This is a genomic window from Actinopolymorpha sp. B17G11 (genome assembly GCF_040196095.1).
In the GTDB taxonomy this organism is placed as follows: Bacteria; Actinomycetota; Actinomycetes; order Propionibacteriales; family Actinopolymorphaceae; genus Thermasporomyces.
This window is the reverse complement of record NZ_JBEFTW010000044.1, coordinates 1-53818: the sequence shown is the minus strand read 5'-3', so window position 1 is coordinate 53818 and position 53818 is coordinate 1. Positions and strand designations below refer to the sequence as shown.

The 53818-nt window shown below is 66.4% G+C and carries 43 protein-coding genes and 1 pseudogene; 19 read left to right on the top strand and 25 right to left on the bottom strand.

Features of this window, described 5'->3' with window-relative positions; all coding sequences use genetic code 11:
• Positions 1-1667 (top strand): ATP-binding protein (locus tag ABN028_RS30890; RefSeq protein WP_349699053.1); only part of this gene is annotated, 1667 nt, incomplete at its 5' end.
• A gap of 254 nt (positions 1668-1921) precedes the next feature.
• Here ABN028_RS30890 and ABN028_RS30885 read toward each other — a convergent pair.
• From ABN028_RS30885 to ABN028_RS35545, 4 genes and pseudogenes are all read right to left on the bottom strand, one after another.
• Entirely contained in the window at positions 1922-2119 is a 198-nt protein-coding gene (locus ABN028_RS30885) for a hypothetical protein (protein ID WP_349699052.1), read from the bottom strand.
• 314 nt (positions 2120-2433) lie between these two features.
• On the bottom strand, positions 2434-3525 hold the full coding sequence (locus ABN028_RS30880) for an IS630 family transposase (protein ID WP_349699051.1): 1092 nt from the start codon (positions 3523-3525) through the stop codon (positions 2434-2436).
• A gap of 29 nt (positions 3526-3554) precedes the next feature.
• Positions 3555-3716, bottom strand: a complete 162-nt coding sequence (locus ABN028_RS30875) for a hypothetical protein (protein ID WP_349699050.1) — start codon at positions 3714-3716, stop codon at positions 3555-3557.
• A gap of 40 nt (positions 3717-3756) precedes the next feature.
• Positions 3757-3834 (bottom strand): annotated as a pseudogene (locus ABN028_RS35545) (hypothetical protein); the annotation flags it as partial.
• A gap of 320 nt (positions 3835-4154) precedes the next feature.
• Between ABN028_RS35545 and ABN028_RS30870 the strand changes: the two are divergent.
• The 6 genes from ABN028_RS30870 (at position 4155) to ABN028_RS30845 (ending at position 12538) form a co-directional block, all read left to right on the top strand.
• A complete protein-coding gene (locus ABN028_RS30870) occupies positions 4155-5129 on the top strand; it encodes a metallophosphoesterase (RefSeq protein ID WP_349699049.1) in 975 nt (324 codons plus the stop codon).
• A 652-nt stretch (positions 5130-5781) separates the two neighbouring features.
• Positions 5782-7266 (top strand): alkaline phosphatase D family protein, encoded by a 1485-nt coding sequence (locus ABN028_RS30865; protein WP_349699048.1) that lies wholly within the window; start codon positions 5782-5784, stop codon positions 7264-7266.
• A gap of 596 nt (positions 7267-7862) precedes the next feature.
• Positions 7863-8636 (top strand): endonuclease/exonuclease/phosphatase family protein, encoded by a 774-nt coding sequence (locus ABN028_RS30860; RefSeq protein WP_349699047.1) that lies wholly within the window; start codon positions 7863-7865, stop codon positions 8634-8636.
• A 476-nt stretch (positions 8637-9112) separates the two neighbouring features.
• On the top strand, positions 9113-10189 hold the full coding sequence (locus ABN028_RS30855; protein ID WP_349699046.1) for a HupE/UreJ family protein: 1077 nt from the start codon (positions 9113-9115) through the stop codon (positions 10187-10189).
• Between the two features lie 123 nt (positions 10190-10312).
• Positions 10313-12115 carry a calcineurin-like phosphoesterase C-terminal domain-containing protein gene (locus ABN028_RS30850; protein WP_349699045.1) on the top strand — a complete coding sequence of 601 codons (1803 nt, stop codon included), beginning with the start codon at positions 10313-10315 and terminating at the stop codon, positions 12113-12115.
• 33 nt (positions 12116-12148) lie between these two features.
• Positions 12149-12538 carry a ribonuclease FAU-1 family protein gene (locus ABN028_RS30845; protein ID WP_502877649.1) on the top strand — a complete coding sequence of 130 codons (390 nt, stop codon included), beginning with the start codon at positions 12149-12151 and terminating at the stop codon, positions 12536-12538.
• Between the two features lie 771 nt (positions 12539-13309).
• Here the strand turns inward: ABN028_RS30845 and ABN028_RS30840 are convergent.
• From ABN028_RS30840 to ABN028_RS30825, 4 genes are all read right to left on the bottom strand, one after another.
• Positions 13310-14899: an alkaline phosphatase D family protein gene (locus tag ABN028_RS30840; RefSeq protein WP_349699044.1), complete on the bottom strand. Its 1590-nt coding sequence runs from the start codon at positions 14897-14899 to the stop codon at positions 13310-13312.
• A gap of 232 nt (positions 14900-15131) precedes the next feature.
• Positions 15132-15305 (bottom strand): hypothetical protein, encoded by a 174-nt coding sequence (locus ABN028_RS30835; protein ID WP_349331532.1) that lies wholly within the window; start codon positions 15303-15305, stop codon positions 15132-15134.
• Positions 15306-15378: 73 nt separating this feature from the next.
• A complete protein-coding gene (locus ABN028_RS30830) occupies positions 15379-17004 on the bottom strand; it encodes a flavin monoamine oxidase family protein (RefSeq protein WP_349699043.1) in 1626 nt (541 codons plus the stop codon).
• A gap of 335 nt (positions 17005-17339) precedes the next feature.
• Positions 17340-18293 carry a DUF6454 family protein gene (locus ABN028_RS30825; protein WP_349331516.1) on the bottom strand — a complete coding sequence of 318 codons (954 nt, stop codon included), beginning with the start codon at positions 18291-18293 and terminating at the stop codon, positions 17340-17342.
• 539 nt (positions 18294-18832) lie between these two features.
• On the opposite strand from ABN028_RS30825, the gene ABN028_RS30820 reads away from it, so the two are divergent.
• Positions 18833-22222: a metallophosphoesterase gene (locus ABN028_RS30820; protein WP_349699042.1), complete on the top strand. Its 3390-nt coding sequence runs from the start codon at positions 18833-18835 to the stop codon at positions 22220-22222.
• Complete coding sequence (locus ABN028_RS30815) at positions 22144-23400, top strand: HupE/UreJ family protein (protein ID WP_349699041.1); 1257 nt, start codon at positions 22144-22146, stop codon at positions 23398-23400. The genes ABN028_RS30820 and ABN028_RS30815 overlap by 79 nt, the downstream gene beginning before the upstream one ends.
• 1166 nt (positions 23401-24566) lie before the next feature.
• Here ABN028_RS30815 and ABN028_RS30810 read toward each other — a convergent pair.
• The 4 genes from ABN028_RS30810 to ABN028_RS30795 all read right to left on the bottom strand — a co-directional run bounded on the left by ABN028_RS30810 (position 24567) and on the right by ABN028_RS30795 (position 28097).
• On the bottom strand, positions 24567-25349 hold the full coding sequence (locus tag ABN028_RS30810) for a glucose 1-dehydrogenase (protein ID WP_349699040.1): 783 nt from the start codon (positions 25347-25349) through the stop codon (positions 24567-24569).
• A 33-nt stretch (positions 25350-25382) separates the two neighbouring features.
• Complete coding sequence (locus tag ABN028_RS30805; RefSeq protein ID WP_349699039.1) at positions 25383-25742, bottom strand: cyclophilin-like fold protein; 360 nt, start codon at positions 25740-25742, stop codon at positions 25383-25385.
• Between the two features lie 246 nt (positions 25743-25988).
• The gene (locus ABN028_RS30800) at positions 25989-27008 is read right to left on the bottom strand and encodes a zinc-dependent alcohol dehydrogenase family protein (RefSeq protein WP_349699038.1); all 1020 of its coding nucleotides are present in this window, start codon (positions 27006-27008) and stop codon (positions 25989-25991) included.
• A 183-nt stretch (positions 27009-27191) separates the two neighbouring features.
• Positions 27192-28097 carry a helix-turn-helix transcriptional regulator gene (locus ABN028_RS30795; protein ID WP_349699037.1) on the bottom strand — a complete coding sequence of 302 codons (906 nt, stop codon included), beginning with the start codon at positions 28095-28097 and terminating at the stop codon, positions 27192-27194.
• Between the two features lie 222 nt (positions 28098-28319).
• Between ABN028_RS30795 and ABN028_RS30790 the strand changes: the two genes are divergently transcribed.
• Positions 28320-28793 (top strand): lipocalin-like domain-containing protein, encoded by a 474-nt coding sequence (locus tag ABN028_RS30790; RefSeq protein WP_349699036.1) that lies wholly within the window; start codon positions 28320-28322, stop codon positions 28791-28793.
• 510 nt (positions 28794-29303) lie between these two features.
• Here ABN028_RS30790 and ABN028_RS30785 read toward each other — a convergent pair.
• The 5 genes from ABN028_RS30785 to ABN028_RS30765 all read right to left on the bottom strand — a co-directional run bounded on the left by ABN028_RS30785 (position 29304) and on the right by ABN028_RS30765 (position 32506).
• Entirely contained in the window at positions 29304-30641 is a 1338-nt protein-coding gene (locus ABN028_RS30785; protein ID WP_349699035.1) for a WD40 repeat domain-containing protein, read from the bottom strand.
• The gene (locus tag ABN028_RS30780) at positions 30622-31149 is read right to left on the bottom strand and encodes a SigE family RNA polymerase sigma factor (RefSeq protein ID WP_349699034.1); all 528 of its coding nucleotides are present in this window, start codon (positions 31147-31149) and stop codon (positions 30622-30624) included. Before ABN028_RS30780 ends, ABN028_RS30785 begins: the two co-directional genes overlap by 20 nt.
• Positions 31150-31464: 315 nt before the next feature.
• The gene (locus ABN028_RS30775) at positions 31465-31854 is read right to left on the bottom strand and encodes a hypothetical protein (protein WP_349699033.1); all 390 of its coding nucleotides are present in this window, start codon (positions 31852-31854) and stop codon (positions 31465-31467) included.
• Between the two features lie 93 nt (positions 31855-31947).
• Positions 31948-32154 (bottom strand): HAAS signaling domain-containing protein, encoded by a 207-nt coding sequence (locus ABN028_RS30770; RefSeq protein WP_349699032.1) that lies wholly within the window; start codon positions 32152-32154, stop codon positions 31948-31950.
• A gap of 1 nt (position 32155) precedes the next feature.
• Positions 32156-32506 (bottom strand): PadR family transcriptional regulator, encoded by a 351-nt coding sequence (locus tag ABN028_RS30765; protein WP_349699031.1) that lies wholly within the window; start codon positions 32504-32506, stop codon positions 32156-32158.
• A gap of 107 nt (positions 32507-32613) precedes the next feature.
• Here ABN028_RS30765 and ABN028_RS30760 point away from each other — a divergent pair, with 107 nt between their 5' ends.
• Both ABN028_RS30760 and ABN028_RS30755 read left to right on the top strand, forming a co-directional pair.
• Positions 32614-33543, top strand: a complete 930-nt coding sequence (locus tag ABN028_RS30760; RefSeq protein ID WP_349699030.1) for an ATP-binding cassette domain-containing protein — start codon at positions 32614-32616, stop codon at positions 33541-33543.
• Positions 33540-35345, top strand: coding sequence for an ABC transporter ATP-binding protein (locus ABN028_RS30755; RefSeq protein WP_349699029.1), 1806 nt, complete (start codon positions 33540-33542; stop codon positions 35343-35345). Before ABN028_RS30760 ends, ABN028_RS30755 begins: the two co-directional genes overlap by 4 nt.
• Positions 35346-35481: 136 nt before the next feature.
• Here the strand turns inward: ABN028_RS30755 and ABN028_RS30750 are convergent, their stop codons facing one another.
• The 3 genes from ABN028_RS30750 to ABN028_RS30740 form a co-directional block, all read right to left on the bottom strand.
• A complete protein-coding gene (locus ABN028_RS30750; protein WP_349699028.1) occupies positions 35482-36390 on the bottom strand; it encodes a phosphotransferase family protein in 909 nt (302 codons plus the stop codon).
• Positions 36387-37301: a phosphotransferase gene (locus ABN028_RS30745; protein WP_349699027.1), complete on the bottom strand. Its 915-nt coding sequence runs from the start codon at positions 37299-37301 to the stop codon at positions 36387-36389. The genes ABN028_RS30750 and ABN028_RS30745 overlap by 4 nt, the downstream gene beginning before the upstream one ends.
• A gap of 153 nt (positions 37302-37454) precedes the next feature.
• Positions 37455-38195, bottom strand: coding sequence for a DUF899 family protein (locus ABN028_RS30740; protein ID WP_349699026.1), 741 nt, complete (start codon positions 38193-38195; stop codon positions 37455-37457).
• 148 nt (positions 38196-38343) lie between these two features.
• Between ABN028_RS30740 and ABN028_RS30735 the strand changes: the two genes are divergently transcribed.
• Positions 38344-38574: a hypothetical protein gene (locus ABN028_RS30735; protein WP_349699025.1), complete on the top strand. Its 231-nt coding sequence runs from the start codon at positions 38344-38346 to the stop codon at positions 38572-38574.
• Positions 38575-38653: 79 nt separating this feature from the next.
• A complete protein-coding gene (locus tag ABN028_RS30730; protein WP_349699024.1) occupies positions 38654-39616 on the top strand; it encodes a phosphotransferase family protein in 963 nt (320 codons plus the stop codon).
• Positions 39617-39667: 51 nt separating this feature from the next.
• Here the strand turns inward: ABN028_RS30730 and ABN028_RS30725 are convergent, their stop codons facing one another.
• Positions 39668-40018: an ArsC/Spx/MgsR family protein gene (locus tag ABN028_RS30725; protein WP_349699023.1), complete on the bottom strand. Its 351-nt coding sequence runs from the start codon at positions 40016-40018 to the stop codon at positions 39668-39670.
• A 430-nt stretch (positions 40019-40448) separates the two neighbouring features.
• Between ABN028_RS30725 and ABN028_RS30720 the strand changes: the two genes are divergently transcribed.
• The 3 genes from ABN028_RS30720 to ABN028_RS30710 all read left to right on the top strand — a co-directional run bounded on the left by ABN028_RS30720 (position 40449) and on the right by ABN028_RS30710 (position 42526).
• Positions 40449-41504: a DUF5005 domain-containing protein gene (locus ABN028_RS30720; protein ID WP_349699022.1), complete on the top strand. Its 1056-nt coding sequence runs from the start codon at positions 40449-40451 to the stop codon at positions 41502-41504.
• Between the two features lie 141 nt (positions 41505-41645).
• On the top strand, positions 41646-41876 hold the full coding sequence (locus ABN028_RS30715) for a hypothetical protein (RefSeq protein ID WP_349331496.1): 231 nt from the start codon (positions 41646-41648) through the stop codon (positions 41874-41876).
• An 83-nt stretch (positions 41877-41959) separates the two neighbouring features.
• Positions 41960-42526 (top strand): sulfotransferase family protein, encoded by a 567-nt coding sequence (locus tag ABN028_RS30710; RefSeq protein ID WP_349699021.1) that lies wholly within the window; start codon positions 41960-41962, stop codon positions 42524-42526.
• A 74-nt stretch (positions 42527-42600) separates the two neighbouring features.
• On the opposite strand, the gene ABN028_RS30705 is transcribed toward ABN028_RS30710, so the two are convergent.
• On the bottom strand, positions 42601-43455 hold the full coding sequence (locus tag ABN028_RS30705) for a sulfotransferase domain-containing protein (RefSeq protein ID WP_349331494.1): 855 nt from the start codon (positions 43453-43455) through the stop codon (positions 42601-42603).
• A 258-nt stretch (positions 43456-43713) separates the two neighbouring features.
• On the opposite strand from ABN028_RS30705, the gene ABN028_RS30700 reads away from it, so the two are divergent.
• Positions 43714-44721, top strand: a complete 1008-nt coding sequence (locus ABN028_RS30700) for an aldo/keto reductase (RefSeq protein WP_349699020.1) — start codon at positions 43714-43716, stop codon at positions 44719-44721.
• 116 nt (positions 44722-44837) lie between these two features.
• On the opposite strand, the gene ABN028_RS30695 is transcribed toward ABN028_RS30700, so the two are convergent.
• Both ABN028_RS30695 and ABN028_RS30690 read right to left on the bottom strand, forming a co-directional pair.
• Entirely contained in the window at positions 44838-47015 is a 2178-nt protein-coding gene (locus tag ABN028_RS30695) for a hypothetical protein (RefSeq protein WP_349699019.1), read from the bottom strand.
• A 45-nt stretch (positions 47016-47060) separates the two neighbouring features.
• Positions 47061-50714, bottom strand: a complete 3654-nt coding sequence (locus tag ABN028_RS30690; protein ID WP_349699018.1) for an alpha-glucuronidase family glycosyl hydrolase — start codon at positions 50712-50714, stop codon at positions 47061-47063.
• A gap of 643 nt (positions 50715-51357) precedes the next feature.
• Between ABN028_RS30690 and ABN028_RS30685 the strand changes: the two genes are divergently transcribed.
• On the top strand, positions 51358-52932 hold the full coding sequence (locus tag ABN028_RS30685) for an alkaline phosphatase D family protein (protein ID WP_349699017.1): 1575 nt from the start codon (positions 51358-51360) through the stop codon (positions 52930-52932).
• Between the two features lie 58 nt (positions 52933-52990).
• Here ABN028_RS30685 and ABN028_RS30680 read toward each other — a convergent pair whose 3' ends face one another.
• Positions 52991-53341: a helix-turn-helix domain-containing protein gene (locus tag ABN028_RS30680; protein ID WP_349699016.1), complete on the bottom strand. Its 351-nt coding sequence runs from the start codon at positions 53339-53341 to the stop codon at positions 52991-52993.
• Between the last annotated feature and the right edge of the window lie 477 nt (positions 53342-53818).

Genomic DNA, 53818 nt, shown 5'->3' with positions numbered 1-53818 from the left:
ACGTGGACGCCGACGGTGAGATCCTCCAACTCAAGTCCACTATCAACACCATGGTCGACCAACTGTCCCAATTCGCCGGGGAGGTCACCCGGGTCGCCCGCGAAGTCGGCACTGAGGGCCGGCTCGGCGGACAGGCGCGGGTACCTGGTGTTGCCGGCACTTGGAAAAACCTCACCGACAGCGTCAACGTCATGGCGGCCAACCTGACCCGCCAGGTCCGCAGTATCTCGACCGCTGCCAGTGCCCTTGCTGAAGGTGAGAATCGCGAGGGGATTATCGTCGAGGCAAGAGGTGAGGTAGCCGCTCTAGCCGACGCTACGGCGCAGCTGGCCAGCCAGAAGCGCGACATCGAGCTGGCCAGCCGGGAGCTTGAGGAGCGGGCTCGGCAGTTGTCGCTGGCATCGAGGTACAAGTCAGAGTTCCTGGCCAACATGTCCCACGAGTTGCGTACACCGTTGAACAGCGCGCTGATCCTGGCGAAGCTGCTCGCCGACAACGCCGAAGGCAACCTCACCGATCAGCAGGTCGAATTCGCCCAGACCATCCACTCGGCGGGCAACGACCTGCTGCAGCTGATCAACGACATCCTTGATCTGGCCAAAGTGGAAGCCGGGCACATGGACCTGGTTTCAGTCCCGGTCACGGTAGAAGGCTTGGTGACCTACATCGATTCGCTGTACCGGCCGCTCGCCGCCGACAAGAATCTGGACCTGGCGGTGACCGTCTCCTCTGAGGTACCGATCAGCCTAGAGACCGACCGCCTGCGGTTACAGCAGATCCTGCGTAACCTGCTCTCCAACGCGATCAAGTTCACCCACAAGGGAGCTGTTCGTCTCCACATCCAGATGGCCGGACAGTCCGAGGTGACCAACCCCGCGCTCAAATCGGCGCACGGACGGATCGCGTTCAATGTCGAAGACACCGGAATCGGAATCCCACCTGACAAGCTCGCCCACATCTTCGAGGCCTTCGGCCAGGCCGACGGAACGACAAGCCGCACCTACGGCGGCACCGGCCTCGGCCTCTCCATCAGCAAGGAACTCACCAGCCTGCTCGGCGGCGAGCTGCAGGTACACAGCCAGGAGGGACAAGGCAGCAGCTTCACTCTCTTCCTACCCGTCGGCAGAACCACCCAGGCTGGCGAAGATGGAGACACAGAAGTCAGCGCTGCGCGAGTGGCCGGGCTGTTCGGCGTAGACGAGGGAACGCACGATCAAAACATACGCGATAGAGCTGGAGCGCTGCCGCCACCCAATCCTCGACAGTTCCACGGCGAGAAGATCCTCGTCGCCGACGACGATCCACGCTACGTCAACGCACTAAAGGTTGCCCTGGAGCAGCACGGGCTGAACGTCGTATCTGTCGACAACGGTCAAGCAGCAATAGACGCACTAGACGACCACAACGACATCGGACTCGCCTTGATCGACGTGATGATGCCCGACATGGACGGCAATGCCACCATGACCCGCATCAGGACAATGCCATCCCATCACAACATGCCCCTCATCGCCGTCACGGCCAACGCGATGAAAGGCGACCGGGAGGAAGGCCTCGCCGCCGGCGCGACCGAATACGTCACCAAACCGGTCGACACCAACCACTTGCTCCGGCTGATCGCCACACACCTCCCAACCCACTCTGGCAGGCAGGCACGGCACAGCTGATCCTCGTACCAGTGCCGAAGGTGAGCGGTGCTTCGTGACCATGCAGGCACGGATTCGGAGCCGACGCTCCCTACGGGAGGTGCGTACACATGCAACACGCCGGTTGGAGCTACGTCGCGTTCGTCCTGGACGTCTTCACCCCGGGTGATCGTGGGCTGGCAGGTGTCTACCGGCCTGCGCACCGACCTGGCGGCCAGCAGGGACACGGCCAACCCCCTGCTTACCGAAGCCCAGCCTTTTTCAGGTCGAAGTAGCTAGGACGATGGCTGGGGGACCTTGCACTTGATCCTCGGGTTGACGCCGACGTAGTTCAACGGGCCAGCGACGACTGTGATCGCCACGTTGCCGGCCTCGGCGCAGCTTGCCTCAGCGTTCTGGAAGTAGTCGCGTTGGGCTGCTGCTAGCGCTCCGATGAGGAGCCAGATGACGGCGACGACTACTGCGATCCGCACGATGACCTCCAGGTCCTGCTTCTGGGGCGTGAGCGCTGGCGTCCGATCTCCCGATCGGTACGCCATCTGCTGCACGCCGTTGGCACCGCTGGCCTACTTCCGGATGGTGTCCGATGGCGTTGCTGCCGCTGGGTTGATAGATCGCCCGGTCGGTCTGGTCTCGGCTGCTGGCTGGCTGGTCGGGTCTGCTGGTAAGGCTTCGATGATGGTGTCGATCAGGGTGGGTTGGTCGAGTGTGGGGACGACGCGGTGCACGGTGGACAGCACCATGGCCGACAGCAGGCAGGTGGCACCGGCGATGCCGGTGACTCCCGCTAGTGTCCTCCGCCTGAAATTCGTGCGATATATCGGGCGAGGGAGTCGAGGATCTCCTCGGCGGTCTTCTTCCAGACGAACGGTCTTGGGTTCTTGTTCCAGTTGTTGATCCACTCGCGGACGTCTTTCTCCAGCGCTTGGACGCTTTTGTGGACGCCGCGGCGTAGGAGTTGGTCGGTGAGGAAGGCGAACCAGCGCTCCACTTGGTTGATCCAGCTGGATCCGGTTGGGGTGAAGTGCATGTGGAAGCGTGGGTGGCGGGCGAGCCAGTCGTTGATGGCGGGGGTCTTGTGGGTGGACAGGTTGTCGCAGACCAGGTAGACGTCGAGCTGGTCTGGTACCGCTTTGTCGATCCCGATGAGGAACTTCTTGAACTCACTCGCGCGGCGTCGCCGGTGGGTTTGGGAGATGACCGTGCCGTCGGCGATGTTGAACGCGGCGAACAGGCTGGTCACCCCGTGGCGGACGTAGTCATGGCTGCGCCGCTCCGGCATCCCAGGCATCGCGGGCAGCACCGGCTGGGACCGGTCCAGGGCCTGCACGCCGGACTTCTCATCCACGCACAACACCACCGCTTTGTCCGGCGGGTTGTGGTACAGGCCGATCACGTCGACCACCTTCTCGACGAACATCGGATCGGTGGAAAGCTTGAACCCATCACTCAGGTGCGGCTTGAGCTCGAACTTCCGCCAGATCCGCCCGATCGTCGACTCCGACAACCCCGAACGGGCAGCCATCGACGCCCGCGACCAGTGCGTCGCATTCGCAGGCGTCTCCTCCAACGTCGCGGTAATGACCTCCTCAACCTTGTCCAGCAGGATCGACGGTGGCCGACCCGGCCGCGGCTCATCGACCAAACCGTCAAGACGCTTGTCCACAAAGCGACGACGCCACTTACTCACCGTCGCCGGATTCACCCCGAGCCGGGCAGCGACCTCAGCGTTGTTCGCCCCCTCACCACACGCCAGCACAATCCGCGATCGCAACGCCAACGCCTGCGACGACTTCGCCCGACGCGACCACCGCGTCAACGTCTGGCACTCCTCATCGCTCAACACAAGCTCAGCCTTCGGCCGCCCAGTCCTCGCCATCCACCAAACCTACACTTACCCGACGAATTTCAGGCGGAGGACACTAGCTCGGCGAGCTTGCGCTCCTCGGTCACCGACCCCTTGATGTCGAGCTCAAGCCCGCCGCCAACACGCCGTGCGAGGTCGAGCACCTCCTCGACCGATGCGACCTGTGACCCGTCGTACTCGCCGCCGCGCCACGAACCGTCCATCCCGGGTCTGTTGAACGTCGACCTCGACCAGCTCTACGCCGTAGGCGAAGGCGTACTCGTAGGACTTGAGCGTGTTCTCCGGTGCCAGGGTGAGCGCACCCCGGTGAGCCGAGATCACCGCATCGGCGGCGCCTCGGTCCGGGGTTCCCGCATCGATCCAGCGGTCCGGCTCCTCGTCGCACGGTTCTACGAGAGCCGGGGGCTGAGATGCCCCCGGCTACTCACCAGGCGCCTGTACGGTGTCGCCCATCAGGCCGTGTTTGGCGACAGCGCGGCGTATGCGCGGCGAAGTTTGGACGTGCTGGCGGAGGTGAGGACCGGCTTTGCGTCGCCGGCGGGAAGCTTCAGGTCCTATTCACTGGAGAGCCGTTGCAGGGTCTGTGGCTAGACACGGTGAGGCAATTTCCTGGCCACAATCCACGATGCAGGAGGTTCACTGTGACTCGCCCACGTTCTCGCGACCTGATCCAGGACTGGACTCCGAGCCGGCGGCGGCTTCTCGGCCTGTCAGCGCTCGGCGCCGCCACGGTGCCGTTCGGCATCGGAGCTGGACCGGCCGGTGCCGTAGAGCCGCTCCGGTTCGGCGTGATCGCGGATTGCCAGTACGCCGATGTCGATACTGCCGGTACTCGCCATTACCGCGAGTCGGTGCACAAGCTCCGCGAGGCGGTGGCGGCGTTCAACGATGCCGACCTGGACTTTGCCCTTCATCTGGGCGACTTTGTCGATCGGTTCGCCGAGAGCTTCGCCGACGTTGTGCCGACATTCGAGAAGCTGCGGATGTCGAAGTTCCACGTTCTCGGCAATCATGACTTCCAGATGCCGTTGGGCGAGCTGCTCGAGACTCTGCGTATGCCGGCGCCGTACCACCACTTCCGCCGCAACGGCTGGCGCTTCGTCGTCGTCGACACCAACGACATCAGCCTCTACGCCAATCCCAAGGGCTCGGAGAAGTACGAGCTGGCCCGCGCGATGCTTGACCGGCTCACGGCCGAGGGTGCGGTCAACGCCCAGACCTGGAACGGCGCGGTGGGAGAGGAGCAGCTCGCCTGGCTGCGCCGCGTCCTCGACGGCGCCCGCTCCCGCGGCGAGAGGGTGGTGCTGAACTCTCACCACCCGATCTACCCGAAGAACGTCCACAACACCTGGAACGACGACGAGCTGGTCGACTTGGTTACCTCGTACGACAACGTGGTCGCCTGGTTCAACGGGCACAACCACCACGGCAACTACGGCTTCGCCGGCGGCAAGCACTTCGTGACGTTCCACGGCATGGTCGAGCTCGACACGAACGCGTACGCGACTGTGCGGGTCCTCGAGGACCGCTTCGAGATCGACGGCTACGGCCGTGAACCCGACCGCATCGTTCCGTTCGGCAGACCGGCCACGGAACTGGCCGCCACAGCGGGCTGATCGTTGACATTGCTGATCGTTGACACTGTCGTGCGACGAGGCAACTGCATGACCGACCCTGCGGTGTAGCCCGGTGTGGCCTGCCACGCGGTTGAGCACCGATCGCGGGACCCTCCCGACCAGTCACGAAGTCCGCTGGCACCCAGCTGGAAGCCCTTGCCCGAGCATGCCGATGCGAGCACGTTCTGTGGGCCGTCGGATGAGTAGACGACGTCGATCTGCCGGGCACCCTGTGGAACGTCGAGGGATGTAGTACCAGTCGGGAATGCTGGGCTCGAACTTGCCGGTTGCCGTCTCGGTCTGTTGTGTCGTGGCCGGCACAGGTGCGGCGAATGCACGAGGTGAACTGGACCAGGTTGGTCAGGAACGCAGGTGACGCGCCTGAATCCGCGTCGGCGAGTGCTCGGCCACTGTTCTGCTCGAGATTCGGGGAACGGCTTATCCCTTACTTCGCATGCGCTTCCCGTCTGGGACATCGCCGGTTTCGATTCGGCTGGCTGGATCTGGAGGACAACAGTCGTTCGATCCCTGGAGCCATCTCGTGCTGAACTCGCCTGCATCCTCCGTCCCGGGTGACCGGACCGCTCGTGGTCCCAGCCGCCGCGCGGTGCTTCTCGCGGGCGGGGTGGGCGGAGCCTCCTTGCTTCTGCCCATGCCCGCGGCCGCCGCGGCGGGCTTGGTCCGGTCCGGACGCCCGGCGGTCAGTGACGGCGTCCAGTCTGGCGACGTCTCTGCGACATCCGCAGTGGTGTGGGCGCGGGCGGATCGGCCGGCACGGATGTTCGTCGAGGTCAGTCCGACTGAGTCGTTTCGTCGGGTACGACGGGTCACCGGTTCAGTTCTCGGCCACGGCAGCGACCTGACCGGCAAGACAGTCCTCCGCGGACTGCCCGCAGGTCAGGACGTGTTCTACCGTGTTGTGCTCTCCGATCCCGATGACGACACGCGCGCAGGAGAACCTGTGGTCGGCCGATTCCGCACCGCGCCTGCCGGAGTCGCCGACATCCGCTTCCTCTGGTCGGCCGACCTCGGCGGTCAGGGCTGGGGAATCGACCCTTCCCGAGGCGGCTACCGCATCTTCGAGTCGATGCGGAGGCTGGCCCCAGACTTCTTCCTCTGCTCCGGTGACCTGATCTACGCCGACGGCGTGATCCCGGCCGAGAAGCCGCTGGCCGACGGTACTGTGTGGCGCAATATCATCACGCCGGAGAAGTCCAAGGTTGCCGAGACTCTGGCTGAGTACCGCGGCAACTACCGCTACAACTTGCTTGACGAGAACTTCCGCCGGTTCAACGCTGAGGTTCCGCAGATCAACTCCTGGGACGACCACGAGGTCACGAACAACTGGTACCCGGGCGAGATTCTCGACGACAGCCGCTACACCGAGAAGCGGGTCGACGTCCTCGCCGCCCGCGCCCGCCAGGCCTTCCACGAGTACCTTCCGACCAGCATCCGCAGCGACGACGAAGGCCGGATCTACCGGGTGCAGCGGTACGGCGACCTGCTCGATGTGTTCGTGATCGACATGCGGTCCTACAAGGATCCGAACACCACCGGACTCGAGACAGCGAGCGACGGCGGCGTTTTTGGACGCCGGCAGCTCGAGTGGCTCAAGCAACAGCTGCGGGCCTCCCAGGCCACCTGGAAGGTGCTTGCAGCGGACCTGCCGATCAGTCTCGTCGTCCCCGACGGCGCCGCGATCGAGGCCATCGCGCAGGGCGAGCCAGGCAAACCGCTCGGCCGGGAGCTCGAGATCGCCGACCTCCTCTCCTACGCCAAACGCCACCGCATCACCGGAATAGTGTGGGTCACGGGCGACGTCCACTACACCGCCGCCCACCGCTACCACCCCGCCCGTGCGAGGTTCACCGACTTCGACCCCTTCTGGGAGTTCGTCTCAGGCCCGCTCAACGCCGCCGTCGGGGTCGCCCCGGAACCCAACCGGATCGATGCCACCTTCGGCCCGGAGGTGGTCTACTCGCAGGCTGCGCCCACCGCCGACGTTGGCAACCCGGCGTTCGGCTACCAGTTCTTCGGCGAGGTCGCCATCGACCGCGACACCCGAGCCATGACCGTAAGGCTCCGCGACATCGACGGCAGCATTCTCTACACGGTCGAGCTCCCACCATCGGACTGAAGGCACGTCAGTACGCGGGTTGCGATGCCGGCGTGTACGCACGGGCTCGGCTCACGGAGCTGTCCCCGACGGCTGTATCGCGAAGACGTTCGCTCCGTAAGGAAGACCCTCGCCGCAATCGTCTGCAGCGGGCCGGCCTCGCCGTTGCGGCGCAGCGAGGCCCGGTTGTAGCTGTCGCTGCCCATGAACACCCACCTCGCATCCACGTGCCATTGACGCAGGGGCTGGAGCATCAGTATTCGTCAAATGCCGGTCGGCAGCCGCCTCGAACGAGGAACGCGTCCGTGTGGACTGGAGCGCCTGCGCGAGGGGCTTGGTCGAGAAACCCTGTGCGGCAGGTCTTCACTGTTGGGCTACCGGCCGTACCCGTGGCGGAAGTACAGCACTCCTAGCGTTCTTCCGGTTGGCCGCAGGGCGGTCGTATCCATTCGGGAGGTCCCATGCTCAGCCTGTCCTCACGCTGTCGAACCTTGGGCGTGTTCGGCGTCTTCTTTGCGCTCGCGAGTGTGCTGATGGCACCCTCGGTCAGCGCCTCCGCTGCAACGACCGATGCAGTGGAAGGGATTGGCCCGGTATACCGCGGTGAGCTGCACGTGATGTCGTTCAACCTTCGGTTCGCCAGCAGCACGCCGCCGAACTCCTGGCAGGAGCGGCGTCCGGTCATGCGTGAACTGCTCCGCAGAGAACTCCCCGATCTGATCGGAACCCAGGAAGGTCTCTACCAGCAGCTGCGAGACATCCAGGCCGACCTGCCCGCGTACTACGACAGCATCGGGCAGGGGCGGGACGGTGGCTCGCAGGGCGAGGCCATGCAGATCTTCTACGACAGTCGCCGGCTCGATCCGCTGGAGTACGGCCACTACTGGTTGTCCGACACTCCGGACGTGGTGGGCTCGAAGACCTGGGGCGGCTGCTGTCCGCGCATGGTCACCTGGATTCGCTTCTACGACAGCGAGGCCGACGTCGAGTTCTATTCTGTCAACACGCACTTCGAGGCATTCGACGCCGAAGCGAGAGCGAAGTCGGCTCAGTTGATGCTCCAGCGGACCGGACGATTCGACCCAGACCTCCCGATCGTGATCACCGGCGACTTCAACGAACCAGCGGCAGCCGGCCAAACTGTCAACGACATGCTCGTGGCCAACGGTCCGTTCCTGGACAGCTGGGAAGTGGCCGAGTCGCGAAGTCCGTTGTACGCCACCTTCCACGGCTACCGGCCGCTCGTGCCGGGCGGAAGCCGTATCGACTGGATTCTGACCACACCTCAGGTGCGGACCCGTGTGGGCTTCATCAACACCTTCCAAAAGAACGGCCAGTTCCCGAGCGACCACCTGCCTGTGCAGGCAGTGCTCCAGCTACCCACCGGCTGAGGCCGCCAGATAGCCACATAGGGGCCGACGTACGTGCGGCTGACGTCGGCCCCAGTCTGGTCCTCGCGTAGTGGCAGTGGTGTCCTCGAGCGATGCCGCCGTGCCGCTCGCGTCAGGCGGGTCCGGTGCCGGGCACTCCCAGCTGCGCCGCGCTGCGGATCGTCCAGGTGCTCGCGGGCGGCACATGCCATCGTGTGGGGGCTCGGACGCCGATCCGGCAGACCAGCCGTGTTCATCAGGAGTTCGCGCGGCAACTGGTGGTCTTGTCATTCTCGCGGTCTTTGATTTGGGATGTCGAAAGGGCACGGCCTTCGGGGCTGCGCACGCAGGTCTGTCAAGCAGGCAGGCCGGCGTGCGTGCAGGCCGCCATTCTGAGTGGGGGTTCTGGGGTGTCCAGGCGGAGAAGCACGGTCGGAAGCGACCGGCGCGCGGACCGCTCGCCGCGGCCAGGGAGGGGATCGGCACGCACCGAGTCGATGACGTTCCTCGCGGTCGTTCTCGCCTCGGTATGGGCCGTCTGCCTGCTCCCTGGTCCGGCAGCTGCTCATACGCTGGATACCCAGGGCTTCTCCGAGATCGCCCAACAGGGCGACGACGTGCGCTACGAGCTGGTTGTCGACTATGCAGCGTTCGCGACGGTCGCCGGTGTAGGTGAGCCGGGGGACATCTCAACCGATGACGCCGAGCGGGAGCTGAAGAGGGGCCAGGACGAGGCCGCCGAGTACCTCGATCGGCATCTGCAGGTGCTCGTGGACGGAGTGGTCTGCGACGCCGTTGTCGAGGACACGGGTGTCGAGCAGCGCTTCGAGCAGCCCTACGCACGTGTCTCGGTGCTGTTTGACTGCCCGGGTACAGGCGAGTACGAGATCCGGTACTCGGTGCTCGTGGGGGATCTGGACCCGGGACATGGCAATGTGGCCAGCTACCACCTGGCGGGCCAGACGGGGGAATTCGTTTTCGACGCCGAGCACAGGGAACTGCTCGTGGGCGAGGCAAGCCTGGTCCGCCAGGTGTACCGTTTCGCTGCCTTGGGCTTCCATCACATCCTCGGCGGTTTGGATCACGTCCTCTTCGTGGTAGCACTCTTGATCGGTGCCAGAGGACTGCGCGAGGTGCTGGGCGTGGTGACCGCGTTCACGCTGGCGCACAGTGCCACGCTGGTGTTGGCCGCCATCGACGTGTTGACCGTGCCGTCGTCCGTCGTCGAGCCGCTGATCGCCCTGTCCATCGCCTACGTCGCCGCCGCCAACGCCCTCGGCAGACCTGGAGCGAGGTATCAGTTGCCGGTGGTCTTCGGCTTCGGCCTCCTGCATGGCATGGGCTTCGCCGGAGCGCTCCAGTTCAGTGGCGATCTTGACTGGTCGGCGGTCTCGTCGCTGGTGAGTTTCAACGTCGGCATCGAGCTCGGGCAGGCGCTCATGGTGGCCTTGCTCCTCCCGATGTTCCTCTTCGTACGCACGTTCACGTGGTCGCGGTACGTACATTTCGGCGCGACCGGTGTGATCACGACCGTCGGCGTCGTGTGGTTCGTCGAGAGGCTCGTACTGGCATAGCTGAACAGCCCTTTTCCGCATCGGCCGATGGACGGCAGGTTCAACGACGGCCAACTCCGGCTTCCGCTCACGAACGCATAGACAGAAGACAGTCGAGAAAGGAACCGATGACAGGTGCCGAACATGGCCGAGACCCGATGGTTCAACAAGAAGGTAATGCACAGGACGCTCTTCGCGGGGACGCTCTCCCTGGCAATGGTGGCGATGGGCAAGCCGGCGTTCGAACCGGCGGTTTCCTGGGCGCAGGCCGCGGCGACCGAGCCGCAGGTCGCCACCGGCGTGGTGTTCGAGGACCGCAACAAGAACGGAAAGCAGGACGCTCAGGAACCTGGTGTCCGTCACGTGTCGGTCTCCAACGGTCGCGAGGTCGTGCGCACTGACAGGAACGGGCGTTACCGCATCAATGTGACTGACGAGACGATCATCTTCGTGACCAAGCCGTCGGGCTACATGGTCCCCGTCGACGACAAGCAGCTGCCGAAGTTCTACTACATCCATTACCCCAACGGCTCGCCGGTCGAGACCGACTATCCCGGAATCTCACCAACCGGTCCGTTGCCCGAGTCCGTCAACTTCCCCCTGTACGCGGATAAGGAGTCCGACACATTCCAGGCGCTCGTCTTCGCCGACCCGCAGACGACAACCCTCGCCGAGCTGGATGACCTTCGCACCGATGTGGCGAACGAGCTCACCGGCACCGACGCGTCCTTCGGAGTGACGGCCGGCGATGTCGTCAATGATCCTCTGGATCTGTTCGGGCCGCACAATGAGATCATCGCGACGATGGGTGTCCCGTGGTGGAACCTGCCCGGCAACCACGACATCAACTTCGACGTACCAGACGACACGTACGCCACCGAGACGTACAAGAGCGTCTATGGGCCGACCGACTACTCCTTCGACTACGGTCAGGCGCACTTCGTCAACATGGACAATATCGACTACCTCGGGGAAGGACGCGGGTACCGCGGCTACCTCGACGAGCGTCGCCTGGAGTGGCTTGCCAACGATCTTGCCTATGTCTCGAAGGACAAACTGATCGTCATCACTACACACATCCCGCTCAGGACCGAGGCTATCGGGGACCAGGCTCAGAACACCGTGAACCTCGACCAGCTCTTCGAGGTGCTCAAGGATCGTAAGCACATCTTCAGCACCTCCGGCCATGACACGTCGAACAGCTGGCAGACCTACATGGAGCCTGGAGAGATGGGCCCGACACCACCCGGCGCCAACCCGGCAGTGTGGCCGGGCAAGGGCACCTTCCACCACCAGGTTCTCGCCGAGGTCCGCGGCGGAGGTTGGAGCACCGGCCCGACCGACGCGCGCGGAGTCCCCGCCGCCGACATGGCGGATGGCAACCCCAACGGCTACTACTTCCTCGACGTGGAAGGCAACGACTACCGGATGCGCTACAAGCCCGCCAGCCTCCCAGATGACTTCCAGATGCGCATCACCTTCCGCGGTGGCGAGGGGAATCGGACGCTCAGCAACGGAGTACCCGTCTGGATTCCGTCCGGGCCGAGCGGGTCCGGCGGCATCAGCCCAGCGCCGCGGTTCGCAGCCGGCGACTGGAACGATACGCAGATACCTCTAGTAGAGGCGAACGTCTTCGACGGAGGCGAACGGCACCGGGTTGAAGTCCGCTTCGACGACGGAAAATTCGGCCCGATGGACTACAACCCGCCGTCATTCGGTCTGACGGACGGAGACCCGAACGGCAACCTGGACACCTACATCCGAGCCCTCCGGGAGAGTCTGGAAGGCTCCGAACGGCCAGTCAACCCGGAACCGTCCTCACACATCTGGACAGTCCCGGTCCCGCAGGAGTTGGGAGCCGGCGAGCACACGGTGACCATCAGGAGCACTGACCCGTACGGGCGAACGACAAAGACGTCCCAGCGATTCGACGTTCTGGGGAGCTAGAGCGTCAGCGGTCCTCACACCACGAAGCTCGATATTCTGATGCCCGGCATGTTCTTCAGTGTCTCGCTGTTCTTCGTAGGCGCCGAGCAGCCGCACGGCTGGTACGTCGACTTCGTTCGGCCGTACCGACGAACCCCGATCGGTATCGACACCTTCGATCTCCTGCTGGACCTGGTCATCGACTCGGACCTGTCCTTCCGCTGGAAGGATGAAGAGGAGTACAACCAAGCTCGACGGCTCGGTGTGATCACCGATACCGATCACCGTCGCGTCGAGCAGGCACGGGAACAGGTCATCGCCCTGCTGAAGGAACGTGCAGGGCCGTTCGAGGACCGCTGGCTCGGCTGGCGACGCGACCCGAGATGGGCCCTCCCCACTCTTCCGGTGGACACGCTCACCCTGGCCACCACCCAGCTGTGCTGAGTCCACCGAAGACTGCACGGCCGTCGCGCCACTCGATGTGACGATTCCAAAGTTGCGTATGGGCCGTCACGTGTCCGATCATCCGGGTCGCGGCAGCAGGCCGCGCCGAGTCGTGGTCGTCGATCCGTGTTCGCACGTGAGCCATCGCTTGCCGCAGCGCTCTGACCTCTTCGAGGAGGGAGCTGTCGCGGCCGGCGGATGTCGCATGGATGGGGTCGGAGGGCGGGGCGATGTCGAGACCGCCGTCCTGACGGATGGTGATGGTCGCCACCCTCCTGGCTGTCCTCTCGCCGTACCACGAGAGCTGGGCGCGCCGGGCTGTTGCCGGGATCCGCCCACAGGTAGGTGGCTGCCCACGCAGACTCGGGCCCGGTCGCGACCACCAGCATTGCCTTGCCTGGCTCGGCCGGGCTGTGCGGTTCGTCGACGAATACATGTGCCGTGTCAGTAACCGGCCCCTCGTTCGGGGGACGGCGAAGCCGCCGCCCTCGCTGAAGCAGGAGTGCGTGTGCATCGACATGCTTACCCGCTTGTACGCGTCCGGCATGCCCGCCGCCGCGGCGCGTCTGGCTGCAGAGGTGCGGCGAACGCGACGCCCGGCAGCATGTTCACACTCCCCCCGGCCGCCAGCAGGCCTCCGGCCCGGAGCAGGCTACGCCGTTTACAGGTCTGAAGACATCTTCACTCAGCTCCTGGCCGGCGATCTGCCGGCCTGCGGGTCGTTCGTACGAATGGATACGCGCAGATGGACGCGGACGGGACCGGCGACCGTCACACGGCCGAGGACGTGTCGAGCTGGACGCCGGGATGTCCGGCCTCGACGACGAAGCTGGCGTCGGTGTGGACTGGTGCGCCGGGCGTTCGTACGAAAGGCACGAGACGGTAGTCAGCACGCCACTCGTCGTCGGTCACTGAGCAGCGGACGTAGCCACGCAGACCGCTGTAGTACTTCATGTTGGGGTTGGCGGCCAGCCACTCCTGGCCACGCGTGTCCATCGCCGACCCGTTACCACCAGAGGTGATCGACGTGCCGAGGAACTCCGCGCCGACGGTGGTCGAGGCGGGGTCGTCGAAGTTGAGCTTGAGGTCGGTGACCATGCTGGCGTGGGCGTCGCCGGTGATCACCACGAGGTTCTCGACACCCCGTTCGGCGACTGCGTCGAGGAGTCGTTGACGTGCCGGCTCGTACCCGTTCCAGTTGTCCATCGGCAGCAGCTTCCCGGGTCCGGGGTCGCGGTCGGCCTCGGCCATCACCGCCTGGTTGGCGAGTATCTGCCACCTGGCCTTAGACGCGGCCAGCCCGTTCGCAAGCCAGCGCTCCTGCGCCGTACCGAGCATGGTCCGGGCAGGATCGGCGGCTTCCTCACATGGCACGACGAGTCCGTCTCCGCACGCCTGGTCGCTGCGGTACTGGCGTCCGTCCAGGACATGGAACTCCGCCAGCTGCCCGTACCCCACCCTGCGGTAGAGCTGCAGGTCAGGACCATGCGGCAACGAGCTTCGCCGCAACGGAAGGTGCTCGTAGTACGCCTGGTAGGCCAGTGCCCGTCGCTGGAGGAACTCCTCCGGCGACTGATCGGGGTCGGAGGAGTTCTCGTCGGCGTAGTTGTTCTCCACCTCGTGGTCGTCCCAGGTGACGATCCACGGGAACGCGGCGTGCGCCGCCCGGAGGTCCGGGTCAGTCTTGTGCTGCGCGTGGCGGATCCGGTAGTCGGCGAGCGAGAAGATCTCCGCGGCCGGCAGATGTCCCCTGCCGATGCTGCCCTGTGCTGAACCCTCGTAGATGTAGTCGCCGAGGTGGACGACCACGTCGAGGTTCTCCTGCGCCATGTGCTGGTACGCGGTGTAGAAGCCGTCGGGATAGTTCTGGCAGGACGCGAACGCGAACCTCAGTTCGTCCGGCATCGCGCCGCCTGCCGGAGCCGTCCTGGTCCGACCCACCGGGCTCACTGCGTCGCCGGCCCGGAACCGGTAGAAGTAGTCGCGGCTAGGTCGCAGCTTCGTGACCTCCGCGTGCACGGAGTGCCCGAGCTCGGGCGTGGCCTTCTGCTTCCCGCGTACGACAATTCGCCGGAACCGCTCGTCCTCGGCGACCTCCCAGCCCACGTGAACCGTCAGCTCGGGCATGCCGCCACGCCCGTCCTCGGCGAGCGGCGTGGGAGCAAGTCGTGTCCACAGCACGACGCCATCCGGCTCCGGATCGCCGGAGGCCACACCGAGTTGGAACGGGTCACCGGAGAACGCCGGAGCACCCCACGCCTTCGCCTCGGAGAACCCGCTCAGGGTCCATGCCGTACCGAGCCCTGCCGCCCCCGCCAGCCCGAGAACCCGCGCCTGGCAAACCTTCGCACCGATCTCCACCCCATCTCAGCAGATGCTGAAGCTCGAAGAATGCGTCAGACACGATCCTTCTGACGCACATGAGCAACAGGTGGCGCCAGATCGACGGCAAGACGACAAGCACCAGCCAGTACCGGCCACTGGTCCGACGAAGCTGGCGCCGCTCTCGGCTCCGGGTGCTCGATGTGGCCGGCACCGCCGCTCACCGCCTCCCGCGTGGGAGGCAGCTGGCGCCCGGGCTCGGCGGTAGCAATCACCTCGCCGGGGGCTGGTCGATCCCGACCAGGCTCGTGCCACCGACGAGCACAGCAGTGAGGACCTGCAGCTCGTAGCCGGTCCCCGCGGCCGGTAGGGCGATGCCGGTCTGCGCGCACACCAGCAGTCCGGCTATTCCTGCGGCCTGGCCGTTGGCCGCCGTGATGGCCAGCCTGACCGAGCGGTGCGGGGGCCGGCAGGTCGGCGATTGCCCTAGGTCACTGAAGAGACACTGGACCGCAGGGCTACGCGGTGGCGACGGCTCGTGCGTGCAGGTCCATGACGACCTTACGAGCAGACAGGAATGCGCCGTTCTGCCAGGCGGTGTAGTAGCTCAGGTGATCGCCGGCGAAGTAGACGTTGCCGTCTGGTTGGAGAAGGTGGGTGTAGGCGGCTCCCCGTCCGCCGGGCCACTGGACCCAGGCCCCGAGTGTGTAGGGGTTCTTGGGCCATGCGACGGAGAACGCGTTTTCGTATTCATCTCGGTATGCGTTCCCGTGGATCTTGACGCCCTGATCGAGGGCCCGGGTGATGCGGTCGGGGACGGTGAGGTTCGTGTAGGCGCCCGAGTAGTAGCCGACCACGACGCCCTTGCGGCCGAAGTAGCCGTACGACGGGTAGTAGATCCCGGACACGTCGAGGTTGGTGTGGGTGACTCCGCCGAAGATGCTGGAGTCCTCCTCCCAGAACCGTCGCCGAAACTGGATCCCCATCCGGCCGGTGTTGGCGCCGACAGGGACTGCGAGGGCCTCCTTGGTCTCGGTCGAGAAATTTGACGAGATCGTCCGTAGCACCATCGGCGTGATGGTCGCCACGCAGTAGTCGGCGTCAAGAAACCTGACGTCTGAACCTTGGCGGTAGGTGACTCGCACACCTGTCGAGGTGTTACTGATGTCGGTGACCCACGCGTTGTAGGAGATCCGGGCCCGTCCGACCGCGTCCGCGAGCGCCGCACTGATCCTGTCCATGCCGCCGACCGGCTGCCACATCATCATCGCCTGGTCGAAGCCGAACTCGAACGCAAACCGCTCCCCGAACCGGCTCTGCAGGACTGTCGACAGTGGCGGTGGCGGGGCGTCGACAACACCAGGCTGGTCGCCGGCACCCGGCGCCTCGGTATAGCCACGCCTGTTGTTGCCGACGTAGCGCCCGCCACTGAGTCCCCCGAGACTCTGTGCGAACTCGACCAGCCGTTCGGCGTCGTCTGCGGTGAGTACGTCGTCGAGTGCACCTTGGCTGACGGCCTTGGCCAGAAGCTCCGAAACGTAGCCGTACCAGTCGGCCTTTGCCTGCCTATGGGTAACAGACGTGCTCGCCAGCGGGCCGTAGTCCACGGTCGGGGTGTTCTCGTGATAGTAGAGGCCCTGTGCGTTGGCATTGACCATCGGCTCGATAGCGACGCCGAGCTCCTTGCAGTAGTCGATCGTCAGGTGGTGGCTCGGGATCCGGGACGGTCCAGCGTTGAAGTACTGCCCGGCGTCGTAGCCGCTGACCTGCGTCACGCCATCGGTATCGGTGTGCCGGTCTCCGCGACGGATCGTCAGTGCGCGGCCACCTGGCCGGTCACGTGCTTCGAGGACGCGACAGTCATAGCCCGCCTTGCCCAACTCGTAGGCCACCGTCAGGCCGGCCGTGCCCGCGCCCAGGATGGCCACCCTTCGCCGGCCGGTCGCTCCGGCCGGCAGGTCGCCAGGCCGGGGCGGCACGAACTCGACGGTCTCGGCGTTGGCCGGCGACGGTACTAGGCCGAGTGCATCCATGGCCCCGTACATTGCCGTCGCGCCGCCCGTCGCGCCGAGCCTGGTCAGAAACGTCCGCCGGCTCCAGCCCTGCGGGGTACCCGGTGTCAGTGCTCCTGGTGTCACTGCCATGTCGACTCCTTCTCGCTCCGTGAACGATTCCATCGACACGTACGCACCGGTTAATGGTCCTGGGCGCACGCGCCCCCGTCGCACTGCACGAAGGCACGTCGAAGAGCCGCGAACAGTTCGATCACTTGCCAGATGCGGCCCCAACCGGTCACCAGCGGCCCGAACCGGTCACCAGCGGCCCGACCGGCCGCAACGCCGCCGGGTCGGCCCGGTGCCACATGCACTGCCTAGCTTCGAACCTTCACGTGTCTAGCGGCTGGTGACCTGCTACGGAATCCGGATGGCGTTTCGTCGAGCCGCGTGAGTCGGGGCTCGCCGGTCCGCGCGGGGTGCGGTCAACCCGGCGGCGACTCGTAGATGATCAGCTCCGTGCCGGCGGCCTCCTCACCGTCATCCGGCGCCGCGAACAGGCGCAGCTTGTCATCTGACACCTCGAGCGCCACCGGGTTGCGGGTCACGGCGTGCCCCGCGGTGGAGAACCTGGGGAAAGGAACCTGGTGGAGGATCCGGTTGTCCCGCAGGTCGCGTAGAACGATTCCGCCGAGTTCATAGGTGGTGCCGTTCGCGGTCGGCAGGCCGGTGATGCCGGAGCAGATCTGCTTGCGCCAGCCGGCGTAGTCGCAGTCCTGATAGTCGAGCAGGTGATCGTTGTTCGGCTGCGTCGACAGCTGCCGCCCGGCCGGCGTCCAGGAGTACAGCGTGCGCGAACCCCAACTGACGCCGTGGATGTTGCCGGTGGTCCGGTCGCGAACCACCCCGCCGACGTGATCGCGGACCCGGTACTCCTCCGACACCCGGTAGGTCCTGGGATCGAGACGGTAGACGATGGCGTTGCTGTTCGGACGGTACTCGGCGACGGGCACCCACACCGAGGTGCCGTCGAAGTCGATGCCACCGGGGTGGTAGATGATGTCCTCGCCGAGCGTGACGTCCTTCACCAGCCTGCCCTGACGGTCCAGGACCAGGACGTGCCCGACGCCCTTGCCCGGCGTACGGTCGTAGCCGTCGACGGGTTCCGGGTAACGCACTGGTGCCTCGGTGATCTCGACGGTTGACATGAAGATCTTGTCCCCGACGAGCGCGAAGCCCTGCGGGTGATGTGTCGGGAAGCGCAACGGAATCCGCTGGACCTCCCGCCACGGAGCTGACCGTGTCGTGTTAGCGAACGCTGCGACCACCGGGTCTTCGCGGCGCTGCTCCCCGGTGTGCGCGGAGTTCGCGACCGCGGCCGTTGCCGCCGCCGCCGCAAGAACGACGCCCGCGAGGGCCGCGGTGAAGATGGGGCGCATACAACTGCTCCTTGCTACAGATGAACTGCCCGGGTCGTGGGCGATTCATCCTGAGCGACCCAGGTAGCTTCGCAATGACGAAGGGGCGACCGGGAGAGGGCCGAGCCGCATCCTGGGGGAGCGGACCAAACGCCCTCCGTACCTCTTCGTCTTGAAGGCGTACTCGCGCCCGAGACCAAGCATCCGAAGTATTCGGTGTGTCCTTGCGCCACGAGGCACGCCCACGCTCGCGGTTGGCGCCTCGTTGCAGTTCGGCGAATCGAACCCCGGTGGCACCGAACGGCACCACTTCGTTTGCTGAGGCGTTGCCGGTGATCACGTCGCCGTTCACCGAACCTCGCCATCATTCACTCGGCCCGTCTCGAGGTTTGCACACACGGGGCGAGTAGGCCGTTACTCGCTCCGACCCCTGAGAGGATGGCGCCCTGATGCGCCGCAGGCCATTCCGTCCTGCTCCGAGCAGGCATGCAGGAACCAGGTCTTCGACCACATTCTTGGCGGCCCTGGCCGCCGCAGCGCTTTTCACCACGGGATGGTTCGTGACGCCCGCGGACGCAGCGCCACCCGGGAAGCCGGATCCGTCGCCGACGAGCCCGCCTGTGCTCACCCCTGATGACGGCGCCTATCTCGAAGGCAACCAGACCGTCGCCGCAGTCCCGACCGTCGCCGACGACGACGTGACCGGCCTGACGATCGACGGTAAGGCCCTCGATGCCGACCAGACCATGGGCGTGTCTCGGCTGAGCTTCGACGTGGGCAGCAACTCGACCGAGGCCCGCTACCACAACTACGTCCTGGTCAATGGCGAGCACCGGATCGACATTCCCGACCTGGTCAACGAGCGGGCCAGCCTCGACATCCCGAACGAGCACCTCGTCCAGGGCGAGAACACGATCGAGGTCATCACCGGCACGATCACCACCTCGTGCGGGGTCAACCACGACGACTTCGTGCTGTCGAACTTTGGGCTGGAATTGCTGGGCGAGGTGGCCGACGGTGAGGAGAACGAGTTCTCCTACGCCTTCGGTGACGGCAATTGTGGCTCCAACAGCTCGCTGCGGCTGGGTGCCGAGCTGACCTTCTTCGTCCTCGGCGACCCGCAGCGCACCACTGGCCTGTCTGCGGTTCTGGACACCACGACCATCGGGAATGGCGAGCACGAGATCGTGGCAAGGACCGCCTCGGGGGCGTCGGTGAGCCACACCGTGACGGTCAACAACACTCCGTCGGGCGCGCCGCGACTGACCCCGGCGGACGGCACGATCGCCCGGGGGACGCAGCCGGTCTTCGCGTCGCTACCGGCCGCCGGCGGCGGGACGGTGGAGTCCCTGACCGTCGACGGCGCGGATGTGCCGAGCCGTCCCACGTTGGGCTCGGGCGACGCGACGTTCAGCTTCACGGTCGGGTCCAACTCGATCGAGGAGCGGTACCACAGCTTCCTACTTGTCAATGGCATGAAGTTCGACATCGGTGGCGACTTCGCCAGCGAGCGGGTGGACGTCCCGGTTCCCAACGAATGGCTGGTTCCGGGGGACAACACCATCAGGTTCGTCACGGGTACGTTCCCCACCTCCTGCGGAAACAACCGGGACGACTACACGATCTCCAATATCGTCCTCACCGCGGCGCACGGCACGGCCGCCGGCCAGGGGCTGCAGACGTCGTACAGCATGGGTGACGGCAACTGTGGCTCGTCGACGACCGCGCTGCGCGAGGTCGACCTCGCGTTCTCCGTCGACGCGCCCGCGCGCGGGCTGCGCGCCGATCTGGACACCAGCCGGCTCGCCGACGGCCCTCACACGCTCTCCGCCACCTCGGGCACGGGTCAGACCGCCACGCGCACCCTCTTCACGGACAACACCGCCCCGACGATCTCGGCCAGCACGCCGGCCGCCAGCGTGACGATCAGGTCATCGGTGCCGCTGGATGTTCAGCTTGACGATGCCTCGGGCGTCATGTCCGGACCGGACGTCAAGCTCGACGGCACGCGTATCGAGCTGGGTGCCCTCGTCGGACCCGGGCTTTCCGCCGGTGAGCACACCCTCGCCGTCACGGGCACGGATTCGCTCGGCAACACTGCCACCCGCGAGATCGTGTTCCAGTCAGCGGGCATCCCGGACGACCCGACCGGCCTGTCGCCTGCATCGGGTGCCACCGACGTGCAGACGACGACGACTCTGGAGGCCAGGGTCGGTGAGCCCGATGGTGGTCCGGTGACCGCGACGTTCTCGCAGACCGAGATCCTCACCCCCGCTCAGGGGTGGCAGGGCTCCACCTCGTCGATCCCGACTACGCAGCGAGTCCCTGGTGAGCAGAACATCGGTGACACCAAGGTGCTTGCACCCGGTGACACCGGCGTGCTGGAGTCGCTGGCCGGTCGGGACGTGACCTACCAGCGGTTCGACGTCCAGGTGGAGGGCTCAATTGAGTCCCCGGTGCTGCGCTGGGAGGGCGTCATCGACCCCGCCCGGGTCGTCTCGCTACGTACGTGGAACCTGCAGACACAGCGCTGGGACGCGCTGGCTAGCCGCCGGGGTGCGGTCGAGGACTCCACTGTGCTGACGGCGACGGTGGGCCCGCACTACATCGACGAGCAGCAAGTGCACGTCCTGGTCACGGGCGAGGACCCGTTCGCCGACGACATCGACCCCGGCTCGAAGGACCACTTCGACGACCCGGCCGCCTACGACTTCTCGATCGTCCACTTCACCGACACCCAGTACCTCTCGGAGGGTGCCGTGGAGCAGGAGACCGCCGAGGAGCGTGCCGTCTGGGAGTCGGCGTACGCCGGCATCGTCGACTGGATCATCGAGAACGACGAACAGCGCAAGATTGCGTACGTCGCCCACACCGGCGACATCATCGAGAACAACATCCGCAAGCCTGCGACGCCCGAGCTTGAGGAACAGGTGGTCGGCGAGTTCGAGGTCTCCTCGAAGCAGCAGCGGGTGCTCGACGACGCGGGCGTCGCCAACGGCGTGATCGCGGGCAACCACGACAACCAGTCCGGCACGGAGAACGGCCCAGGCGCGATCTACAACCAGTACTACGGCCCCGACCGCTACGCGGCTGCGTCCGGTCGCTGGAGTGACGCGGAGTACGGCGGCCCGTGGCGTGAGGGAGACAACCAGAACCACTACGACCTGTTCTCGGCCGGCGGTCTGGACTTCGTTGTCGTGGGCCTGTCCTACGGCGTGACCCGGGACGAGGGAGAGTGGGCCGACTCGATCTTCAAGAGGTTCCCGGACCGCAACGGCATCCTGCTGTCGCACGACTACCTGGCGCCGTCGAGCAAACCGGACGGTCGCGGCGCGACGTTCTCCGCGCCGGACGGCTCGATGCTCTACAACACGGTGGTCCAGGACAACCCGAACGTGTTCCTCATCCTGGCCGGCCATGAGCACGGTGTGGGAACGAACGTGAAGCCCGAGGTCGGCGAGGTCGGCAACGGGGTGGTCGAGCTGCTGGCGGACTACCAGTTCTACACCGTGTCAGCGGACCGGCTGGGGCTCACGGAGGTCGGCGGCTACGAGCCGAACGCCCAGCTCCAGTTCGGCGCAAGCTTCCTCCGGATGCTCCAGTTCGACGTGGACCGTGGCGAAATGTCCGTGGATACCTACTCCCCGATGCTCGACGATTTCGGTGCCACCGAGTACGACGGCAACCACCGCTACAACGGGCTCGAGGACAACATGGTGCTCCCGGTCGATCTCACCAGCCGCACCACAAGCTTCAGCACCGATTCGGTGGCGCTCTACGCACCGGTCGGCGTGATCGGCGAAACCCAGGTCCCGTCGGGCGAAATGGCGTCGGTGACATGGCAGGGCCTCAAGCCGGGGACGGCCTACGCGTGGATAGTCACGGCGCAGTCGACGGGTGGTGGCACCACGTCGTCGCGGCCGAGCGTCTTCGCAACCCGCGAGCGGTGACCGTCCAGCGACTCCTCGGCCAGGCCGCTGTCCTCCTGGGCTCGATCGCCGTGCTGTTCGCGCCCGCCATCCCAGCGGATGCTCATGACTCGACGACGACCGCCTACGCCGAGGTGACGGGTACCGGCATCGACGTCGAAGCCGTCCTCGAGCTGGAGTACGACCTGCTCATGAAGTCGGCGTGGCTCTACGCCGAGGCATACCAGGCCACCGGGCGTGCCGAGCAGCTACGCCAGCTCGAACTGAACGCCGACGCGGTGGCCGCCTACATCGTCGACCGGTTCCAGGTCTCATACGACGACCGACTGTGCAAGGCCCGACCGTCCGGCCCGGCGGACGTGAGCGTCCGCAGCGGCAGGGCCTTCGCGGTGCTCACCTTCGCCTACGACTGCGACGGGGCCGCCGGCGGCGTCCACGCCATCTTCAGCGCGCTCTTCCCCGATGGCGAGAGTTTCGTCCACAGCACGAAGACAATCGTCCACTACGACGTCGGCGGCGTGCAGGGTTCGGCCGCCCTCGATGCCGCGCAATCCCAGCAGGAGATCAGCTCTACCGTCAAGGACTCGCCGACCAGTGACGGCGCGACCGTCACCCCTCGCGAACAGCGGCTCGTGCACCAGGTGGGGGCGTTCTTCGTCCTCGGCTGCGAGCACCTCCTACTCGGAGCGGACCACCTCCTGTTCGTGCTCGTCCTGCTCATCAGTTCGCGCGGGCTCCGGGACATCGTGACGGCCGCGTCAGCCTTCACCGCGGCGCACAGCGTCACCTTCCTGCTCGCCGCGGTCGGCGTGGTAGACGTGCTGGCGAATGTCGTCGAGCCCCTCATCGCGTTGTCCATCGCCGCGGTAGCCCTGCTCCACCTGGTCGGGCGGGGGGCCGTGGGCCAGCGGACGACACAGCTGCGGTTGCCGGTCGTGTTCGCGTTCGGACTGTTGCATGGGCTGGGCTTCGCTGGGGCGCTGGGCATCGACGCGCGCTGGTCGTGGGAGCTGCTCTGGTCATTGCTGGCGTTCAACATGGGGATCGAGGTGGTGCAACTGGTTCTGATCGCCGTCCTCTTCCCACTGCTCATGCTGCTGCGTCGAACCTCGGTGGGCGACCGGGCCATCGCCACGGTAGCCGTCGCGGCCGCAGCCATCGGCATGATCTGGTTTCTCGAGCGGACAGTTGGGGGCTGACCTGGGAACCGCGGACACCGGCTGAGGCAGGCTTCGGAATCAGTGTGGCTCGGTCGTCCAACGGCGCCTGGTACTCGTGCCATCCGCAGTGCGTATACCGCCCGGTTCGCTGGACTGGAGCATCTGGCCATCCCACAACAGTCGCGCATGGTCGCGACACCGTCTCCCTCCGAGCTCGTCGCAGTAGGTCCGTGCGCTCCGTAAACGTGTCTCGACAGCGTGCGTCCAGCTGCTCGGCCAGCCGCATGGCAACCTGCTCGTCGAAGCCGAACCGTCAGCGGATCACGCCCGCCTGCAACCGCGCGGGTTGAGGCTCGCTGCGGCGGTGAGATGCGCGAGCAACTCGCGCACCGTCAAACCCGGTGCACAGCGACGGCGTTACCCACTGCTCGTCACCTAGTCCCCAGCGTTGCCATTCGCCGCACGGCGTGTACGCGGCGAGATCCGACGTCGGCTGGCGAAGCTGCTGGTCACATGACGGATGCCCACTGCCTGTAAAACCGTCGGCTTCGCCTACACTGGTTCGAACCCAGTACCTGCCACACCCCTGGAAACGGCCTCTGACCTGCACGTTCAGGTCGGAGGCTTCTTCATGTCATACCCGGCTGGACCCGACCGGATCCGATGATCTACGGCCGCCTGCCCCTAAACGCCCCAAGGTCGGGGTGAGTCGGCGGGCCCCAGGCCGGGCCGCCACGTGAATGCGACGTCGCGTGTGTAGGGCTCCGCAGCTGCATGCCAAAGGAGCGGATGAAACATTCATCGGCTGGCAGCTGCTTCAGCCCGCGTCGCAGGCATGCCGTCGGGTGCGGGACTGATGCGTGCTGCTGAGCTGGCGACCCATGCTCGCGACCCGGCTTGACACCGCTGTCCCTTCGCCTGTCCCTCCTGATCGGCGATGTTTGCGCCGGTGAGAGGTGGTCGCGGGACAGGAGGGACAGATTTGGTGCGGAAGGCCTGTGCGGACGGGCAACGATGCGGGTGCCCGCGTCGGCGAGAACCCAGCCCAGTCGACGGATGCGGGAGCGCTGGCGCGACGGCGGCCGAGATGCGACACGGCGAGTCGGGAACGACGGCCGGGCCGTACGTGGACCCGAGGACGCTACTCCAGCCGCCACTACGTGTGAAGGCGGCGGGCAGCGTCGGCTGCTCACGTGGATCCGCCGTCACCGAGCTGTGTAGCCGCCGTCGACGGGGAGAGCGATTCCGGTGACGAAGCCTGCTCCTGGGCTGCATAGCCAGAGGACGGCGGCTGCGATCTCGTCGGGCCGGCCGAGGCGACCGATGGGCTGGTTCGCGATCGCCTCGTCGTGGTCGAGTTCGCCTTTGGCGATCATGTCGTCGACCATGGGGGTGGCGAAGGTGCCGGGACAGACGGCGTTGATGCGGATGCCGCGGGGCGCGTATTCGAGGGCTGCGCTCGTTGTTAGTCCGATGACCCCGTGCTTGGAGGCATGGTAGGCAGCACGGCCGGGCAGGCCGACGAGGCCGCCGAGGGATGAGCAGTTGACGATGGCGCCGCTGCCCTGGGCGCGCATGGCGGCCAACTCGTGTTTCATGCAGGCCCAGACGCCTCGTAGGTTGACGGCGTTGACGCGGTCGAAGATCTCGGCCGCCTCGTCGGCAGCGTCGGTGGGCGGTACCTGGATGCCGGCATTGTTGAATGCCATGTCGAGACGCCCGTAGGTGTCGACCGCGGTTCGGACGGCGGCGGCGACACTGGCCTCGTCTACAACGTCACACGTCACGGGCATGACGCGGTGACCGGCAGCGGTGAGGGCGTCGGCGTGCTGGGTCAGGGCGGCGGTGTTGATGTCAGCCATCACTACGGCCGCGCCGGCGGCGGCGAAGGCCTGGGTGGTGGCCAGGCCCATGCCGGAGCTGGCGCCGGTGATCAGGGCGACCTGCCCGGAGAAGTCGTAGGTCGGATTCACTGCGTCCTCCTGCACGACGTGATTCTGCTGCTGGGGTGGGCCGGGGTGTCAGTTGTCGAAAGTCGTGACGGTGGCGGTGATCGGGCCGTCCATGTCCGCGATGCGCTCGGCCGCGTCATCGTGCATGTGGCCCAGGACGACGATGCCGTTGTAGTAGGACTGGTCGCCGTAGTAGAGGACGAGATCGTTGCCGGGGGCGTAGTAGCCGACGTCACCGACGTCTGGGTCCGCACCGGCCGGCTGACCATCCAGGGACAACGGGGAGGGCAGCGGCCCTGTCTTTTCCACCGAACCGTGGTCGGTCATCTCGACGGTGAGCGGCAGTTGCGCAGCCAAATCGCGCGCGGCGGCGCTGTCGTCGAGGGTGGCTTGGAATCGCTGATCACGAATGGTGATGTGAATTCTCATTGCGCCCTCCTGAGTGCGGCGCGCCGGCTGTGAGCTGGGCCCAGCTGTTTCGCTACGGCCTGATGGTCCGGTGGTGGTTGTCGCCGTGGGTTGACCGGTGTGACCTGGGTCGTCGGGGGTGGTGTTGGGACCGCAGGCAGCCAGGATTAACGCGACGCACGAGGTCAGCACGACCGTGGCGGTACGGCGGACGGCTTTCATTGGTTCTCTCCGGCAGGTCGGGGCACGGGTCGAGGGTCGGATCGGTCAGACGGTGAGAAGGACTTTGGTGGCGGTGCGCTGGTCCATGGCTTGGTAGCCCTCGGCTGCCCGCTCCAGCGGCAGGGTGAGGTCGAAGACCTTGCCAGGGTCGATCTTGCGGTCCCAGATGAGCTGGATGAGTTCGGGCAGGTACTGCCGCACCGGGGCCGGGCCGCCGTGGACGTGAACTCCGGCCATGAACAGCTCATCACCGGGAATGGTGACGTCGTGAGAGACGCCGACGAACCCGACGTGACCGCCCGGCCTGGTGGAGTGGATGGCCTGCATCATGGCTTCCTGGGTGCCAACGGCTTCGATGACCGAGTGGGCACCGAGGCCATCGGTGAGGTCCTTGACCCGGGCAACACCGGCGTCCCCACGTTCTTCGACGATCTCGGTGGCGCCGAACTCCCGGGCGAGGGCCTGTCTGTCGGCGTGGCGGCTGAAGGCGATGATCCGCTCGGCGCCGAGCTGCTTGGCTGCAAGAATGCCGAGCAGTCCGACGGCGCCGTCGCCGACGACCGCCACCGTCTTGCCCGGGCCGGCCTCGGCGGCGACGGCGGCGAACCAGCCGGTGCCGAGCACGTCGGATGCCGCCATCAGCGACGGGATGAGGTCGGGGTCGGGCGTTCCAGGGGTGGCGACCAGGGTGCCGTCGGCTAGCGGGATGCGGGCTCGCTCGGCCTGGGTGCCGATGGTGCCCATCAGGACGCGGTTCACGCAGTAGGCCTGGTAGCCGGCTCGGCAGATCTCGCAGGTGTTGTCGGAGGCCCAGAAGGAACCGACGACGAAATCGCCGACCTTGATGTTGCGCACCTGTGGACCTACCTCCTCGACGACGCCGACGTACTCGTGGCCCATCACCTGGTGGTCGACGGGCTCGGCGCCTCGGTAGGGCCACAGATCGCTGCCGCAGATGCAGGTCGCCGACAAGCCGATGATCGCGTCGGTCGGCTCGATGATCTTCGGGTCGTCGCGGTCTTCCACCCGTACGTCCCCGGGCTTGTGCATGACTACTTGGTGCATCGTGCGCTCCTCTTAGGCGTGACGTCGTAACCCCGTGATCGGGCTACTGGGGTTGCCTGGCACCGGTGAAGGGCCACGTCTCGAGTGAACGTGGCCGGTCGCCGCGGTGGAAGTCCCTGTCGATGGGTGTACCCACAGGGCACCCTTCGCGATGACCGCCAGCAGACCGGTCGGACGCCTCGACTACGGAGTGGCGCGAGCGTGCGGGGCGGTAGCGGTCCAGGAGGCGAGGAGATCGAGGGCGCGGGCAGTGGATGAGGCGGGCTCGGCGACGTAGAGGGTGAGAGTCAGGCCAGGGTCGGAGATCAGGTCGACGCTTTCGTAGGCGAGTTCGAGGTCGCCGACGTCGCGGTGATGGAAGTGTTTGGTGCCGGCGCCGTGGTAGCGCACGTTGTGGCTGCCCCAGCGGCGGCGGAACTCCTCACTGCGGGTAGACAGTTCACCAACGAGGTCGTGGAGATCTTTGTCGTGGGGGTCGCGGCCGGCCTCGGTGCGCAAGATGGCGACGCAGGTGTCGGCGGCACCGTCCCAGTCGGGGTAGAAGTCGTGGGCGGCATCGAGGTCGAGGAAGGTGAACCGGGCGAAGTTGGGCCGTTCTACTGCACCACGGCCACCATTGGGATCTGCGACCGTGGTGTCGTAAAGGGAGGCGTGCATGGCGCGGCCGAGGTGGTTGCAGGCGAGCAGATCCATGCGGCCGTTGCGGACGATCGCGGCCGCTGTGAACCTGTCGAGTACCCATTGCAGGCTCGGGCGTGGCGTCCAGCGCTTTCCGGCGCGGCGGCGGGGACGCATCCCGGCGCTGGTGCCGTCGGCGGCGTGGGCCAGGTGGAACAGGTGGGCGCGTTCGGCGTCGTCGAGTTGCAGGGCGCGGGCGATCGCGTCCAGGACGGAGGCGGACACGCCGCCGAGCGCCCCGCGTTCGAGCTTGGCGTAGTACTCGACGCTGACCCCGGCGAGCGCGGCGACCTCGGCGCGGCGTAGACCGGGCACCCGGCGAGTGCCGACGTCGGGCATACCTGCCTGCTGGGGTGTGATCTTGGCTCGCCGCGAGACTAGGAACTCACGGACCTCGGCACGGTTATCCACAGCACCGACCGTACGACGCGTCCCGGCCGGCTGGGATGCCCTATCAGTACGCCCCTCGACAGAGACTCCCTCATCGGTTCCGCGCGGCGTTGACTGTAACCGGTCGAGCCGCGGACGGATCCCGCTCGACCGCCGCTGCCGGCTACCAAGCCATTGGACACCCGACAAAGTGGATCAATATCCCTCATCACTCAATACCGTGAAGAAGTAAAGGACTCGACAGTGACGACAAAGTCAAAGATCGCCTCGCTTGCACTAGGACTTGCACTTGCGCTTGCCCTCCTGACTTCTGCACCATCGTTCGCCCAGCAGAGCATGGCTTCACAGGGCACGGCTCCCCTCGTTGGCGCGTGGCGAATGGTCTCATTGGAGGTCGGCACCGAAGGGAACCTCGAACCTGTGCCGTACTCCGGCCAGATCGTCTTCACCAAGTCCGGCACCATGTCGGTTCAGGCCATGAACCCCGAGCCCGACGCTCCGGACACGCCGTACACGTTGAACGGCTACGAAGCCTTCTACGGGACCGTCTCTGTCGACCGATCCGCCGGCACGTTCGCCGTGACTGTCGAGTCGTCACTGGTGCGCGACCTGATCGGGCAGCGCCTGACCCGCGTCTTCGAAGTGTCAGGCGACACACTGGTCCTCACGCCGCCAGATCCAGCAGAAGGCTGGCGAGCCACATACGAGCGCATCTAGCCGGAACGGCGCCGCTCACCAGCGGGGCGGCCGAGCGGCGCTGGCCTTTGCGATCGCCTGCCCAGAAATGGTCAGGCAAAGGCACGCACGAGCCGCCTAACCCGTCACTGTCCCGAATGCGCCCCGAGAGGCTGCGTCGTGGAGACGTTCGTGCAGGTCAGGCGTGCCTGGGGGTCGGTGCCGTCGCGCCCATCCTCCTCGAGGGCCCGCTCGATGCGCTTCCTCGCGATCTCGTCCCGGCCCGCGACGCACCGTACGTAGACCCTCAGGAGGACCGCGACGCTGTGGCCTGCCCATGCCGCGACCTGTGCCGGATCGACGCCGACGGTGCGGGAGCGCGCGAGGAACGCTCGTCGGGTTCGATGACGAGCACCTCGGCACCCAGTTGTCGTACGCGGATGTGGGCATTCTCTTGGTCGCCGGTGTCGAAGACGGGGTTCGGCGAGAACGACATCCGCATCGACACGGTCAGCGGAGCGAAGTCATCCCGACCCAAGCTGGACTGTGCGCTTATGGGTCGCGCCTTCGGCGCCGTTGCTGGATGAGCGATCCTGCGACAGATGATGCGAGCAGCAGTGCAAGACCGATCTTGATGGTGGTGGTCGCGATGGCACCCCAGTTAGGGGGCCAGTCCGGCTCGGGAAAGTCTCGCGACGGCCGCTGGAGCAGCGCTGTCGCGAACCTGTACTCGTCGGAGGCTTGTCCGAGGGGTAGCCGAGTTCTCACCGTGCCGCGATCGACGTCAAGGACCTGGAGCGACCTGTCTGGTACGTCAGTCTCCGATTCAGCTCCCAATGCCTGAGGTTCGACATGGAGCACCACGATGCGCGAGTCGTCCAACCACGCTGCGACCTGGTTCAGTCCGGGTCTGTCGATATTCAGGCGGGAGTCGTTGCGTGGGTCGATCACAACGATGGGCGCGTCCTCGTTCAGGTCGTCGGATCCGATGGCGATCCGTGCACCGGTCGGGGACCACGCGGCAGTGCCCATTGGTCGTCCCAACTCCACTCGAGTGAGCTGCGGGCGGCTCTTGGGATCCCACAACCACGCGAAGTCGAACCCGACGACGCCGACCCGGCCGTCATCGCTGACGGCGGGGCTGCCGTCGGCTCGCGGGAAGGGGATCACCGTCGCCGATCCATCGTGGACGTCGAGCCGTTCAATGCGCATCTGACCATCGGCGCTGCTGCCGTCCCACACTTTGTGGTTCGTGAGCGTGTAGGTGAGGAACCTGCCGTTGGGTGACCAGGAGACCTGGCCTGCCTCGACACCTTGACCACCGGGTCTGGCATAGCGCCGCACCTCACCGGTCATCAGGTCCACGACGGCAACTCCGCTGGGGACGCGGGGGTTGTCGTTCTCGGGCACTGCAGCGTGCCAGGCGTAGGCGAGCTTCGTGCCATCAGGGGAGAGCGCCATCATGCGGTGCTCGATCATGTAGGCGAACTCGATCAGGCCTGGTAGGCGCACCCGGCGATACTGGCCGTCCACGGCGGAGACGAGCACAACTGCCTCGGAATCGCCGTAGTACGCCGCTGCCACGGGTCCTATCGCGAGGTTGTCCTCCACGCCGTTGACGTGCTCGGGGACGCGATAGAGGCGCGACGGCATGGCCGGGACGTCGTTCTCAGTTACGGGTGTAACGAGGTCGGTGCGCCACTTGCCGTCGGCGCTCAGCACCGATATGCCCGCCACGATCAAAACCACGAGGGCCACCGCGCCCCCGGCGACCAGCATCCGGTCGCGGCGTCGGGCCCCCCTGGCGCGTCGGAACAGGTCGTGGTCAACACGCGGCCGGGGAGCGTCGTCGGCGAGCCGTTCGAGTAGATCATGGAGTCGTTCGGTCATTCCGGCTCACCTCCGGCTCCCACCACTCGGCCAGATCGGGTGCCAGCACCCGCAGACGGGCCAGGGCCTGCCGGGTGAGTGACTTCACCGTGCCGACGCCGATGTCGAGCACCGCCGCGGTCTGCCGTTCGGTGAGGTCTTCGTAGAAGCGGAGAACCAGCACGGTCCGCTGCCTAGGCGTCAGCCGTGCGAGCGCTTTGGCCAGGGTCACCTTCATGGCGACGTCGGCGTCGGTCGTGACACGGTCGTCGGATAGCTCGTCGTACGCCGACTCGCGGACCCGTCGGCGGCGCCAGCGCGAGACGCTCTCGTGGTACATCACCCGCCGTACGTACGCCTCGTGGGCGCCATCGATCCGACTCCACCGCCGAGCAGCATTGAACAGGGAAGTCTGCAGAAGATCCTCCGCCAGTTGCGCGTCGCCGGTGAGCAGATACGCCGTCCGCATCAACGCCTGAGAACGGGTCGACACGAACACGTTGAACGCCTCCTCCTGCGTGATCTCCACCGGCACCTCCCCTCACAGACCTAGACGACGTCACCCCGCCCGCCGGAGGTCACCGGCACGGAGAAAATTGCGACACGACACAGAACCTGACGATGGGAGGCTCGCTGCAGGCGCCGGTCCTGAGCCATGTATAGCGGCACCAGCCCGGGCTTGGCAGGGTCGGCGCCCTGAACCCAGTCACCGGCTTCGTTGAACCGGAGGCCGCTCACGGTACGGCAGGGGCGGGCAAGTCGCCACATGATGCGGGGAGCAGTAGGTGGATCGGTCCGGCAGCCCAGCGGAACCGAAGGTGACGAACCGCACGCCTGTTGATCTTCATCGGCCGTGTGGGTTCTTCAGCGGGCTCTGGCGGGCTGCGCGGCGCAACAGGTAGAGGGCCACCGCGATGGGTGCAAGTAGCAGAATCACCAGCAGCGGGGTGCCGAGCCACTCCGGTAGAGCAAATCCACTGCAGGACCGTGTAAGTATCTCGGTCGTCTGTGGCTTTCCTGCTTCGTCAAAGTCCGTGTCGATGTATTCCGTGCAGGTTTTGGTCACAATCGATTCTGAAAGCCACACTGCCGCCAGGCCGCCTGGCCATACGAGGGAGCCGAGAAGCTTGTCGAGTACCGACCACCGGGTTGATACCCACGTCATGACGGCACCGGCAATCCAGCCGACGCCGAGCAGGAATCCGCCGCCGAGCAGAAGGATGACCGCGATCATCTCGAAGACTGGAGTCCTGGTATTCGCCGGAGGCGGGCCTTCATCGGCCGCGACTGGTCTGGCTCCGTCCGCGGGGGCGCCTGAGTCTATCGCTTATAGGACGATGTGCTCTGGATCGCCGAGCCGTTCGACGGCTTCGCGTGCTCGACGATCGTCATTGGGGGCAAGGGTGGTCTTCACCTCGTCCAGGTGCTCGCGGATCTGGGACAGCAGCTCCTCGCGCCGGCTGGCCGGGAGCTTCTGCGCGGCACCTTCTAACCGGCGGAGGTAGTCGTCGAAGACGGTTGCGGCGTCGTTCATGTCAGCTCTCCGTTCGACCTGCCAGGAATAGGTCAACACCGTCGCGGAAGCGAACCCACTCTTCGGCGAAGTCGTCCAGCGAACCCCGGCCAGCACGGGTCAGTCGGTAGTAGCGCCGGGGCGGACCAGCCGAGGACTCCTGCCAGGTCGTCTCAACCAGTCCCTGTCGTCGTAACCGCGCGAGCAGCGGATAGATCGTCCCCTCACTCGTCACCATCCCGTCGACCGCGCCGAGTACCCGTACGAGCTCAAAGCCGTAGCGTTCCCGGTCGCGGAGGACGGCGAGGACGCAGTAGGCCAAAGTGCCGCGCCGCATCTGCGTGAGCACATTGCGTGCACCGCCTGGTTCCATGCGTCGCATAGTAGCGTCGGGAGGGTCCGGCGGTGTCGCGGTAGGCGTATTCGGCGACAGGTTGGCCGGCGAGGTTGCCGTGTCCGATTGGGGAACCACAACCGTTCGTGCCTAGGGCAAGAGGGCGACCTGTTGATCGGCTGGGGGTCTGCGCACGTACCGCGGTCGTCGACGTCGAAGACGCAGCCGCCGCCCTGCAGACGGGACGCGTCGGAACGATCCCGGCTGCCGGCCTGCCTACGGACGAGATTCGCGTCGAGGGGCTGCGGTTCACCTACCCGGGCGGGGGCTCGGTCGTCTATGACGGGTTGGATCTGCGGATCGAGGCGGGCCAGTCGTTGGCGATCGTTGGTCTGAACGGTGCGGGCAAGACCACCCTGGCCAAGCTCATTGCCGGCCTGGAACTTCCGCAAGCGGGGCGGATCAGCGTCGACGGCATCGACCTGGCCGATCTCGACCCGACCTCGTGGCGGCGTAGCGTGGCGGCTATCTTCCAAGAGTTCGTGCATTACGACCTGCCAGCTTGGGACAACATCGGCTTCGGCGCAGTCGAAGCGCTGCACGATGCCGATGCCGACCAGCGGGCGGCCGAGGCCGCAGAACGGGCGGGCGCGGGAGGGATTCTCGCCCGATTGCCCGACGGGCTGGCCACACCATTGTCGCCGGGGTTCGCCGGCGGGGTGGACCTATCTGGCGGGCAGTGGCAGCGGATCGCGCTCGCCCGGGCGATGGCCGCGGTGAGGGCCGGTGCGAGGCTACTGATCCTGGACGAGCCAACCGCGCAGCTGGACGTGCGCGCCGAGGCCGACATCTACGACCGGTTCCTCGACCTGACCCGTGGGTTGACCACGATCGTGATCAGCCACCGGTTCTCCACCGTCCGCCACGCCGACCGGATCGTCGTCCTCGACGCCGGCCGCATCAGCGAGGACGGCCGCCACGACGAACTGATCGCCGCAGGCGGTGAGTACGCCCGGCTGTTCGACAGCCAGGCCATGCGCTACACCGACTCGGCACCGACCCCGGAGCACAGATGACTGCTCATATCCGATCCGTCAGCCTGATCCGTACCGCGTCGGTGATGCTGCGGCTGGCCTCGACCGCCGATCCGCTTCGCGCGGTCCTCGCCTTCGTGTTGTTAGGGCTCCAGGCGCTGGTCGCGTCGCTGTTCGCCTGGTGGCTCAAGCTGTTGCTGGACGCCCTGGCCCCGGTCGACCCGGACCGGATCGTCCTGGCAGCGGCGGGTATTGCCGCGTCGATCGCCGGTGGCGCAGTGCTGAACTACACCGGCGAACGAGTGCAGATGGTCCTGCGTGAAAGCACCCGCACCGAGGTCGACCGACGCCTGATCGACCTCGTCGGTGGCGCGCCTACATTGGAGATCCACGAAACCCCCGCGCATCTGGACCAGCTCCAGACCCTCCAACGCGATAGCTGGCATCTCGGCCAGGTCATCCCCACGCTGCTGGGGTTCTTCACCACCGGAATCCGGATCGTCATCGCTGCCGGCCTGCTCTGGGGCGTGCACCCGGCACTCCTGCTGCTGCCTCTGTTCGGCCTACCCGCGCTCCTACTCAGCTCCAAGACCGGCGGGCTGTTCCGACTCGGCAACGACCGCGCCGCCGCGCCGGCTCGGATGGGCCATCATCTCTACGAGCTCGCGACCAACGGCGGCCCGGCGAAAGAGGTCCGCCTCTTCAGGCTCGGCGATGAACTCACCGCCCGGTTCCACCGCACCCAGCTCGAGGTCCAGCGCATCCACCGGCACGTCAACGCCGTCGGACAAGGCCTCGGACTCGTGGGTCGGGTCACCTTCCTGATCGGCTACTTCGCCGCCATCGCGTTCGTCGTCACCCTTGCAGTCAACGGCCAAGCTACCGTCGGGGACACCGCGCTCACCGCCGTCCTCGCCGGCCAGGTCCTCGGCCTGGTCACCGGCTCTGCCGACATGATCCAGCTTGGATTCCGCAACATCGCCACGGCTGGACGGTTCGTCTACCTCTCCGACGTCGCTCGGAGTACACACCGACACATCGACCCGGCCACCACAACTCCGGACCTGCTCACCGACGGGATCCGACTCGACCACGTCTCGTACCGCTACCCCCTTGCAGCCACCGACACCCTGCACGACGTCAACCTGCACTTGCCGGGCGGCGCCACCATCGCCATCGTCGGGGACAACGGTGCAGGCAAGACCACGTTGGTCAAACTGCTGGCCGGTCTCTACCAACCCACCCACGGCCGGATCAGCATCGACCGGGCGGATCTGGCCGCACTCGACCCCGACCGGTGGCGGCAACGCGTCTCCGCCGGCTTCCAGGACCACGCCCGATTCGAGTTCCTCGCCCGGGAAGCCGTCGGCATCGGCGACCTGCCCTCCATCGGCGACCCACGTGCAGTCGCCGCAGCACTCGACCGCGCCGGCGCTACCGATGTTCTCCACACTCTTCCCGCCGGCCTCGACACCCAACTCGGGCCCAACTGGCCTGGCGGCACCGACCTGTCCGGCGGACAATGGCAGAAGATCGCACTCGGCCGTGCCATGATGCGTCGCCACCCGCTCCTGCTACTTCTCGACGAGCCGACCGCGGCGCTGGACTCCGACACCGAACACCGCCTCTTCGAACGCTGGACCTCCGCAGCGACGCAGCTGCGACACGACACCGGCGCCATCACCATCCTGGTTTCCCACCGCTTCTCCACCGTCCGCATGGCCGACCACATCATCGTCCTCGACCGCGGCCGCATCACCGAAACCGGCAGCCACGACCAGCTCCTCGCCCACGGCGGCCTCTATGCCGAACTCTTCAACCTCCAAGCCCGCTCCTATCGGTAGCGCATCGTGCGCCCGGCGCCCGAAAGCCGGACGTGCTTCGGGTGGTGTCTCCTGCGATAAATGGCGCGTCTTCGTGCAGGATCGAGCCGCGGAGGGACCAGAAACTATGGAGCGGTGTGACGTAGCGAACGTCCGGTCAGGACGCTCCCAGCTCGGTGAGCGCGTGGCGCAGGAAGACGGTCGCCCGGTCTGTGAACTGCTCCGGATTGACGATGACTCCCTGCAGTCGGTAGCCCCTGAGCACGCGTGTCATTTTGCGGAGGGCGTCGAGCCCCAAGATGAGGTCGAAGACCGGGAGGTCGGCCGGTTCCGCACCAGCGATGGCGGCGTAGTGGTGGGTCAGCCGGTCGGCGGCGGCGGGCCCGAGGAGGAGGGCCATGTCCACCCGACAAGTGGCAAGGTCGAACGATGCCGGGCCGAGCCGGGACTCGCACCAGTCCGCGATGCCGGTGAGCTGGCCGCGGCACCACAAGGTGTTGCCGGGGTGGAAGTCGCCGTGGATCAGGACCGGCTGCCAGGACACGCCGGGAAGGTGGCGCTGGATCGCCGCGACGGTCCGGTCGGTCAAAGGGCTCGGACTGCGTAGCTTGGGCGGCCGCCAGGTCTGGACCCACGACGGACGCAGGAGCGGGCCCTCGGCGCCGGTGGTGTCGGTGTCGTGGATGGCGACGAGTGCGTACGCGAGCTGCTGGATCCACCCGTCGACGTCTCGGGGATGGAGGTTCAGGCGCCCGGGCAGTCGGGTCATGGCAAGTGCCGGCATGTCGAACCAGCGGCCCTCGGTGTCGAGGGCGAGCGGCCGCGGCACCGGAGCGTTTACCCGCTGCGCGAAGCCAAGCCGCTCCCACTCGAACCGAACCGCATTGCTACGCCGACGCCGGAACCGCTTGACGACGACTGACCCGTCGGTGGTCTCGATCGCGAAGGTCTCGGCGGCCATGCCACCACCGATGCGGCAGCCCCCGCGTACCGAGGCACATGGCACGGTCTCGGCGACCACCGCCGCCCACCCGGGGTGATCGCTGGCCATCAGGTCGCGCGTCACGTGGCAAGCTGCATCTCCGCGGCGCGGAGATCTCGCTCGATGCGGTCGGGTCTGTGTGGGAAGCTTTCGATCGATCCGTGCAGGCCGTGAACCGCCCTGTGCGCAAGGTAGGTTCGTAGCAATGCTGGTTCGATCATGGTGGCGAGCACCTCCTCGAGCCGATCGGATGCCGCGTCGTGTCCTTCGTGCCAACGCCCATCGCCGGCGAGGTAGCCGCGCATCCCGAGTAGCGCGTAACGTCGGTCGCCGCGGTCTGCTCCGAAGTTCCAGTCCACGATGCCGCTGATCTGTCCTTGCTCGTCGAAGAGCAGGTTGCCCAGGGAGTAGTCGGTGTGGATGAGATCGTCGCCGGTCATGGCGTAGAGCTCACCACCATCGATCTCGTAGAGCCGCTTGAGTACGCGTCTCGTGCGGTCGCTGTACTGGCCGAGCGTCTCCTCCCATCGGTGGCCGCCACCATCCTGGGTCGGAAAGGCGGCAGACGTCGGTATGTCGAGCCGGCCGGCAAGCAGATGTGCGAACCGCTCGTTCGTCTCCACCACCGCGTCAATCACACGTGCGTCGATCCGAGTTGCATGCCTGCCGGGAAGGCGCTCCTGGACGATGGCCACAAGGCCGTCGGAGAGCTGCACGACGAGCTCATGTCGAGCAACCGGCAGCCCAGCCGCCTTGGCAAGGTTCACCGCTTCAGCCGTCTGACGCATCCGGGCCAACGGCAGCTTGGACCTGCTGATCGCACCGTCGCGGCCATCGGGCCAGCGAACGAACGCCGCACTGCTCACGCCTCCCTCTTGCTCGGCCAAGCCAACGAGCTCCAGTCCGCAGCCGCAGCGCTCGTTGATCTCGACCACTGCGGCTGCGGGTGCCCAAGGATTCTCGGAGATCCTGAACTCAAGCCGATGCTCAGTCATGCCGGCTCCCGTCGCAGAATGGTGAGCATCCGACGGTTACACGGACCACTAGCTGGACGCAACCGACAACCATCCGAGGGCTTGACGCATGCGCGCGGCCCGGACCCGGCGTACGTTGGCGGATCCGCAACGGACACGCGTCCGAGCTGATCGTTAGGTCAGCTGGTCAGAGCGGCCGGCTTCGATGCGTGACCACTGGGCGATGGGGCGTCCGTTCGTACGCCAGGTATCGGGATTCTCGGCGCTGTACCAGGGTTGGGGCCAGCCGCCGGGGGACTCCTCCCACGCCTCCTGGCGCCCGTAGACGGTCATGTCCTGCAGCCCGAGGGTGGGGGCCATGATCTCGACACCGCGACCACCGGTGTAGTACGTCTCGAACACCCGCTCCCCGTCCCGGACATAGCAGACGAGATGGTGTGTCTGCCAGTCGCGACCCTCCAGGAGTCGTGGCGCGGTCTTCTCGGCCGAGTACCACGGCATATCCAAGCCCAGGAAGTCCCGGTAACGGACGCTTTCGGCGTACGGGCCCTTGCAGAGGACGGCGTAGGTGATGTCGCGGGAGTGGAGGTAGGACAGCTCGCGGACCTGGCAGTTGAAGAACGTGCACCCCTCGCACTGCTCCGTGGCGGGCTGGTCGGGCCACCAGGCGTGGAAGTAAGCGATCAGCTGCTTGCGACCTTCGAAGACGTCGAGGATCGGGATCGGCCCGTGAGCACCGATCACCTCGATGGTGGCGTCGATCTCCACCATTGGCAGCCGCCGCCGCGCCGCCGCGATCGCGTCCCCTTCGCGGGTGTGCGCCTTCTCCCGTGCGAACAGTGCCTCCCGCGCCTCCTGCCAGGTCCTTCTGTCCACCACAGGCGGGAGGCCCGTGCTGGTTGGTTGGTCGTTCATGATCGCCTCCATGCATCCGTTGCGGTTTACCCACCGACGAACGGGGCTATACGGGATTCGACATCTGGTGGCTCACATTTTCATGTGCCATGGCCCAGACCGAGCGTGCTCCCATTACCCACGAGAACGGCAGGGGGGAACCCTGCTCTTGGCGTCGGCCAGCAGTGGCCGCTCGTCAGCCGCCGCCTGGTGCGTCATTTGGCTGGCCGCCAGTGATGGCCCGCTGCTCCTGGTCGACGATCTCCCCGAACTCCTGGAGTGGGCCGGCGTCACGACAATGCGCTGGAACCGCAACGACCAGTACCCTCACCGGGAATTCTGGAGGCGCGAGGCGCTCAAGCAGCTTCGGGCAGCACTCGATCGCCAAAGCCTGAATTGAGCCCACCCGCACCTCGGGTGAGGCTCCCGTCGGACAAAACCCTCTGGTCCTTGGGCGGCCGGCTTGTTGGAATGGCCGCATGTCGCCGCTGGGCTCGTATGTGGAGTGGCAGCTCGCTCAGGCGAGTACGCCTCGCTCGGTGCTGGTCGAGCTCGTACGTCATGCCGTGGGAGCCCGGATCGACCGGCTGGACCGGATCGTGGAGGGGTACTCGAACGAGGTCTACCGGGTGCGATGTGTCGACAACCAGGATGTCGTGGTCCGGATCCTCCGCTTCGATGATGTCACGACTCCGGCCCGCTCGGCCGGCGAGGCTCGGGCGATCGAAACGGCCCGTGCCGTCGGCGTGCCCGTCCCGGAGATCCTGCTGCTGGAGACGGTCCAGATGGACGGCTCGGAATTTCCCGTGATGGTGCAGCGCACCGTGCCCGGCCGCCCGCTCGGCGACGTCGTTGATCGACTCTCGATGCGGCAACGCCACGGGGTCCTCGTAGAGATCGGCGGACTGATAGCACGCATGAACGCAGTCGCTGTCCATGACGGACCTGACTGGCCCACCGTCATGGGCACCGAGTTGGCTCGCCGATACGAGGATGGGGACAAGATCCTCGCCGCCGGGTTTACGGTCCCCGAGTTCGATCGGATGCTCGACCTGGTGGACGGATACGTCCGTGCGTTTCCTTGTGAGCAGTGGGTGTTGTGTCATGGGGACCTCAGCCCGAAGCACATCTTCGTGACAGGTGACGGTACGGACGGCGCGACCGTACGGGTCAGCGGGATCATCGACTTCGGCGACTGGCTGCCCGGTGCCCCGGTCCACGACCTGGCCGTGCTCCGAGTTCGCGACCCGCGGCTGGACCTGCCACCGCTCCTGGCCGGCTACGCCGCGCCGACAGACGAGACGTACCGGCGACGGTTGGACCTCCACACACTGATCATCGCCCTGGGATCGCTCGCGATCGGCGTGACTGAAGGCGACCGGGCCTGCATCGAGCGGATAGGCCACCTGATCCGCACCCTGATCACCGAGCGCTTGTCGTGATCGCCGATCGCAGCGCAGGCTCCGCGGTCAAGTCACGGCGGACCGTCCCCGTCACGGCAGGAATGTGGCGAGCGTTTCGGGGTCTCGGACGACCGCGGTGGTGGAGTCGTCGGCGGTGAGGATGGGGCGTTGGATGAGGATGGGCTGGGAGACCATCGCTTCGATCCACGCCTCGCGGTGAGCGGCGTCGCGGGGAAGGTCACGGAGAGGTTGGGCAGCAGGCTCGTTGTGCCGAACGAGATCCCAGGGCTCGAGTTTCATCCGCGACAGGACATCGTTCAACTCGTCCGCGGTGGGCGGATCGTCGAGGAAGCGGCGAACCGTGTAGACGACCCCGGCCTCGTCGAGGGCCTTGGTGGCGGCACGGCACTTCGAACATGCCGGGTTGATCCAGATCTCCACAGCTGAGGTCCTCCGGGGTCAGCAAGGTGAGCAAGGTGTCGGGTCGGCTTCGAGAAGCATCAGTACCAGCAACCCGCCGTGAATCGCCAGCCCGGCGCCTCACGACACCAGATGGCGGCGCATGCCGGCCCCACAGCGTCGATGTGCGGGGCGTGACCCGCAGCAGGGCCTCCAGTGAGCCGATTCAGGACGTCTGACGGGCCTACTTCGACGTCGGCGTGGACATTCCTGGTCGACCTCCTGACACTGTGTCCTGGCGCGCATGCCGCGGCGCTCGCGTGCACAGGGACACCAAGCCTGGAGGTACCTCATGCAGAAACGACTTCGGTTCAGGTGTGGGGTATCCCTCCTAGCCGCAGCGGCACTGACAGCGATTCTGGCTCCCACTGCCGCATCGGCGACCGGTCCAGATCCGCGGTCGACGGACCCCATGCCGGGGACGTGCATCGGGTTCCCGACGGGAAGGGACGTCGTGGTCGAGGACGCGACAGCCAACGTCGAGCTCACCGAGGCGTGGCGGGAGTTCGGCAACAGCGGTGGGGGCTGGGAGAACGAAGGCGGCTGGGCCGCGGCTGACGGCACCTATTCGACCCTCCTGCCCGGGAAGCAGGTCGTCTGGCTGTTCAACGACACCTGGCTGGGCCCGGTCAACGACGATGAGAGCCTCGGCGACTCGCCTGGACTCGTCAACAACTCCGCCGTCCTGGGCGGTCGTGACGGTCTGCCCGACCTCACCATCACCGGCGGAACCCGGGATGATCCGACCTCCCTTGCCGGCCCGCTGTGGCAGTGGAACGGTGATGGCATCGTCGACGACGGCAAACTGCAGGTCTTCGAGTACGAACAGGGCCCCACCGACGATCCGCCACCGTTCAACTTCGCATGGATCGGCACCACACTGGTCACGTTCGACAAGGACTTCGACATCGATGCCGTGACAACGGTGCCGATGGATGGTGACGTCGCCTGGGGCGTCGACGTGGTCCGCTGTGGACAGTTCCTCTACATCTACGGTGTCGAATCCGTCTGGCTCGACAAGCACATGCACGTCGCCCGCACCCGCGTCGGCCATCTTGCCGACATCGACTCGTGGACGTACTTCACCGGCGAGACGTGGACCAGCGATCCCGGCGCCTCGGCGCGCGTTGCCCGGGAGATGGGTGCGTCGTACAGCGTGACGCCGGTGGAAGGCAAGTGGGTGCTGACCACCTCCGACTCGCTGCTCGGGGACACCATCTACGTCTCAGTCGCAGACTCACCGACCGGACCGTTCGACGGTCGCCAGGCGGTATATGTCGCGCCGGAGGCGCATTCGGGTGAAGGCTTGTACGCGCCGTACAACATCGCCGCGCACCCAGCCATCAGCAAGCCGGGCACGCTGACGATCTCGTACAACGTGAACGCGTCCGGTGGGCTCGACGTGATCAAGAGGAACGCCAACTTCAACCGCCCACGGTTTGTCGACATCCACCTCATCACGCAGTAAGCGCACCGGGCCATCCGCCGCGGCTCACCATTCGACGGGTGTCGCGCGGAGTCCGTCGACAAATCGGAGTGCGGAGCAGCGGGTCCTGAACCACACTGCCAACGATGAGTACCTATGTGCGACTGCGGTCGTGGTTCACCCATGACCCAGCCCAGCCTGGTCGCCTCTCACAGGTTGCCGACGAACTCCGCGAACTCGTGGGCAGGTCCGCCGCTGCTGGTGACACACCGATTCTCCACGGTCGCCGCCGCCGACCTCGTTGTTGTCATCGACCACGGCCGCGTCTCGGAGATCGGCACGCATGCAGAGCTCATGGCCGCCGGTGGCCACTACGCCGAGCTGTACCATCTCCAGGCACGTGGCTACCAATAGGCCAGCCGAGGTCGCGCATCACCACCGGGAACCCGACGAGTCACGCTGCGTCGGCCAGTCACGGCGATTGAGGGAATGATCGGATGAAGATTCTCGGGGCGGGACTGAGCAAGACCGGTACGACCTCCCTCGCTCGCGCGTTGGGCATCCTCGGATATGAAACTCTTCACTGCGACCAGCAACGGCTGAACGACATCATCTACGGCGTGGATAACGATCCGAACTTCCGACTGTACGACGACGTGGACGCTGTCACCGACCTGCCAACCGCCTACTTCTATCGTGAGCTGGTAGATGCCTATCCAGACCTGCTCGTGATCCTCACGGTACGACCTGAAGATGCGTGGTGGCGAAGCGTAGGACACCATTTCAACCGCGCGCACCCGGTCACTGACCCGGTGAGAGACAAGTTTCGGTGGCGGCTGCGCAACCTCGCGTACGGATCGCCGGTGGCACACGAGTTCCTGTTCAGGAAGCGCTTCCGCGAGCACAATGAAGCGGTGATCGGCACGGTAGATCCCGAGCGGCTGTTGGTCCTGGACATCACCACCGTCGACGGGTGGGAGAAGCTGTGCGGATTCCTGCGCGAGCCGATTCCGGGCATCGAGTTTCCGCACGAGAACAAGACGATGGGCACACCCAGCAGTTAGGGGTATTGAGGCTCTTACGTCTCAAGCTGGCGACGGAAATGGTAGTCACGTTGTCCTGGAGGACGGTTTTTCCACTAATGCGCCGTCGTCCACTTCCAACTGCTGGGTATTTCGTGACCGAGGAGATCCTCGAAGCCGCGGATGTCGGGGAGCAGTCGCTCGGCAAGCCGGTCGCGGAGTTCGCGCGGGATCGCGGAGTCGTCGGCGCGCGCACGTCGGGTGGTGAGGAACCGAGCCAGCCCGGTGCGTTGATCAGGTCGCCACCGCGGAAGGAGCTTGACCTGACGTCGCGGCAGCCACTGGAGATCGTGCAGGCGCGGGACGGGCTTGTCTATCGAACGGTGGTCGTGATGCCGCTTGTCGAGGTCGACCGCGGCGGGATCGACGGCGAGGTGGGCGAACACCGCGCTCAGCACCTCACGCGGTCTGTCGCGAAGCACCTCGCTCGCGACCACGAGGACCTGACTCCGATCGAAGTGATCGAGAAACGCCGCGAGTTGGAAGCCGTACAAACTTGGCCCGATATAACGCTCATCCAGCAGAGCTTCCTTCGCGCGGCGCCTCTCCCGCCCGGCCGAGACTTGGTGCATGTACATCGAACGCATGCGAGCGATGGGGTCGCGCACCACGTAGACGAGACGCGCCTCGGGAACGACCTGTGCCATCCGCTCGGGCACGCCGCGATAGACGTGGGCCCACGTATAGCACGGAGAGCACTCCCCGATCGCAAGCGCGCTGTCGGCGTCGTCAAAGAGAGACTCGTACCAGCCACGGCCGCGGCGCCAGTTGTCCTCAGCTACGAAGAAGTTCGGTTCGCCGAGCATTCCGCCGCGACCCACGAAGACGTCGGGATGCCCATCAAGGTAGTGACGAAGGCTCGAGGTGCCCGCCTTCATCGCCCCGATCACCACAAAACTCGGCAGGCTCATCGCGCCTCACGATCAGGTGGCTGACGAGTGGTGATCTGCATGGCGACCTGCTTACCAGTGGAGAGTCGCTCTCGCCAACGATTTGACCTGGCGCTCACGGTCAACGCACCAGTCGGGCATCCGACGAGCGGCTCGCTACCGTCGACTCACGCCATTTGCCTCCCGATGGTGCGCTCGCACGTGAGTTGACCTGGAGCGCGCTCGAAGTCATAGCGTTGGCTCGACCCAGGTTGACTACAGAAACGAGGCGTTGTCCCTATGGAATATCGTCTGCTCGGCCGATCCGGACTGAAAGTGAGCGAGCTGTGCCTTGGCGCCATGTACTTCGGCGGCCCCAGTGATGAGGAGACCAGCTTCGAGATCCTGGACGAGTTCGCCGATCAGGGTGGAAATTTCATCGATACCGCCAAGGGCTACACCGAAGGTCGGTCGGAGGAGGTGCTCGGGCGCTGGCTCGCCCGGCGCGACCGGGACGACTTCGTCATCGCCACCAAACTGCTGGGGAGATGGACAGGCGGTCCGGCCAACACCGGCCTCAGCCGCAAGAACATCTTCTCCTCCGTGGACGCCAGTCTGTCGAGGCTGGGCACCGACTACATCGACCTCTACTACACCCACGCCTGGGACGAGACCACACCCATCGCTGAGACGCTGTCGGCGCTGAGCGACCTGGTGACGGCAGGCAAGATTCGCTACATCGGAGCCAGCAATCTCGCCGGATGGCAGTTGCAGAAAGCGCTGGACCTCAGCGAACGCAACGGCTGGGCCCGCTACGTCGCACTGCAGCCGCTCTACAACCTGCTGGACCGAGAGATCGAGTGGGACTCCCTGCAGGTGTGCCTTGCCGAGGGCCTCGGCGTACTGCCCTGGAGTCCCTTGCGGGCCGGGTGGCTGTCGGGCAAGTTCAAGCGCGACGCGCCGCGTCCGCAGTCCAGCCGCGTGCAGGACAGCTCGGACATACCGTTCGACATGTCCTGGGAGCAGTACAACAACGAACGGACCTGGACCATCCTCGAAGCGGTCGAGAAGGTCGCAGCCGAGACGGGACGATCGGTGCCACAGGTTGCCATTCGTTGGCTGATGCAGCAGCCGGGCGTCACCGCCCCCATCATCGGCCCACGAACGATCGAACAGGTCCGCTCCAGTCTCGGCGCCAGCGGATGGAGCCTGAGTGACGAGCACCAGGACCTGCTCGCGCAGGTCAGTACGCAACCCAAGCCGTACCCGTTCAACCTGTTGGACTACTTTGCTCCCGGGCGCGGCTGAGCGAAAGCACCGACTGGGCGCCTTGGGGCCTACGCTGGTCGCAGAAGTTCGAGGTCCTCACCCCAGCTGTCCAGGACGTCGCCGGGTGTCGACGGGGCCGAGCTCGAGCCGCTCCGTCAGCTGTGGTATCCCTCGATTTCGACGAGGCGGCTGTAAGTGTGGTCGTTGGTGTCGTGGATGACGATGCGCAACGTGTCAGTTTCGACCGTGGTGAATTGGCTTTCGTCCACGCCCGTCACGTTCCCGCGTACCTGGGCGATGGTCTGCCAGGTCTCATTGGCCTGGATTTCGATGTCGTAGTCGCGTACTCCCCAGGCCGAGGCGGGGTAGACGGCGGAGTTGAGGGTGTGGACGACGACGCGGTTCAGGGTGATCGGATGGGTCCAGGTCGCCGTTATCGTGTCGGGCCACTGGCCGGGTGTGTCGTCGTTCCATCCGTTCGCTCCGCCGCCGCCCCAGTCGTCGGGGTCGGTCCGGCCGTCGTTGAGGAATGCCGGGGAGGACGGACTGTGCGTACTCGACGCCGTTATCTCGGCGATGCGTACCCAGTTGTCACTTGGCTCGAGCCTCACCAGCGACATCAAGTCGCCGACGTCGAGGCGCAGCTCCACCTCGCGAAGATCGGTCGTCGCACGGGTCACGGTCACCTGGAGTTCGGCATCTCCCTCCGCGGGCACCGTGACCGATGCAGCCGTGGCGGCGGTGTACCCGTCCGGCACTGACACTCTCGGTTCGAGCGTCAGGTCGGTGTCGGTGTAGTTGCGGATCCGGAACGTCACGGTTGTTGGCTCGCCGGGCAGCAGCACCGGGCGCTCGGGGAGGACCTCGACCACGGCGTAGGCGGGCAGGTCGGTCTCGTGTTTGCCCAATGTGAGGACGTAGGCATCCCGTGGGTCCGCCCAGTCGAAGGTGATGGTCACTTCGCCGCCCTTGGGGGTGAGGTCGATGTCCTTGACGGCTTCAGGTTCGCTGAGTACGGCCTTGTGGGGGATGCGTTCGAGCCGTATCGGGATGTTGCCGCCGCGAAGGAGGTAGGTCTGAGCGTGTCGAAGGCCATCGATTGTGACCGAGAAGGGCGAGGCGAGTTCGCCGCTGGCGGCGCCGATCCGGTTGCCCACAAGGACCCGCACCCGCCGGTTCTCCGGGTCCGCACCTGCTACGGCGTCGACATCGCCGGTGGGGCGTGTGGTCACGAGCGTTCCGGTGATGGAGGCGTACCGTTGGTACGCCCACCAGCGCGCGTCGGTCACCAGCTCGCCGTCGACGTCGACGAGCAGGCCGTCGAGGAGCGGGAACATGCAGCATGGCCCGTAGATCGCGAGCGCCGTGTAGTCGATCCCGGACCGCTGGAGCCGGGCGATGTACCACGCGTTGAAGCCGGGATTGAGCTGGCCGCCTGGGAGGTATTCGTTCAGCTCGAGGCGGACGCCGGCGAGGCCCCGCTCGGCGAGGAGCTGACGGGCGAGCCCTGCCTGGTCGACGGGGTCGCGGTTCGGGATCAGGTCGTGCCAGGCCAGGATGTCGGGTACGGTGTCGCTCGCGACGGCCATGTCGAGCCAGTCGTCCATGTGGCCGCCGTCGCCGGAGGTCGTCATCCGGGTGAAGGTCGGCCCGACGATGCGGGCTCGCGGATCCAACGCGCGGATCAGGCGCACGCCTCGTTGCCACGTCTGGACGTACTGCTCCCACGGGCGGGGCCAGTAGTGGTCGCCGAAGTCGGGCTCGTTCCAGATCTCGTACTGGATCCGGTCCGGGTCCAGCCGCGCGGCGTGTGCGTCGCTCACGACCTGGGTGAGGAATCGTTCCCAGCTCGTCCAGTCGCCGTCGTCGCCGGGGTACGGATCGGTCGGCTGGAGCGTGACGCCCTCGGCGCCCCACAGGTCGCTCAGCACGATGCAGTACTCGGCTTCGATCGGCGGTGGCGCCACCCGGCGGTAACGGTCGACGACGTTTTGCCACCGCACCGCGTATCCGTCGTATCCGCCCTTCGACCACGCCCCGCCCGGCAGGGTGGACCCGCCGCCACGGAAGAGTTTCGCCTTCAACGGAAGCAGCAACGGGTCCGGTGGTTGCGTACCGTCCTCGCCGAGGCCGTGCAGGAAACCGGTTGCGGAGTAGGTCGGCTTCCCCGCTGGCTCGGACAGATCCACGCGCAGCTTCTCGCTTGCCGGTTCGGCCAGCACCTGGCTGGCGGCCGGCCACCAGGGAGCGAGCACGCCGCCGGCGGCCACCCCGCCGGCTACCTTCAGGAACGTCGCACGATCCAGCCGTGCCGGCCGCCGCTCGTTGTCCATGACACCGCTCTCCCTCGTCGTTCGGTCTCGGCCCCGTCGGTCCGTTCAGCTGCTGAACGCCTCGATCTCGACGAGGCGGCTGTACGCATGGTCGTTGCTGTCGTGGACGACGATCCGCAGGGCGTCGGTCTCGGTCGGGTCGAAGCTGCTCCCTACCGCTCCGGTGGTGTTGCCACGCACCTCGGCCACGACCTGCCACTCGCCACCCACCGCATGGATCTCGACGTCGTAGTCGCGGACGCCGTACACGGAAGCCGGTAACGCCTCCGCGTCCAGCGTGTGCACGGTCACCCGACCGAGCGGCACGGGATGCGGCCAGGCTGCGGTGACCGAGTCGGGGAAGACGCCGGGCGTACCGTCGTTCCATCCGCCTGCGCCACCACCACCCCACTGCTCGGAGTCGGTGTTCCCGTCGTTGAGGTTGGCGACGGACGATGGCGTGTGGGTGCTGGACGCGGACAGCTGTGCGGCGACGAGCCAGTTGTCGACGGGTTGGAGGCCGATCGCCCGGGAGTCGCCGTCGATGGTGAACGTCAGTTCGCCGCCGCCACCGGCCGCAGCACCCCGGGTGACCGTGACCGTCACCTCGACATCCCCACCGCCGGGTACGTCGACCCGCGGAGTCTCCAGCTCGGCCGTGTAGCCGTCGGCGGCGATGACGACCGGCTCGACCGTCCGGTCGGCGTCGGTGAAGTTGTAGAGCCAGAACCGCACCGGTGTCGGCTCACCGGGCAGCAGCCGGAGGTGCGAGTCGGACACCGCGCCCACGACGACCGGTGGCGGCGCGGCGGTGGCATCGACGATCGTAAACGCGTTCAGGTGCCAGTGCTCCCCGGGCAGGCTGGCGAGCTCGAGGTCCACGTCGCGACCGGCGGCCTCACCGTCAAGGGGGAAGTGGACCCAGGCGAACACCCCGCCGGGCAGGGGATCGCTGCGACCCAGCTCGGCGCCGTCCGAGGAGATGACGGTGGGCGAGGATCCCACGACGTCCCCGACGAGGAGGTACGCCTCATGCGTTCCGGCGGGCACCCGCACCCGCAGGGTGGCCGGGCGGGTGGCGTTGCAGAAGTCGCGTCGGAGCGGGTCGAGTCCGCTGCCGCGGTCGCGGAACTCCGGCGGCGGACCCACCCAGCCGTAGCCGCGGTCGGCGTCCCAGGCGTCGTTCGGGGTGAGCCGGTCGTACGACGTGAAAAGTGGACTGCTCGTCCCTCCCGCGTCGAGGGCGAGGTGGCAGAGCTGCGCGGCGGGCGCCACGGAGAAGGCGACGCCGGTCGCACCGATGACCGGCAGGTCGCCGGCGGCGACGTCGAGGTCAAGCGTCGCGTCGAGTCCCGCCGCGGGTGGGACCACGGTGGGGACGAGGGTCGCGAACTCCTGCGACGAGACTGCGGCGGCCGCCGTCCGGGCGGTCCAACCGTCAGGCCCACCAGGTGCGCCGGAGATGTCGACGCGGGCGGTGACGTCCAGACTGTCCGGTGAGGCGTTCCCCGCCCTCATCGGCACCCGGGTCGGCCAACCGCCCAACAGGAGTTCGGATTCCGGCGGCACCGTGATCTGGACCCACGAACGGTTCGTCGCGAGCCGCCGGCTCAACTCGAAGTAGTAGCCGACGACGCTGTCCCGCCACGCGGTGGCGTGCTCGACGTGCTGATCGAACCGCGCGAGAACCTCCGCGTGCCGGCGTTCGTCGATGCGGTCAGCGAGTTCACCCCAGGTCTTGCGGTAGTCCTCGACCGTGGCGAGGCCGGCGAAGTGGGTCTCGTAGATGTGGTCGAGGACGGTACGACCGGAGTGCAGCCGATGGTCGTACGGCACTTGGTGCATGAAGAGGAGCAACTCGTCGGGGCAGTCCGCGAGCGATTCGTAGGCCTGCCGCCACGGCTGGTGGTAGAGCGCGGTGAAGCCGGTGCCGGTCGCCGCCGTGCGGTCGAATCCGGTGCCGTCGGCGTCGGAGCGGTGCGCCGACTGCGATCCCACCGGGTCGGGGGCGTAGTGCCCGCCGGAGGCCGCGACCATGTTGCCGACGCCGAGCGGTGAGGTGTAGTTCTCGAACGTCTGCCACGAGCCGAGCAGCATCTGGCGGACCGGCTCGACCACGGCGGGGTCGGTGCCGAAGGTGAGCTCGGTCCACTCGCGGGCGATCTCGGCCGGTTGGGTCGATGGATCCCACATCAGCCGGCCGTAGCCATGTGCGTTGGCGGCGGCGAGATGGTGACCGGACCAGGTTCGCTCGTCGCCCCAGTTGAGCACACCTGCCGCACCGCAGTGGGCGTAGTCGTACGCCGTGCCGTCCACTACGCGTGCCACGGTCGTGCCCTTCCCGCGCGCCCGGGTGTCGAAGTCGAGAACCTGGGACCACCAGGTGGGCAGGTAGCACAGGTCGGTCGCGTGGCCCGTGTGCTCCTGGGTGATCTGCAGCTCGAGCATCATGTTCGTCTGTGGCATCGCTCCGAAGAGTGGATGCACGGGCTCCCGGATATGGAAGTCCACCGGGCCGTACTTCGCCTGCAGGACGACGTTCTCGGCGAACTCACCGTCCAGTGGCGTGAACGTCTCGTAGGCATCGGTGGAGACATCACCGTCGCTCGCGTCGTAGACGAACGCGCGCCACATGACGATTCCGCCGTACGGATGGACTGCCTGGGCGAGGGCGTTGGCGCCGTCGGCATGCGTACGTCCGTAGTCGGTCGGTCCCGGCTGGCCTTCGGAGTTTGCCTTGACGAGGAAGCCACCGAAGTCCGGGATGGCGGCGTAGATCTCGTCGGCCTTGTCCCGCCACCAGGTCTGCACGGCCGGGTCGAGGGGATCGGCCGTGGGCAGCTCGCCGAGGGCCAACGGCGCTGCGAAGTTGGCCGACAGGTGGAAGCGGACACCCCACGGTCGTAGGGCGTCCGCGAGGCCGGCCAGGCGGACGATCATGTCCGAGGTCAGGAACGCCGGATTGGCGTTGACGTTGTTGACCACGGTGCCGTTGATGCCGAGAGAGGCGAGCGCGCGGGCGTAGTCGGTGTAGCGGGGGTCGGGCGCCGGCAGCGCATTCCAGTCGAAGAGGGAACGCCCGGCATAGCCCCGCTCGACACTACGGCTGAGGTTGTCCCAGTGGTTGACCAGCCGCAACGGCATGCGAGGGTGCTCGTCGACGTCGAGGCCGCGCAGGGACTGATGGCGTTGCAGCCTGCGCAACAAGGCGAAAGTGCCATGGAGTACTCCTGCACCACCGGTGCCGGCCACGACCAGATGGCGACGACCGCCAGCCAGCCGCCACCGGATCAGAAATCCCTCCGGACCGACGCGTTCGATCTCGCCGCGACTCACCAACGAACGAACGAGGGGCGAACCGTCCCAGGTACCAACGACCAGCGAGGACGGTCGCGTCGGCACCTCGACGAAGGGCACGTCGCGTCCGAGCAGGCCGGGTAACGCCTTGCCCAGTTCAGTGCGTACGGAGCCGATCCGAGCCGAGTCCTCCTCGACGACGACCTCCGGCAGCAGGTGACGGTACTCGGCGAGCCGCCCGGCATCGCCGACCAGGCGGTAACGCAACCAGAGGTCATACCCGTCCTCCGGCTCTGGTCTCGCGACACCGCGGAAGGTGGTGGCCCCGGCGGCCGGTTGCTGCCCTCCCGACAGGCCAGCGGACACGCTCGCGGCGAGCGCACCGGCCTGGAGAAACCTACGTCGATTCAGCCTAGCGTCCACGTTCCCTCCCCACGATCAACCATCGATCCCAACGAGACAGGAGCACGCGCACGTGGACAGGTCAAGCCTTGTTCACCGCTCTGGCGCTCGGCTCACCGCACCACCGCTGAGTCTGGCTAGCCGCAACGTTGATGATGCGCTTCCCTCCGATCGTGGAGGAGCAGGTCGTGTCCGTGAAGTGCGCGAGGAAACTGGCATCGTCGTCCAACCACAGCGGGCGGAGCTCACCTTCGCCGTCCGTCTCGGCGCCCTCTCGACGAGTCGACGCTGCCAGTGGTGCGCGCGCACACGACGGTAGGAATCCTCGACTAGCCGATGGTTCTGGCGCCCGTCTGTTCCCGCTTCGCATGGAAACCCAGCACGACGAGGCTCGGATACGTGTTGCCGCAGGCGCCGTTCGGTCCGCCAGGAAAGTGCTGCGGCCACACGCAGGGCCAAGCCGCGAAGGTCGCACGAACAGGTTCGTCCGAAGCAACGATCCGCGGTGCGCCAGACCGTTTTGGACGAGTTCACCTTGTGTCTGCTGACCTGCGTGGTTTACGCCAGTACAGTCCCTGCGGGTTGGGACAGCGAGATGCGGCTCTGACGTTTGTCAGGTGATGCCCTCCCACGACTTCGACACGTCGCGAGAAGGGGCACAAGCATGGCGAGCAGACGCCTCACGTCCAGCAGGCGCCAGTTCGTTGCGATGGCGAGCGGCGGTGCGCTCACGTTGGCGCTGACGGCGGCGATGACCTCGTCCAGCAGGGCCTGGGCGAGCCCGCGCTTTCCGAGCAATCCGTTCACCCTGGGGGTCGCCTCGGGCGATCCGCGTCCGGACGGCGTGGTGTTGTGGACGCGACTGGCTCCCGAACCGACCTCATTGGACGGCATGGGTGGGATGCCGGACAGTGTGGTCCCGGTCAACTGGCAGGTGGCCGAGGACTCGTTGTTCCGCCGTGTCGTCCGCGCGGGCGGGGCCGAGGCCACACCGCACCTCGGCCACTCCATCCATGTTGAGGTCAGTGGCCTGCGGCCCGACCGGGAGTACTGGTACCGATTCCGTACTGGCGACTACGTCAGCTCCACCGGTCGCACGCGGACTGCACCTGCGATCGATGCGGTGCTCTCCTCGCTGTCCTTCGCCTTCGCCAGCTGTCAGAACGTCCCTGAAGGCCATTTCACGGCGCTGCGGCACATGTCCCGGGATGATCTCGACTTCGTGGTGCACCTCGGCGACTACATCTATGAGGGCGGCGCACAGGGCTCCATCGGCCGCGGCCATCTCCCCGCGCGTGAAGTCTTCTCCCTTGCCGACTATCGCGTACGCTTTGGCCAATACAAGCTCGATTCGGACCTCCAGGCCGCCCATGCGGCGTTCCCGTGGATCGTCACGCTCGACGACCACGACGTGGAGAACAACTGGGCCGGTAGCCATTCGCAACCCGACAGCGAGCCAGACCAGGATCCGGAGGTCTTCCTCCAGCGTCGCGCGGCCGCGTTCCAGGCGTTCTACGAGAACCAGCCGTTGCGGCTGGCGTCCCGGCCGGAAGGTCCGGACATGCAGCTCTACCGCCGGCTGTCCTTCGGGCAGCTGGCGCAGCTATCTATGGTGGACACCCGCCAGTACCGCGACGTCCTGGTCACCGATCCCGACGACCGGCACGATCCGCAGCGCACGATGCTCGGCCCGGAGCAGGAACAGTGGTTACTCGATGGGCTGGGCCGCTCCGACGCGACGTGGAACGTCGTGGGCAACCAGGTCTTCATGATGCAGGCGGACCACACCGACGGCCCGGAGGAGCGCTGGGGCCTCGACCCGTGGGATGGGTATGCCGCCGCGCGCCAGCGCTTGTTCGACGGCGTCCGCGACCGGGGTGTCGAGAACTTCGTCATCCTCACGGGGGACGCCCACCGCAGCGTCGCCGCCGATCTGAAGATCGACTTCAACGACTCGTCGTCCGCCACGATCGGCAGCGAGTTCCTTGGTACGTCGATCAGTTCGGGCCGTGACGGCCAGCCGACGGACGGGCTCGGGGAGATCTGGTTGCGCGAGAACCCCCACATGAAGTTCCACAACTCCCAGCGCGGATACGTCAGATGCGAGGTTTCGCCGGAGACTTGGCGTACCGACTATCGGATCGTGCCGTACGTCAGCCAACCCGGTGCACCACTGGAGACCGCGGCTCGCGTCCACCTTGAGGCGGGAGTGCCCGGCATCCAGCAGGTCGACCAGTAGGTGAGAACCGAGCCATCCGACCCCAGTGCGGGAAGGGCCGATCCTCGTCGGGGTCGCGTCACAGTGGGGGAGTGAACGGCAACCCCAGCTCGGTCGGGTGACACGAGGCGATGCGGCAGATCCGCTCACGCACGCTCGGGCCGATCCGTGCTCTCGGCCCGCTGCTCCATTTTGGGTCCAAAGCACCGAACCCGTGCTCGTTGAAGTCGTGGATCACTCGCCGCACATAGCCCTGCGATGTCTGAAACAACTCGGCGATATCCGGCACGGGCCGGCCCGCCGCCGACGCCAACACGGTCGCCGCCCGCCGCAACCGGATCGGCTGCTTCGACGACCGCGCGATCCGCTGCAACCGCCGACCCTCATCAACCGACAAGTCCCGCGCGAACACCTCCGGCTTGCGCGCCACACGACCACCTCCACACGCAAGCCTCGAGCACCAAACGGCCTCACACAAGGCGACACGATTACGACACAACCCCAGTTGGCGCGGCACTAGATGAAACAGATCGGTCCCCGGCAGGGCCGCACGTTGATCGTTGGGCTCGTCTGATCGACCTTCTACTCCGTAGGGGGAAGCAGGCAGACCATCAGGACAAGACCGCTGTCATCCACTGCCAACTGCCGCTCAACAAACGCAGGCAATATCCAATCCGATGGCCATTGATATGAATCAGATGCAATGCCTACGTGCGCAAAATGTGAGCAACCCGGGCCGCTCGCTGTAGACGGGCGGGCCGTCTACAGCATCCGGGTCCCTAACACGAACGGTGTTTCCGGCGGTTGGTGTTAGTAGGTCTCGGTCACCGGCCAGCGGTCACCGAAGGTGATGGCGAATGCGTTGATCACTGGCTTCCAACGCACCATCCATCGCGCAGCTCCGGCC

Bases quoted from the DNA above. Each gene is read 5' to 3' on its own strand.
- ABN028_RS30730 (WP_349699024.1), top strand. From the start codon at position 38,654: ATGTCGCCGCTGGGCTCGTATGTGGAGTGGCAGCTCGCTCAGGCGAGT.
- ABN028_RS30685 (WP_349699017.1), top strand. From the start codon at position 51,358: ATGGCGAGCAGACGCCTCACGTCCAGCAGGCGCCAGTTCGTTGCGATG.
- ABN028_RS30765 (WP_349699031.1), bottom strand. From the start codon at position 32,506: ATGGAACCAGGCGGTGCACGCAATGTGCTCACGCAGATGCGGCGCGGC.
- ABN028_RS30695 (WP_349699019.1), bottom strand. From the start codon at position 47,015: ATGGACAACGAGCGGCGGCCGGCACGGCTGGATCGTGCGACGTTCCTG.
- ABN028_RS30700 (WP_349699020.1), top strand. From the start codon at position 43,714: ATGGAATATCGTCTGCTCGGCCGATCCGGACTGAAAGTGAGCGAGCTG.
- ABN028_RS30755 (WP_349699029.1), top strand. From the start codon at position 33,540: ATGACTGCTCATATCCGATCCGTCAGCCTGATCCGTACCGCGTCGGTG.
- ABN028_RS30805 (WP_349699039.1), bottom strand. From the start codon at position 25,742: ATGAGAATTCACATCACCATTCGTGATCAGCGATTCCAAGCCACCCTC.
- ABN028_RS30875 (WP_349699050.1), bottom strand. From the start codon at position 3,716: ATGGACGGTTCGTGGCGCGGCGGCGAGTACGACGGGTCACAGGTCGCA.
- ABN028_RS30740 (WP_349699026.1), bottom strand. From the start codon at position 38,195: ATGAACGACCAACCAACCAGCACGGGCCTCCCGCCTGTGGTGGACAGA.
- ABN028_RS30850 (WP_349699045.1), top strand. From the start codon at position 10,313: ATGGCCGAGACCCGATGGTTCAACAAGAAGGTAATGCACAGGACGCTC.
- ABN028_RS30860 (WP_349699047.1), top strand. From the start codon at position 7,863: ATGTCGTTCAACCTTCGGTTCGCCAGCAGCACGCCGCCGAACTCCTGG.
- ABN028_RS30710 (WP_349699021.1), top strand. From the start codon at position 41,960: ATGAAGATTCTCGGGGCGGGACTGAGCAAGACCGGTACGACCTCCCTC.
- ABN028_RS30785 (WP_349699035.1), bottom strand. From the start codon at position 30,641: ATGACCGAACGACTCCATGATCTACTCGAACGGCTCGCCGACGACGCT.
- ABN028_RS30830 (WP_349699043.1), bottom strand. From the start codon at position 17,004: ATGGCAGTGACACCAGGAGCACTGACACCGGGTACCCCGCAGGGCTGG.
- ABN028_RS30865 (WP_349699048.1), top strand. From the start codon at position 5,782: ATGCCCGCGGCCGCCGCGGCGGGCTTGGTCCGGTCCGGACGCCCGGCG.
- ABN028_RS30745 (WP_349699027.1), bottom strand. From the start codon at position 37,301: ATGACTGAGCATCGGCTTGAGTTCAGGATCTCCGAGAATCCTTGGGCA.
- ABN028_RS30825 (WP_349331516.1), bottom strand. From the start codon at position 18,293: ATGCGCCCCATCTTCACCGCGGCCCTCGCGGGCGTCGTTCTTGCGGCG.
- ABN028_RS30800 (WP_349699038.1), bottom strand. From the start codon at position 27,008: ATGCACCAAGTAGTCATGCACAAGCCCGGGGACGTACGGGTGGAAGAC.
- ABN028_RS30855 (WP_349699046.1), top strand. From the start codon at position 9,113: ATGACGTTCCTCGCGGTCGTTCTCGCCTCGGTATGGGCCGTCTGCCTG.
- ABN028_RS30705 (WP_349331494.1), bottom strand. From the start codon at position 43,455: ATGAGCCTGCCGAGTTTTGTGGTGATCGGGGCGATGAAGGCGGGCACC.
- ABN028_RS30775 (WP_349699033.1), bottom strand. From the start codon at position 31,854: ATGATCGCGGTCATCCTTCTGCTCGGCGGCGGATTCCTGCTCGGCGTC.
- ABN028_RS30720 (WP_349699022.1), top strand. From the start codon at position 40,449: ATGCCGGGGACGTGCATCGGGTTCCCGACGGGAAGGGACGTCGTGGTC.
- ABN028_RS30880 (WP_349699051.1), bottom strand. From the start codon at position 3,525: ATGGCGAGGACTGGGCGGCCGAAGGCTGAGCTTGTGTTGAGCGATGAG.
- ABN028_RS30770 (WP_349699032.1), bottom strand. From the start codon at position 32,154: ATGAACGACGCCGCAACCGTCTTCGACGACTACCTCCGCCGGTTAGAA.
- ABN028_RS30715 (WP_349331496.1), top strand. From the start codon at position 41,646: ATGACCCAGCCCAGCCTGGTCGCCTCTCACAGGTTGCCGACGAACTCC.